Source organism: Gemmatimonadaceae bacterium (assembly GCA_020851035.1).
Taxonomy (GTDB): domain Bacteria; phylum Gemmatimonadota; class Gemmatimonadetes; order Gemmatimonadales; family Gemmatimonadaceae; genus JACMLX01.
Map to the genome: position 1 here is coordinate 173,015 of JADZDM010000001.1, position 42,145 is coordinate 215,159.

36 protein-coding genes and 1 tRNA gene (1 of these 37 only partly in view) are annotated in these 42,145 nt (G+C 67.9%); 11 read left to right on the forward strand and 26 right to left on the reverse strand.

The window, feature by feature from the left end; all coding sequences use genetic code 11:
* On the reverse strand, positions 1-294 hold the 5' portion of the coding sequence (locus IT355_00750) for a chorismate-binding protein (protein ID MCC7051761.1). Its footprint begins 1,200 nt before the window's first position; only the first 294 of its 1,494 coding nucleotides appear in the window; the start codon lies at positions 292-294; the stop codon falls past the left edge of the window.
* Positions 295-351: 57 nt separating this feature from the next.
* On the opposite strand from IT355_00750, the gene IT355_00755 reads away from it, so the two are divergent.
* Together IT355_00755 and IT355_00760 are read left to right on the forward strand one after the other, a co-directional pair.
* Positions 352-2,433: a hypothetical protein gene (locus IT355_00755; GenBank protein MCC7051762.1), complete on the forward strand. Its 2,082-nt coding sequence runs from the start codon at positions 352-354 to the stop codon at positions 2,431-2,433.
* The gene (locus IT355_00760; protein ID MCC7051763.1) at positions 2,430-2,915 is read left to right on the forward strand and encodes an NUDIX domain-containing protein; all 486 of its coding nucleotides are present in this window, start codon (positions 2,430-2,432) and stop codon (positions 2,913-2,915) included. The genes IT355_00755 and IT355_00760 overlap by 4 nt, the downstream gene beginning before the upstream one ends.
* A 283-nt stretch (positions 2,916-3,198) precedes the next feature.
* Here IT355_00760 and IT355_00765 read toward each other — a convergent pair whose 3' ends face one another.
* The 3 genes from IT355_00765 to IT355_00775 form a co-directional block, all read right to left on the reverse strand.
* On the reverse strand, positions 3,199-5,070 hold the full coding sequence (locus IT355_00765) for a family 43 glycosylhydrolase (GenBank protein MCC7051764.1): 1,872 nt from the start codon (positions 5,068-5,070) through the stop codon (positions 3,199-3,201).
* A 139-nt stretch (positions 5,071-5,209) separates the two neighbouring features.
* Complete coding sequence (locus tag IT355_00770; protein MCC7051765.1) at positions 5,210-6,808, reverse strand: beta-lactamase family protein; 1,599 nt, start codon at positions 6,806-6,808, stop codon at positions 5,210-5,212.
* A 173-nt stretch (positions 6,809-6,981) separates the two neighbouring features.
* Positions 6,982-8,172, reverse strand: a complete 1,191-nt coding sequence (locus IT355_00775; protein MCC7051766.1) for an AraC family transcriptional regulator — start codon at positions 8,170-8,172, stop codon at positions 6,982-6,984.
* Positions 8,173-8,303: 131 nt separating this feature from the next.
* On the opposite strand from IT355_00775, the gene msrA reads away from it, so the two are divergent.
* Positions 8,304-8,819 (forward strand): peptide-methionine (S)-S-oxide reductase MsrA, encoded by a 516-nt coding sequence (msrA, locus tag IT355_00780; GenBank protein ID MCC7051767.1) that lies wholly within the window; start codon positions 8,304-8,306, stop codon positions 8,817-8,819.
* 107 nt (positions 8,820-8,926) lie between these two features.
* The gene (locus IT355_00785; protein ID MCC7051768.1) at positions 8,927-10,162 is read left to right on the forward strand and encodes a lactonase family protein; all 1,236 of its coding nucleotides are present in this window, start codon (positions 8,927-8,929) and stop codon (positions 10,160-10,162) included.
* A 60-nt stretch (positions 10,163-10,222) separates the two neighbouring features.
* Here the strand turns inward: IT355_00785 and IT355_00790 are convergent, their stop codons facing one another.
* Positions 10,223-11,389: an ATP-binding protein gene (locus IT355_00790; GenBank protein ID MCC7051769.1), complete on the reverse strand. Its 1,167-nt coding sequence runs from the start codon at positions 11,387-11,389 to the stop codon at positions 10,223-10,225.
* Between the two features lie 145 nt (positions 11,390-11,534).
* Here IT355_00790 and IT355_00795 point away from each other — a divergent pair, with 145 nt between their 5' ends.
* Positions 11,535-11,966 carry a Dabb family protein gene (locus tag IT355_00795; protein ID MCC7051770.1) on the forward strand — a complete coding sequence of 144 codons (432 nt, stop codon included), beginning with the start codon at positions 11,535-11,537 and terminating at the stop codon, positions 11,964-11,966.
* An 18-nt stretch (positions 11,967-11,984) separates the two neighbouring features.
* On the opposite strand, the gene IT355_00800 is transcribed toward IT355_00795, so the two are convergent.
* The 14 genes from IT355_00800 to tig all read right to left on the reverse strand — a co-directional run bounded on the left by IT355_00800 (position 11,985) and on the right by tig (position 27,801).
* Entirely contained in the window at positions 11,985-12,803 is an 819-nt protein-coding gene (locus IT355_00800; protein ID MCC7051771.1) for an alpha/beta hydrolase, read from the reverse strand.
* Positions 12,804-13,150: 347 nt separating this feature from the next.
* On the reverse strand, positions 13,151-13,327 hold the full coding sequence (locus tag IT355_00805) for a hypothetical protein (GenBank protein MCC7051772.1): 177 nt from the start codon (positions 13,325-13,327) through the stop codon (positions 13,151-13,153).
* A 176-nt stretch (positions 13,328-13,503) separates the two neighbouring features.
* Positions 13,504-13,827 carry a hypothetical protein gene (locus tag IT355_00810; GenBank protein MCC7051773.1) on the reverse strand — a complete coding sequence of 108 codons (324 nt, stop codon included), beginning with the start codon at positions 13,825-13,827 and terminating at the stop codon, positions 13,504-13,506.
* Positions 13,828-13,883: 56 nt separating this feature from the next.
* Positions 13,884-14,123: a DUF433 domain-containing protein gene (locus IT355_00815; GenBank protein ID MCC7051774.1), complete on the reverse strand. Its 240-nt coding sequence runs from the start codon at positions 14,121-14,123 to the stop codon at positions 13,884-13,886.
* Positions 14,124-14,270: 147 nt separating this feature from the next.
* Entirely contained in the window at positions 14,271-16,601 is a 2,331-nt protein-coding gene (locus IT355_00820) for a beta-N-acetylhexosaminidase (protein ID MCC7051775.1), read from the reverse strand.
* A 407-nt stretch (positions 16,602-17,008) separates the two neighbouring features.
* On the reverse strand, positions 17,009-17,491 hold the full coding sequence (locus IT355_00825; protein MCC7051776.1) for a hypothetical protein: 483 nt from the start codon (positions 17,489-17,491) through the stop codon (positions 17,009-17,011).
* A 451-nt stretch (positions 17,492-17,942) separates the two neighbouring features.
* A complete protein-coding gene (locus tag IT355_00830; protein ID MCC7051777.1) occupies positions 17,943-18,188 on the reverse strand; it encodes a nuclear transport factor 2 family protein in 246 nt (81 codons plus the stop codon).
* 125 nt (positions 18,189-18,313) lie between these two features.
* Positions 18,314-19,087, reverse strand: a complete 774-nt coding sequence (locus tag IT355_00835) for a TIGR02391 family protein (protein MCC7051778.1) — start codon at positions 19,085-19,087, stop codon at positions 18,314-18,316.
* Positions 19,088-19,318: 231 nt separating this feature from the next.
* Positions 19,319-20,794: a hypothetical protein gene (locus tag IT355_00840; protein ID MCC7051779.1), complete on the reverse strand. Its 1,476-nt coding sequence runs from the start codon at positions 20,792-20,794 to the stop codon at positions 19,319-19,321.
* A gap of 333 nt (positions 20,795-21,127) precedes the next feature.
* Complete coding sequence (locus IT355_00845; protein MCC7051780.1) at positions 21,128-21,880, reverse strand: YihA family ribosome biogenesis GTP-binding protein; 753 nt, start codon at positions 21,878-21,880, stop codon at positions 21,128-21,130.
* A gap of 6 nt (positions 21,881-21,886) precedes the next feature.
* A complete protein-coding gene (gene lon / locus IT355_00850; GenBank protein MCC7051781.1) occupies positions 21,887-24,307 on the reverse strand; it encodes an endopeptidase La in 2,421 nt (806 codons plus the stop codon).
* Between the two features lie 59 nt (positions 24,308-24,366).
* Positions 24,367-25,611 carry an ATP-dependent Clp protease ATP-binding subunit ClpX gene (gene clpX / locus IT355_00855; GenBank protein MCC7051782.1) on the reverse strand — a complete coding sequence of 415 codons (1,245 nt, stop codon included), beginning with the start codon at positions 25,609-25,611 and terminating at the stop codon, positions 24,367-24,369.
* Between the two features lie 197 nt (positions 25,612-25,808).
* Entirely contained in the window at positions 25,809-26,444 is a 636-nt protein-coding gene (locus IT355_00860) for an ATP-dependent Clp protease proteolytic subunit (protein ID MCC7051783.1), read from the reverse strand.
* A 109-nt stretch (positions 26,445-26,553) separates the two neighbouring features.
* Entirely contained in the window at positions 26,554-27,801 is a 1,248-nt protein-coding gene (gene tig, locus IT355_00865; protein ID MCC7051784.1) for a trigger factor, read from the reverse strand.
* Between the two features lie 589 nt (positions 27,802-28,390).
* Here tig and IT355_00870 point away from each other — a divergent pair.
* The 3 genes from IT355_00870 to IT355_00880 all read left to right on the forward strand — a co-directional run bounded on the left by IT355_00870 (position 28,391) and on the right by IT355_00880 (position 32,450).
* Positions 28,391-28,900 (forward strand): DUF983 domain-containing protein, encoded by a 510-nt coding sequence (locus IT355_00870; GenBank protein MCC7051785.1) that lies wholly within the window; start codon positions 28,391-28,393, stop codon positions 28,898-28,900.
* The gene (locus IT355_00875; GenBank protein MCC7051786.1) at positions 28,900-30,228 is read left to right on the forward strand and encodes a hypothetical protein; all 1,329 of its coding nucleotides are present in this window, start codon (positions 28,900-28,902) and stop codon (positions 30,226-30,228) included. Before IT355_00870 ends, IT355_00875 begins: the two co-directional genes overlap by 1 nt.
* Before the next feature lie 410 nt (positions 30,229-30,638).
* On the forward strand, positions 30,639-32,450 hold the full coding sequence (locus tag IT355_00880) for a CocE/NonD family hydrolase (GenBank protein MCC7051787.1): 1,812 nt from the start codon (positions 30,639-30,641) through the stop codon (positions 32,448-32,450).
* A 364-nt stretch (positions 32,451-32,814) separates the two neighbouring features.
* Here the strand turns inward: IT355_00880 and IT355_00885 are convergent, their stop codons facing one another.
* Positions 32,815-33,597: a hypothetical protein gene (locus IT355_00885; protein ID MCC7051788.1), complete on the reverse strand. Its 783-nt coding sequence runs from the start codon at positions 33,595-33,597 to the stop codon at positions 32,815-32,817.
* 174 nt (positions 33,598-33,771) lie between these two features.
* Here IT355_00885 and IT355_00890 point away from each other — a divergent pair, with 174 nt between their 5' ends.
* Genes IT355_00890 through IT355_00900 form a run of 3 tightly spaced genes read left to right on the forward strand, consistent with a single transcriptional unit; the run spans position 33,772 to position 36,988 of the window.
* Positions 33,772-35,097: an amino acid permease gene (locus tag IT355_00890; GenBank protein ID MCC7051789.1), complete on the forward strand. Its 1,326-nt coding sequence runs from the start codon at positions 33,772-33,774 to the stop codon at positions 35,095-35,097.
* Positions 35,098-35,114: 17 nt separating this feature from the next.
* Positions 35,115-35,657 carry a gluconokinase gene (locus IT355_00895; protein MCC7051790.1) on the forward strand — a complete coding sequence of 181 codons (543 nt, stop codon included), beginning with the start codon at positions 35,115-35,117 and terminating at the stop codon, positions 35,655-35,657.
* Positions 35,654-36,988 carry a GntP family permease gene (locus tag IT355_00900; GenBank protein ID MCC7051791.1) on the forward strand — a complete coding sequence of 445 codons (1,335 nt, stop codon included), beginning with the start codon at positions 35,654-35,656 and terminating at the stop codon, positions 36,986-36,988. Before IT355_00895 ends, IT355_00900 begins: the two co-directional genes overlap by 4 nt.
* A 70-nt stretch (positions 36,989-37,058) precedes the next feature.
* Here IT355_00900 and IT355_00905 read toward each other — a convergent pair whose 3' ends face one another.
* The 6 genes from IT355_00905 to IT355_00930 all read right to left on the reverse strand — a co-directional run bounded on the left by IT355_00905 (position 37,059) and on the right by IT355_00930 (position 41,675).
* Positions 37,059-38,606 (reverse strand): phytoene desaturase, encoded by a 1,548-nt coding sequence (locus IT355_00905; protein ID MCC7051792.1) that lies wholly within the window; start codon positions 38,604-38,606, stop codon positions 37,059-37,061.
* Between the two features lie 27 nt (positions 38,607-38,633).
* Positions 38,634-38,894, reverse strand: a complete 261-nt coding sequence (locus IT355_00910) for a hypothetical protein (GenBank protein ID MCC7051793.1) — start codon at positions 38,892-38,894, stop codon at positions 38,634-38,636.
* A 17-nt stretch (positions 38,895-38,911) separates the two neighbouring features.
* A complete protein-coding gene (locus tag IT355_00915; GenBank protein ID MCC7051794.1) occupies positions 38,912-39,871 on the reverse strand; it encodes a carotenoid biosynthesis protein in 960 nt (319 codons plus the stop codon).
* Between the two features lie 113 nt (positions 39,872-39,984).
* Positions 39,985-40,968 carry a phytoene/squalene synthase family protein gene (locus tag IT355_00920; protein MCC7051795.1) on the reverse strand — a complete coding sequence of 328 codons (984 nt, stop codon included), beginning with the start codon at positions 40,966-40,968 and terminating at the stop codon, positions 39,985-39,987.
* A gap of 188 nt (positions 40,969-41,156) precedes the next feature.
* Positions 41,157-41,447 carry a hypothetical protein gene (locus tag IT355_00925; protein MCC7051796.1) on the reverse strand — a complete coding sequence of 97 codons (291 nt, stop codon included), beginning with the start codon at positions 41,445-41,447 and terminating at the stop codon, positions 41,157-41,159.
* Positions 41,448-41,593: 146 nt separating this feature from the next.
* A tRNA-Leu gene (locus tag IT355_00930) sits at positions 41,594-41,675 on the reverse strand.
* Positions 41,676-42,145: the final 470 nt, after the last annotated feature.

Consider the following 42,145-nt stretch of genomic DNA (forward strand, 5'->3'; position numbering starts at 1 on the left):
GGGGTCCGCCACCGGTTCCGCGCCATGCCAGCCGGCGTCCGGCGTCCAGCGATCCACGGTGTCGTCCCGCAGGCGCCAGGCGGCCCGCGGCTCGGTGCCGAGGAAGGTGTAGCGGGCCCAGGTCTCGCTCCCGGCCGGTGCGGACTCGAGGAGGAACGCGAACGGCCCGCGCCGGAGCTTCGCGAAGGCCGAGACGGGCGTGTCGAGATCCAGCAGGCAGTCATGCCAGACCGGCACCAGGCGGCCGGGGGCGGCCATCGCCCGGAAGGCGTCGAACGATGTGACCAGGGACACGCGGGACGGGCGGAGGGCGTGGGTGCCGTCGGCGGCACGTGAGGGAGAGATTGCGGGATGCGACGACAGCTGATCCGGGTCGGTGCCGCCGTGCTGGCGCTCCTCGTGGCGCACCCCAACACCGTACACGGCCAGGTCGCCGAATGGAATGATGCACGGGCGGTCTCGCTGGCGCAGCGGGCGACGGCCCGCCGGACGGCGGAACTCGCCGACACCACCCTCCACGACTACAGCGCACGGGCGCGGGGCTACGTCACCTTCCTGGCCCAGTCGGGCGAGGGGCTGAGCGAGCCGCCGAAGGTGGTCAAGGCCGACGAGCTGGGGCTCGAGGTCTTCTGGCGCGCACCCGGCCAGAGCAAGCAGCGCATCCTCGGCCGCCGCGACACGCTGCTGCTCCCGACCGATATCGAGTACCACCGCGACCATCTCGGCATCGTCCAGAACAACTTCCCCGAGATCATCCGGCTCGGCGACGGCGACGAGGTGCTGGACGTGCCGCACCCCCTCTCGGCCCGTGGCATGGCGGCCTACGACTTCCGTGTGGCCGACTCGCTGGTGATCCGCCTCGCCGACCGCACCATCGAGGTGCTGCAGCTCAGCATCCGGCCCAAAGATGACCGCCAGCCCCGGGCGGTGGGTGCGCTGTTCGTGGAGCGCAGCACGGCGCAGGTGGTGCGGATGGCGTTCTCGTTCACCCGCGTCGCGCTGCGTGACAAGTCGCTGGAGGATGTGTCGGTGATCCTCGAGAACGGGTTGATCGAGGACCGGTACTGGCTGCCGCGCCGCCAGCAGATCGAGATCCGCCGCAGCGGCACCTGGCTGGACTTCCCGTTCCGCGGCATCATCCGCGGCCGCTGGGAGATCCGCGACTACGACGTGAACACCGGCCTGCCCGGCATCAGCTTCGGGGGGCCGGAGATCGAGCCGGCGCCACCTGACCGGCGGGCCGCGTTCGCGTTCACGGGGGCGCTGCTCGACGGCCTGCCCCCCGACGTGCGCACGGTCACCGACTCGGACGTGCGCGCCGTGCAGGATGCCGCCCGTGAGCTGGTGCGCGCGCAGGCGCTGCAGCGCACCCGTGCCACGGCGCTGCAGGCGCGCAGCCTGTCCGACTTCGCACGCGTGAACCGCGTGGAGGGGCTGGCGCTCGGCGCAGGCATCACGCAGCGACTCGGCGGCGGGCTGCGCATCGGTGGCACGGCGCGCATCAGCACCACGACCGGCGCGGTGCGTGGCGGTGCGGCGATCGTCTACGAGCGCGCCTCGGGCGCGGGCGTCTCGCTGCGCGCCGAGCGGCAGCTTGGTGAGATCGGCGTCGTGCCGGAAGGGTCGATCACGAAGAACTCGATCGCGGCGCAGGAGTTCGGCAGCGACTGGACCAGCCCCTTCGAGCGGCGCCAGGTGGCGCTGCGCGTGGACCTGCCGCCGCTGCGCGAGCGCCGCTGGCGCACCGCGCTGGAAGTGGCCGTCGAGCGGCACGCGCGGTCGGCGGTGTACGCCACGCCGTCCAGCGGCCGGTACGAACCGGTGCCGCTGGTGGTGGACGGTGAGTTCCGGCGTGTGTCGTTGCTGGTGCGCCGTCCCACCGCGCTGGGCTGGCTGGGCACCGAGATCGCGCTCAATGGCGCGCTCGACGCGATCCGGCTGGTTGGGCGTGGCGGCGCCGACTATGGCCGCGCCACGCTCGACCTGGACGTGCAGCGGCCGATCGGGCGCGACCGGCTGGTGCTGCGGACGATCGCGGCCGGTCTCACCGGTGGGCTGCAGCCGCCGCAGTACGAGACCTGGCTGGGCGGGCCGATCACGGCGCCGGGCATGGGCTTCCATCGGCTGCGCGGCCGCGCGGGTGTGTCGCAGCGCATCGAGTGGCAGCACGGGGTGCCCGGCCCGTCGATCCCGCTCGGCCGCTACGGCAGGGTGCCGGCCCAGGTGGTGCTCGCGCCGTACGTCGCCGCGGCATGGACCGACGGCAAGTCGCGCGGGGCGCGGACGGATGGCCCGCTCGGCTGGTACCCGTCGGTCGGCCTCGGTGGCATCGGCCTATTCAACCTGCTGCGCGCCGACGTCGCGCGCGGCCTGCGCGATGGGCGGTGGATGTTCAGCCTCGACGTGTCCCGCGACTTCTGGCGGATCCTGTGACGGGTGGTGAGACGGTGCCGGTGCGGGTGTCGATCGTGGACGTGGTGGTGCTGCGATTCGGTGCCGCCGGCCCCGAGGCGCTGCTGATGCGACGCGCGGCGGGGATGCGGTGCACCGGCGCATGGGAGACCGTGCATGGCAAGATCGAGCCCGGCGAGACGCCCGAGGCGGCGGCGCTGCGTGAGGTGCACGAGGAGACGGGGCTCACCGTCGAGCGGCTCTACAACATCACGCTCGGCGGCTTCTACCTGCACAAGCAGGGCGTGCTGAGCCTGACGGTGGTGTTCTGCGCCATCGTCGCTCGCGACTCGGCGCCGGTGCGTATCGGCGAGGAGCACGACGCGGTGGAGTGGCTGCCGCTGGCCGTTGCGATGGAGCGGTGTGCCTGGCCGCGCGAGCGCGAGGCGATGCAGCACGTTCAGCACCTGTTCCGCAACGGCAAGGACGGTGGGGCGGTGGAGGATGTGCTCAGGGTCCTTTGAGTTCTCAGGTGTTCGGAGCGGGCTGCTGTGTGGCTCGGGGGATCGTCAACAGTGTTCACGCGGAAAACGCGGAAAACGCGGAAAGGGTCACGACGCTGGTCCGTCCTTGCACACCGTGCAGGTGATGGTTTGTAGGAACTGCGTGTTCGGTCTCGCAGTTTCTACCAATCCTTCACCCCGAGGGCGAGGGGGCGTTGCACAGCGTCGTGACCCTTTCCGCGTTTTTCCGCGTTTTCCGCGTGAACCCTGTTACTCCCCCGCACACCGATGCAAGCCTCGCGAACTAAGGAACGTGCCTGACGTCACTGAGTCGTGACACGCCATTCTCGTCGAAGCTTTCGATGGCGAACCAGTAGCCCTGGCCGAGGTTCAGCGCGCGGATCTCCTTCGCGGTGGGTGCATCACCCCAGACCTGGTACGTCAGGAACAGACGGTCGGGTGCAATGCCCCAGCGGATGTTGTAGCCCACTGCACCGCGCACGGCCTGCCACCTGACGATCGCATTGCGGCCATCGGCCTGCCGTGTCACCTCGAGGGCGCGTGGCACCGCTGGGGGGCGCCCGCCGGCAGTGCCGAACACCCGCAGGTCGGAGATGGCGAGATTGGCGCCACCAATGTGTCCGTGCACATAGCGGATGAATCGCGCCGGGGTTGGCGTCGTCTCGAAATAGGCGTTCGGGCGATCGCGTTTCTCATCCGAACAGTCGGCGAGCGTGAACCACGCTTTGCCATCGAGCGAGCCTTCAAGCGTGAAGGACGTGTAGATATCCGCCGCGTCAGCAAAACGATTCGAATTGTATTCAGCGAAGTTCACCTGAATCGCGCGAACGGCCCTGACGCCGCCCAGATCCATCGTCAGGGTCTGGCCCGCGTCCGTGCTGGCGGCAACCCAGAATGTGCGCGGGTTCTCATCGTTGACGTTGTCGGGACCATAGCTGCGACCCGCAACATCGACTGCGAGGTTGGGCGCGCTCGGCTGCCCCTGGTTGCGCAGGTAGGCCGCGTCGATCGGAACGACGTTGGCCATCGTCGAGGATGCCACGACCGGCTTCCGGTAACTCAGCAGCATCCAGCCGGTGAACAGCTCGAACGGGTCCTGGTTGGCGCGCTGCGGCACATGGTGGGGAAAATCGCCGAAGCGGGTATCCACCCACATCTGCCCGTCGGACTCGAACTTCGCGGGCCAGAGGCCGATGCGCCGTTCGAACGGCCAGATGTTGCCAAGCCACGGCGTGCCACTGTTCCAGAAGTTGCCATGCTTGTCGGCGAATGTGCTGCCATGCCCCGCACCCTGCACGAAGCCGCCCGGCTTGTACGCCACGGGGTTGTAGCGCGCATAGGTGAACGGCCCCATGGGATTGTCGGCCACATAGGTCCCATTGGCATACGCGTTGTACTCGGTGCCCGGTGCGCCATACTGCAGGTAGTAGCGACCGTTCACCTTGTTCATCCACGCCCCCTCCATGAAGGGGTCGATGGTGCCGGCGTGGTCCTGGCCGAACCGTTCCCAGCCATGCTGCGCCGGGTCGAGCGTGAAGAGGCGTGTCGGTGCGCCGAGGAACTTGATGTCTGCGGTGACTTCGCTGGCAAAGAGCGGATGGACGTTCGACGAACCCCAGTACAGGTAGTACCGGCCGTCATCATCCTTGAACAACCCCGGATCCCACGGGCCGGGTGGCAGCTTGCCCGCGGGCAGCGGGGCCCCCCAGCCGGGCTCGAAGGCGTTCGGCGGCATCGGCGCCTGGCGGTTCAGCCATTCCACCTTGCCGTGTTCAGGATCCGTGATGTTGTAGATCGGCCCGGGGCGCGATTGCGATGGCATCAGGATCAGGCGCTCGCCATCGGACAGCGTCGCCGGCGCCACCACCCCTTCGTGTGACCACAGGCTGGGCGTGATGAAGCGCCACCTCAGCAGGTCGTCGGACGACCAGTACCCATCGGCCAGGGTCTGGAACAGGTAGTACTTCCCCTTGTGCAGCACGAAGGCGGGGTCGGCCCCGGTGCGGTATGACAGGCCGTCATGCTGCTGCTCGAAGTTGTAGCGATAGTCGATGTCGAGCGGATTGGCGTACGTGGTGCGTGCACCCTGCGCCAATACCGGTCCGGCAAGGAGACTCGCAACAACCGCGGTGAGACCAGGAAGTGTGCTGTTCATCTGACTTCCGTTTCGTGGACTGGACCCCTTACAACGACGCACCGGAGTGTATCCGCTGTCGCAGTCGTCGGCCAGCGCACGGAATTGTCCTGCCCCGCGGTGTCGCGCGTCCCGCGTGAACGCGGTTGACGATGCCTGGTCAGGGCTGCCGCGTGAAGACCAGCTGGCGCGTGCGCGGCAGGGAGAGGTCGAACGCGCTGATGACCCCGGCACCGTCACGCTGGAACGTGAGCACCCACGACTGCGACGGCACCCGGAACCCGTCGCGGAAGTATGGCACGACATCGTCGCGCAGCGTGGCCCCGCGCTGCGCCACCAGCCGGCCTCCGGCAAGCGCGATCGTGATCGCCGCATCGGTGTCGGCGTTGTGGTAGCGGCCGGCGAATGATGCCAGCTGTCCCGCGGTCGCCGTGTCCCCGGCGAGGCGCACGTAGCGCACCGAGTCACCATCGGTGGATCGCAGCCGGAATGCGGGCACTGCCCCCGATGAGTCACGCTCGGCGATGAGTTCGCGTGCGCCATCGTTGCTCCGATAGCGGTCCGGTCCCGCGGGAGTGTACCCCACCCACGTGTTGAGCGTGATGCCGCGCGCGAAGGCGCGCACCGTCACGATCGCGCGAGTCCGCTGGTTGCGGAACAGCCCAGCGATCTGCGCCTGAGGGCCGGTGGTGAGCGTGTCGCCAAGCGACGGCCGCACCTCCGGTGGCGGACCGGCCACCCGCGCCGCGCGCGCGAGCAGGATCGGGCCCAGGTCGTCGGTGTTCACCGCGCTGCCGTTGCACAGGATCACCAGCGAGAGCGCGCGTGACGGCATGCGGCCGGCGTACGCCACGTACCCGCCAGTCCAGCCGGCGTGGCTCACCGCGCGCAGACCGCCCAGCGTGCTCACCTCCAGCCCCATCGCGTAGCCCGTGGGACGGCCCGACGTCAGCACGCCGACGCGCTCCATGTCGTCGCGGAATCCCGGCCCACCGACCGCTTCGGTGTCGAGGTTGTGCAGCCAGCGCTGCAGGTCGCCGGCCGTCGTCAACAGCCCGCTCGGCCCCACCACACTCTCGATCGGCGTGTCGTTGCGGAACGTGCCGTCATCGCGCGGCGAGTAACCGGCCGCGCGTCGCGGAAACAGCGCGCCGGGTTCGTCGCGCCAGGTGGTGGCACGCATGCCGAGTGGCACGAAGAGCGCCGCCGTGGTGAAGGCACGCAGTGACTGCCCGCTGACGCGCTCCACCAGGATCGCTGCGAGCACGTAGTTCGTGTTGCTGTACGCGTACTGCGAGCCTGGCTCGAAGTTGAGCGCACGCTGGCGGGTGAGCAGCGCCAGTACGTCGCCGTTGGTCCAGGTGGCGTCCTCGCTGGTCCACCGCGTCATCTCGGTCAGGTTGCGCCAGTCGCGCCAGCCGCTCTGATGGGTGAGCAGCATTCGCACCGTCACGCGCCCCAGGTCGGGCAGCTCGGGAATCCAGCGGCGCACGTCGTCATCCAGCGACAGGCGGCCCTGGCGCGCCAGCAGCACCACCGCCGCCGCCGTCACCTGCTTCGAGACGCTGCCGGCCTCGAAGCGGGTGGTGCTGTCGTTCCGGCCGCCGCGCTCGAGGTCGCGCTGGCCCCAGACGGTGGTCCAGCGCCGCCGTCCCGCCGAGTCGAGGGCGATCACGCATCCGGGCCCGGTGGGACGGCGCATGTCGGCGAACAGGCTGTCGACGAACCGGGGCGCCTGCGCGGCGACCGGCGCTGCCATCGTGGCAGGCAGCAGTGCACACGCGAACAACGCATGGTGCGCCGCAGCGTGAGGGAAACGAACGGGGCGGGCAGGTCTGGTCGAACAGTCGGACATCTTGTGCCTCGGGCAGCGGGTGTCCGGACACAGTGGACTCCGCTCCGCGGAATTGCGTCGCGCGATGCGCCAGCCCGTCAGGTTGGCGGAAGCTGAGACGCCGGTGAGGGCTGTCCGTCGCGAATGGCCGTCGGTGTGGCGCCCGCGTGCCGCCGGAACGCCCGGTTGAACGACGCCTTGCTTGCGAAGCCCACGTCGAACGCCACCCGCAGCACATCCGGCGCGCCCGGCCGGGCCAGGATCGCCACCGCCTCCTCCACCCGGATGCGGTTGATGAAGTCGTTGAATGACTCGCCGAGTCCCTCGTTCAGCGTGCGCGAGAGCGATCGCGTGGACACCTGCAGCAGCTCGGCCAGCCTCGTGGCCGTGAGCGCGGGGTCACGGTGCCACCCGGCCGTCCGGACGCGGGTACGCCAGGCGGCGGCCTCGCCGGCGTAGTCCTTGGTCGCTGCACGCGCGGTCCCGGCGGCGAGATCGGGAGCTGCCGGCGCGGCCTCTGGCGGTTCGGGCGCATCGGCGACGGCGGCCGGCGCGCTCGCGGCCGCCACCGCGGTCATCGCGATCGCCTGACCTCCGAACCGGTACCCCAGCAGCGCGATCAGGTAGGCCAGCAGGGCGAGGGCCGCGACCACCGGCATTCGTGCGAAGTAGTCCAGCGGCGTGATCGCGAGGTGCACGACCATCAGCAGGACGCCGATGCCACCGGTGACGCCGAACCCGGCCAGGATCAGCCGCAGCCAGCCCAGCCGGCTCTCCTCGCGGTTGCTCAGGTTCGCGTCCAGCCACGCCTGCCACCGTTCGTACTGCCGCCACGCCGCGAAGCCATACAGGCCCAATGACGCCAGCACCAGCACGGCGCCGACCGGCTCGATGACCTGCAGGTGGGCCCCACCGTACCAGTCCCACTTCATCGCCGGCGGCAACGCGAACGCGACGCATTGATAGAGCAGCTGTACCAGGAACGGCACGACGTGCCAGCGCCAGCGTTCCGGCAGTGCGCCGGTCGAGAGCACGACCACGTACACCCACAGCAGGGGGCCCCACGCCAGCGTGGTGTCGAACGGCGCGAAGGTCAGCGCGGGATGCAGGTCGTACGCACCGGCAAAGCCGAGGATGTATGGCAAGAGCCGCAGGGCGAGTCCTGCGGTCAGCGCGGCCAGCCACGGGGAGCCGCGGTGGCGGCCGCTCGAGTGGAGCAGCAGCAGCGACAGCAAGACGCCGTTGGCGGCGGCGATGCCCAGTGCCAAGGAGTAGGCGCCGAAAGTCATGGGGGGAAGCGGTGGCGTGCCACGAGGTGCGGAGGGAACTTGCAGCGGCACTCCTGGACATATAAGGGGAACCCTCGACACCTGCCGGCGCGTCACGCTCCGGCAGTCACCCACGACCTGGAGCATGAGTGATGGCAGACGGACAGGATGACGGCGGGACGCTGGAGGTCGCGGTGCTCGCCGGTGGCTGCTTCTGGGGCGTCGAGGAGATCCTGCGTGACGTGCCCGGCATCCGCGAGACGGACGTCGGCTACACCGGAGGCTGGCTGGAGAACCCGACGTACCACGACACGCACGACAGCAAGTCCGGCCATGCCGAGGCCATCCGCGTGACGTTCGATCCGTCGGTGCTCAGCTTCGAGACGCTGCTGGAGCAGTGGTTCTTCCGGTTGCATGATCCGACCACGCTGAACCGGCAGGGCAATGACGTCGGCACGCAGTATCGCTCGGCCATCTTCCCGCAGTCCGACGCGCAGAAGGCAACGGCCGAAGCCGTGATCGCGCGGGTGAACGCGTCGGCCAGGTGGCCACGTCCGGTCACGACGAGCATCGAGCCGGCGTCCACATGGTACTCGGCCGAGGCGTACCACCAGGACTACCTGCGCAAGCATCCCAACGGCTACACCTGTCACTGGCTGCGTGACTGACGCTGTCTGGCGCCGTGGTCCGCTGACCCGATCATCGCGGCGGGCCGTGGCGCATGCCATCGTGCCGCGCGACTGAGCGACGCTCGGCACGCGGCTACATTTCCTGCATGACCCAGCACACCACGCTCCCTGCCCGGCACGTTGCGCCAGCGTCCGTGGCGACCGTGGTCGGCGTGCTCCTTGCGCTCGCCGCCTGCGGGCGGCCCGCCGTCGCCCAGGTGCGGCAGCCCGCCCGGGACACGAAACCCTACGCGCTCTACATCGGCACCTACACGCAGGGGTGGGCCTGCGCTGAGAAGAGCGACTGCACCAGCGCCGGCATCTATCGCGCGGAGTTCGACGCCACGACGGGCGCGCTCGCGGCGCCGGTGCTGGTCGCGACGGCGGTCAACCCGTCGTATGTCACCGTGCACCCGGGCGGTCGCTTCGCCTACGCGGTCAGTGAGGTGGGCGATCACATGGGCCAGGCCACGGGCGCGATCACGGCGTACCGCATCGGGGCCGGTGGCCAGCTCACGGCGATCGGCACGCTGTCGTCGTTCGGCCAGGATCCGTGCCACGTCTCGGTGGACGCGTCGGGCCGGCATCTCTTCGTCGCCAACTATTCCGGCGGCAGCATCGCCAGCTATCGGATCGCAACGAATGGGACGCTCACCGTGGCGTCCACGATCGCGCATGCCGGCTCAGGGCCGCACGCGAACCAGCGGGGGCCGCATGCGCACTGGATTGCCGAGTCGCCCGCCAGGCGGCGCGTGTATGTCGCGGACCTCGGCATCGACCAGGTGCGCGTGTACCGCGTGAACGCCGCGACAGGCGCGCTCACGCTGAACGCCGCGCCGCCGGGCCAGCTGCCCCCCGGCAGCGGGCCGCGCCACATCGCATTCCACCCCTCCAATCGTTACGCGTACGTCAACAACGAACTCGCGTCCACCGTGACCGTGTTCAGGCACGCCGCGGCCACCGGTGCGCTCTCGCCGGTGCAGACGCTGCGCACGGTGCCGGAGGGATTCACCGGTGAGAACAACACGGCGGAGATCCAGGCGAGCGCGGACGGCCGCTTCGTGTACGTCGCCAACCGCGGCCACAACAGCATCGCGGTCTTCGCGGTCGACGCCACGTCCGGCCGGCTCACCCTGCTCGATGTCACCCCCTCGCTCGGTGACTGGCCACGCGACTTCAAGCTCGATCCCACCGGCGGGTTCCTGCTCGTGGAGCACCAGAAGTCGGACAACATCGTCGTCTTCCGCATCGATCGCGCGACAGGCCGGCTCACGCCCACGGGGCATGAGTTGCGCGTGTCGAAGCCGGTGAGCATCGCCTGGATGCCGGTTGCCGGGCGATGACGTGATCTGTCATCGCGCGACGTCGCGATGCGCGAGTGACGACACACTGCTGCCCGTTGTTCAGGCCTGGACAGCCTCGGATCGCAGGATCCCGATCAGGCGTGGCAGCGTGACGGCCGTGATTGTGTCGTCCAGCGGGAAGTCGTGCGTGCCGGGATGGACCACGTAGAGATGGTCGAGCGTGAGGTCCGCGAGCGCCGTGCGCATGGACTTCGTGGTGCCCGGCTGGTCCGAGTACTTGAACTCGACGCCAAGCCGGCGGCCAGCGTGGTGCAGGAGCAGGTCGAGCTCTGCGCCGCCGTGGGTGCCCCAGAAATACGCATCCCGGTCACCGCACACCGCGAGAATCTGCTGCAGGCAGAAGCCTTCCCATGACGCGCCCACTTTCGGGTGCGACTGCAGCCCCGGCGCGTCGGGAATGCCGAGCAGCGCATGGAGCAATCCGGAGTCGCGCACGTAGACCTTTGGCGACCGTACCTGGCGCTTCCTGAGGTTCTCGAACCACGGTGGCAGCTGGCGCACGACGAAGGTGCCGCAGAGGATGTCCAGATAGCGCCGCGCCGTTGGTTCCGATGATCCCAGCGCGCGCGCCAGCTCCGCCAGGTTGAGCACCTGTCCGTGGTAGTGCGCGATCATCGTCCAGAACCGGCCCAGTGTCGCGGCGGGCACCTGGATGCCGAGCTGCGGGATGTCGCGCTCCAGGAAGGTCCGGCGGAAGTCCTCGAGCCACTGGCGCGCAGCCGCGTCGGAGCTGGCGAGCGTGGAACGCGGGAACCCGCCGCGCCACCAGAGTCGTGGCAACGCGTCGGTGCCAAGTTCCGCCAGCGAGAAGCCCGTGACGTCGATGAACGACACCCGGCCGGCGAGACTCTCGCTGCTGTCCTTCATCAGCGCGGGCGAGGCGCTCCCGAGGATCAGGAAGCGCGCGGGTGTGTCGGGGCGGTCCGCGAGCACCCGCAGCAGCGGGAACAGGTCGGGCCGGCGCTGCATCTCGTCGAGGACGACCAGCCCGGTCAGCGGCCGCAGGACGAGCTCCGGGTTGGCGAGCCGGGCAACGTCCGTCGGCGACTCGAGGTCGAAGACGTGGACCTCGGTGGCGGACTCTTCCGAGAAAGTCCGGGCGAGCGTAGTCTTGCCGGCCTGGCGTGGCCCGACCAGCGACACGATCGGGTTGTCGTGGAGGCGCGCCTTTATGATTCGGAGGTAGGCTTCGCGGCGGATGCTCATTTCCTTGAAATACTAACTGTTATCGTTAGGTTTGCAAGAAAAATAGCCATCCCTTTTGCGGAAAGGCACGAAACCAGCTGCGGCGTCTCACCCGGTGAGTACGGTCCGGATGAGGCCGGCGAGACAGTCACGTCCCCTCGCGGCCGTGACGCACATTCCGCTCTCCTTCACCCACCGGCTCATGAAGCACGCCAAGACGCTCATCGCCCTCGCATTCGCCCTGCTGGCGACGGTCCTTCCCGCCAGGTCCGTCGCGGCGCAGGCGGCGAATGCTCCCACGCTGATGCATGTGGTCTCGTTCAAGTTCAAGGCGTCGGCCACCAAGCCGCAGATCGACTCCGTCGTCGCGGCGTTCGGGGCGCTGCGAACGAAGATCCCCACGATCCGCGAGTTCTCGTGGGGCACGAACGTCAGTCCCGAGAAGCTCAACAAGGGCTTCACGCACGCGTTCGTGCTCCGCTTCGGCAGCGACGCGGATCGTGACGGGTACCTCGTGCATCCGGATCACGTGGCGTTCGGCAGGCTGCTGTCGCCGATCCTCGACGACGTGTTCGTGATCGACTACTGGACGCGGTGATGCCGCAAATCGTGCGGGTCACTTCGTGGCACCGTCGATGTGCAGGAACGCGAACACGGCCTCGAGAAACGCCTTCGGTTGCTGGCGCGGCGATCCGTGACCGGCATTCGGGATGACGACGGTCTGCGCGTGCGGCAGCACCCGGGCCAGTTCGTCGGCGACGTAGATGTCCAGCGCGTGCGTCTGCGCGCCACGCACCACGAGTGCCGGGACCCTCACCCTGGCCACAGCGTCTTTCGCGACATCCGGGTACGGGTCGGTCGCGCGCGTGATGGCCTTGAAGTAGTCGGCGTTCTGCATGATCGAGACCCGCCGTTCCGGCGGCAGAGCGGCGAAGGTGCCTGGGCCGTCGAACGCGTCGAGGAATGCACGAATGGCACCCTCGTCATCGCCGGCAGCGAATGCGCGGGCGGCAGGTACGTGCGTCGCGGCCAGGAAGTCGCGATACAGGCCCGACGCCACTGAATCGTGCGTCGCCCAGCCCAGGATGGGGGCCTCGGCCAGTACGAGCGACCTGACCATGGTCGGGTGCGCCATCGCGAGGGCCAGGGCAGTGAAGGCCCCATACGACGTGCCGACCAGGTGCACGGGGCCGAGGCGCAGTTCCGTGATCAGCGCGGCCAGGTCCTCGGCATCGACGAGCGCGTTGTGGTCGGCCGCGATCGGGTTGTGGTTCGGATAGTGATAGCGGCGACTGTACGAGATCACGCGGAAGTGCGGCGCCAGCGCCTCCATATGCGGGCCCCACGCGCGATAGTCACCCTGGCCGCCGTGCAGCAACACCAACGGGACCCCGTTTCCGCGCTCGATGTAGTGGAGCTCGACGCCCCGCACCATGATCCGGTGTGGCGCTTCGGGTTGTGCGTCCAGCGGCGCGCTGCATGCTAGGGCGAGTCCTGCGCCGACCATCATTCGCCACATGACCGGGTCTGGTGAAGGGTCACATACACGCTCGTGACTTCCCGACGCTTCGTCAAGCGGCGTGCGGCGTCGGCGGCTGGCGAAGCCGACGGACTGGGCCGATCAGCTAGCCGGCTTCAGCCATCCGTGCATCCCCATGCGCGCCACGAAGGCCTCGAACCATCCGGTGCTCGTGGTGGTCTTGGGGTACATGCCGGAGCCGTGGCCGCCCTGCTCGTACAAGTGGAACTCGACCGGCCGCTCCGCGGCACGCCACGCCTCGATCAGTGCGGGCCACGACCGCGCAGGTCCTCCCGTGCCACCAGGGTGATGACGATGGAATCGCCGACGGTCGTCGGAACGCGTTCCTGCGTCTCGAACCCGCAGTAGACGCCGCTGTCGCGCGGCATCTCGCCGATCATCGCCCAGCCGTCGGAGATCTTGCCGTCCCGGAAGATCACGAGCGTCTGGTCACGCTTGTCGCGCGTGTTCAGGATGCGGAGGGTGAGCTCGCCGGACAGGAATGCGCGTCGGTCGAGGAAGGTCCAGTGGAATCGGGTCCCGGCGATCGGGAGCTTGAAGTGGTGCGCTCATGGATACGAACAAGCGGGTGAGACAGCGGGCGAAATCTCTGGTGCTAGACGCGCGGGAACGGCCGCTGGCGCACCTGCTCACCTTTCACAACCGTGATCCGCCCGCTGAGCTCGAGATCCTCACGATCAAGCAATGCCGCCAGCTGCTCCCCGGGTGCGGTCGGTGATGACGGTGCCCCGCGAAACAGGACCAGACCGAGTGGGGGCGCGTCACTGCCGCGAACGATCCTCTCGGCCAGATCGAGATCAAAGCCGAACGTCAGGCGAGCCTCCGCCCGCCCGAGCGCGAGCACGTCTGCGTCGCCAACACCCGGGCTGACTTCCGCGATCCAGAGTACGTCAAAGCCCCGTGCGCGGAGGTAGTCCACCGCCGCTCGCGGGACATTCTCGTCAGCCAGCAACGGGCACGCCGCGCCCGGCGCAGTCACGCCGCGTCGAACCGCAGCGAGTACAACGCCTCGTCATGCAGGATTTCGGCGGAATAGGCAAAGACGGCGCGCAGCGCGTCAGCGCTGAGGGACGGGTAATTCTCCAACACCTGCGCCGATGTCCAACCCGCGGCAAAGAGACCGAGGATGAACTCCACGGTCAGCCGCGTGCCCTGCACGAGCGGCTTGCCGCCGGCAATGTCGGCCGTGGTCGTGATATAGGGCTGCCAATTCATCGGGGGGCTCCATGGCGAGGCTCGTGGAAACATACCCCGAAGGTGCGGGCCGAGCGACGCCCTGGTGTGGAGCCCGTGGGAGGCACCTCGGACCCTACGGGTAGAGCTGCACGTCGATCGCTCGCAACCAGTCAGGAAAGGCGCCGCTCACCGCGACGCCCGTTGTGCCCGCCTACCCGCCCCCGCGCGCACCACCAGCTCATCAACGAACACCCACGCCGCCCCGCCCGCACCGGGATGCTCCGCCGGCAGTGTCGCGCCACGCGCCACCACCCGGAGATGCCGGGCATCCATCGCACTCGGCGCCTGCGCCACGAACGCCCGCGTGAACGCCCCCTCCCGCGCCACCGGCACCTGATGCGTGAGCACCACCGGCTCACTCCATGTGCTGCCATCCGCCGACCACGACACCGTCACCTCGCGCGGCAGCAGGATCCAGCTGCGCACGTTCTGCAGGAACCGCGCATCCAGCGTCGCCCCACGCACCGGCTCAGGCAACGCCACCTCGAACGAGACCTCGGGCTTCTCCCACCCCTGCCAGATGCCATCCGCGTGCTCGGTGCTGCCCAGCAGGCCGTCCGTGAGGCTGCGGCCGCCGGTGCCGGGATACCGCGCATCAGCCGCCGGCACGCTGCGCACACTGGCCCCGACTGCGCGATGCTGCACCCCCTGCACGCGCCGCTCCTCGCGCACCGGTGAGCTGCCCAGGAACGCCTGCAGTCGCGTGAGCCCCGTCGGGCGCAGCAGCGCGCCGTCACGCAGCACCGGTGACCGCGCCGATGGCGGCGAGCCATTGGTGGAGGCGCGCATCACGAGGCCGTCCGCCAGCACGGGAAGGCGCAGCTGCGCCCGTCCGCTCACGGTGTCATACGTGATCCGCATCGACACCAGCGGCGAGGCATCGGGACCGATGGCGTACCCGGCCCGCGACAGCGACGGCGCGTGCACTGTGGCCACTCGCTGCGCGAAGGCCGCCTGGTCACCCCCCGGACCACTCCACAGCAACTCGGCGAACGCGAGGAGCCGCGGCAGCGCCATCAGCTCCACGTTTGCACCGCTGGTGATGTGCTCGCTCCACAACGGTGCCTCGCCGCCGAGGATGCGTGCCCGCTGCTCGTCGCGCAGGCCGGCGGGCACGGGGTTGAAGGCGTACACATCCCGCAGCGTCAGCTCGCCCGCCGAGCGATTGAGGTAGGTGAAGTCGCTGGGGGAGGCGATCACGTCGAAGCCGCGCGTGACCGCGGCGCGCGTGAAGGCGGTGTCGCGCCACGACTGCACCACGCCGCCAGGCACGTAGCTCCCATCGAGCACCTCGTCCCATCCGATGATGCGACGGCCGCGTTTCGCCACGTGGTCTGCGATGCGGCGCAGGAACCAGCTCTGCAGCTCCTCTTCGTTGGCCAGTCCTTCGCGCTGCATCACCGCCTGGCAGGCGGCACAGGCCTTCCAGCGCTCCTTGGGTGCCTCGTCGCCACCGATGTGGATGTACGGGGAGGGGAAGAGCGCGATCACCTCGTCCAGCACGTTGAAGAGGAAGGTGAAGGTCTCCGGCTTGCCCACGCAGTACACGTCGGCGAACACGCCCCAGGTATGCGGCACCTGGATGGTGTCGTTGGTGCAGCCCAGCGAGGGGTAGGAGGCGATGGCTGCCGAGGAGTGGCCCGGGATCTCGATCTCCGGCACGACGGTGATGCCGCGCGCAGTCGCATAGCGCACCACATGCCGGATCTGCGCCTGGGTGTAGTACCCGCCGGAGCGCGAGCCATCGGCTTCGCGCCGCCATGCGCCGATGCGGGTCAGGTTGGGGTAGCGCTTGATCTCGATGCGCCACCCCTGGTCCTCGGTCAGGTGCCAGTGGAGGACGTTCATCTTGTAGCGCGCGAGCAGGTCGATGTGTCGCTCGATGTCGCGCACGGGGAAGAAGTGGCGGCCGGCGTCGATCATGGAGCCACGCCAGGGGAAGGCGGGGGCGTCGGTGATGCGGGTGGCGGCGACCTGCCACCGACCGCGGCGTTCAGCGGATTCGAGGAGTTGCAACAGCGTCTCCAACCCCCATCGTGCGCCGGCCACACCGGCACCGCGGACCAGCACCCGCTGGCTGTCCACGGCCAGCTCGTACGCCTCGGCGGTTCGGTGGACGAGGCCCGTGTCCAGCGTGATGTAGCGTGCATCGCGGGCTTGCGGCGGGCTGGCGGTGACGCGTACCGCGACGCCTGACTTGGTCCGGAGTCGGGCCGCGAATTGCGCAGCCAGCGCGCGCAGTGTCGGCGCGTTGGATGGCACGACGAGGGCCACGGACGGCGGCAGGACGAAGGGCGGTTGACCGCGGGCTGGCTCCGCCTGAGATGCGCGCGGCAGAAGCGCGTCAGCGCCGCGTGGCGCCGGTTGTGCGGGGAGCGCGCCGGCCAGCGCGATCAGGAATGCGGCAAGGCGGGCGAGTGCCGTTCGTGTCCTCCCACGGTGGCGGAACGCGATCATCTCGGAAGCTGTGTCGCGGACAAATCCCGACTGATCGGCGCGAGCCGATCGAATGCAACAACGGTTGCATCTTCTCCGCCGCGAGGTGGCGGAGAAAGGTTGCGTCGACAATGACAACGCCCTCCTCAGAAGCACTCAATGAAAAAACCGGATTGCCAGCCGAGGCTTAACGCCAGCATTGACTGCAGAGCACCCGCACCGCAAAGACTGCACCGAGTGCAATGTCGTGTGCTCTGCCGTCGCATGCAGGCGTTAGAAGGCCGTTCCGCTCCGAATCAAGCCGCGAGTCGCGCTTCATAAGGTCACGCGGAGCACTCAGATCCGCACGCATGAGAAGTCGACCTCGGCGATTCACCGAAAAACTCGCGGCGCAACCTAAAAGAAGCGGCACCACTCTAGCCCGCAGGTCAGGTAAGCGACTTGTAGAGCACACCGCCGACAACAACCACAAGTGTGGCCCAAGCTTTCGCGACTACTTCCTGTCCATACTTAAACTCCTCAAAGTGCGACCTCCCCTTTTCGCGATCATAGAGGAAGAAGTACTCGAACGCGAACCAAGCCGGTGGAACCATCACCCAGATAACCCAACACCACAGAAGCGCGTGACCTTCCCGCTTCGGCATCACAAGCGTCCAGGTACCTGACTCGTTGAACGCGGCACCCCCTATGATCTTCCACAACAGCCAGACAGTCATCACCAGCAAAGCGAACGCGGCGACCTGCACAAGGAACATCCCAACTTTCACTGTTGGTCCTGACTTATAGAAGTCCGCAGCCTTCTTGGGAGACGACACTGCAGTCCCACTCTTTGGAGGGCCATCAGTGTCCCTGAGAATCTGCTGTGCACGCATCTCACGTCTTGTCTTGGCCATATTGGTGCCCTCGCCCATTGACGAAGTCAGGTGACGCACTAACTGATTCGGAACCCGCGCCAACTGTTCAAATATTCACTTCGCAGCGGTCTAATACCAAGCATAGTCTGCGGTGTGCGCGCCTGAAGATTCTCGTACGTACCGAGACTTCTGGTTCTCCGTCAGGCTCGTGTCCTTGTTAGACGTGCGAATTCACAGGCTTAGCGCAAGACCGATCCAGCAAAGCCAGATGACATAGGGTGCGCCTGGCTTCCAACCTCCGCCGAGAGAAAGGTTGCCGGGGGATTCGGTGACAGTGCACTCATCGCGTTGAAGCGATGATGCCGATGGGTTTCGGGCCAGTGTGAACCGCAAGACGGGACAGAATGGGCGGCGGTGGATGGAAGAGCCGGATCAGTCGTGCGGCCTAGGCACCCTGATTCCCGACTCCCGTGCGCGATCGCCTTTGTGACAGCCGAGTGAATCCGAATCATCGTATTCGCTCAATGAGTCCACTGTCACCGAAACTCGACGGCACCGCACGAAAATATCCTGCGATCATTTGCCTAAACGCGTCGATGCCGCGCCCCTTGTCGGTCAGCGAGTCGCCAGACACGCTCATCCACACCACATCGCTCGCGACGATCCTCATCATGGCGTCCAGATCTTTGGCATTGAACGCTGCCACGTACTCACGTACCACCGAGATCGGCGTGGTGTCGTGCGGGGTGGTCACGGCACGCTGCGCGCCTGCGGACGTGGTACGGCCGAGAAGCAGGAGTCCAAGCAGAATGAGGCGGCGGCGCCGGAGCGTTTCCCTGAGACAACGCATGCTGTGCAGCGCGACACCGCTCGCCAGCACTACGATTTTGCCACTCGCTTCGATTCCTGTACTCGATACGCCAACAGGCTGAGTAGAGAGATGTACTCCAGTGCTCGCTGCTCAGAGCCTTCCGGAAACGAGTGGCCGCCCGGATTTCGAATTGCCATAACGGCGCCTTCGAAGAGATGCATCATGCCCTCCTGTTCATCAGCGTCGGTTTGATCCGCAAGTGCGTTGAATGAGAGGATTGGTGCATTCTTTGAGAATACAGTTCTGACAAGACCAGTGCCATCAAGGTCATGTCTTCCAGACCGGTCCTTCACGTAGTTAATGAGGGCCTTCGATGCTGCGAACACGGCTTCCGAATGATAGCCGTCCACAAAGAGATCGCTCGCAACATCTGATATTCGCGGATGCAGGTTGAGTTTCGAGAAGTAGCTCGACGGCGTTGGCGGGCCATCGCCTATATCTTCAGCTTTCTCACGAAGCCGATTGATCAAGCCATTGAGCACGCCGTTTACTGAGGTGCGTCCACGATCGGTCGACGTAATGATTTCGTAGTCGTTCATGTTGATGTACATCGGTCCAGCCCAGAGACGAATATGCTTGTGCTCTTCGAACTCTGGAGAAGCCTGGCCAAAGACTTCGCGGATCGTCTCTCGAATGTTGCTGATAACGACATCGTCCGCTCCACTGTGTCCGAGTATCGCGGACCGTATGTCGAGCTGCTCGAGTTCCTCAATTCGTCGTTCAAGCTTGGCGATTGCTCGCTGAATCTCGTAACGTGAGGCGAAGATTCGCACCTCGATCATTGGCTCCGGAGGGACTTTTCGCGGCATCGAATATCTGGTGACGGTCTGTCTCTGGCGATGGCAAAGACTGCTGGCAAGCGCCAGAGTTCAGCTGCGGAGCGGCCCACGTGGAGCGCGCATTGTGAATGGAGGCTGGGCCGCTCCGTCAGCGGCAACGATTCGTTAGACAGCGTGCTGCGCTGACGCCGCGGTCTTACCCACCCGCGCCGCCGAGCACGGGTCAGATCGAAGTCACCCGTCGATCGCCGTTCGATTCGATCGCTCCCGTGTGCTCGCTTTAAGTGCTGGACGGTACAGATAGGTAATGGAGAACGTGCTGAACGTAATGCGGCGCAACACGCCCGCTTCGACAAGCAGTTCGATCGCTGCCTCCACTTCAGACGAGCCGGATGGTGCGAGCCCGAGGGCGTCGGCGAGATGCGGAATCGAGTCGAATGCGGCGGTTCCACCCCTCAGGCGGTCGAGGTACGGACGTGCGCTCGGGAACTCGGCCAAGACCGTATCATCGAGACGCTTTCGGGATAGCTCGCCGAAGGAGCTAACGATCGAGTCAGCCGAGAGAATCGTGTCGGTAGGCACACCGCTAGGATTCGTCCTCTGCAGCTCAATGTTCTTTCTCGTCGCGAGCGACAACAGCGTTATGTAGTTCCGTGGATTGAAGGCGCCGGTCCCGTCCATCGTCGCTTTGGCAATCCAAACGTGGCTGCGCTCCGTTTGGATGGTAGCAGGCGAAAGCGCATTCCAGACCTGATTGGGGTCGCTCGTGTCGACCTTTAGCAGGTTCAACTTCTGCCGTACAGCCAAACTCGCTGTCATCCTTCGCGATACAAGCGCCACGATGCTTCGAGCATTCCAGACAATGTTCAAGTCACGTAAATGAGTCACGTTCGTAAAGCCCGCGACTTTCGTTACGCGATCATAGATGTCGGTACGGATGAATATCTTACATCTGATGTCCGTTTGCCCTTGCCTCAGCGCGCAGATGTTGAGGTGGGCACGAAGCAATGCGCGTAAACTATGGATCTCGTTCGCCGAGCTCTTCTGAAAGAGCTCATCCAGGCGGTCGATCAACACCCACAGTTTCGTTCGGCCAGCTCGCAAGACGCCGATGCAGATATCCACAAGCCTCAGAACGTGCTCTTCGGATAGGAGAAGCTTGTCAACCTTCTCGCTCAGGTCGAGCGAAAAGTTCAATGTGGGGAGCCCGTCAGGGGTCATTCCAAGTCCGAACCCTACCGACCTCATTCTTCGAATGCTGTCCATCAGGCCCTGCTTCGAAGGCTCCTTGGCGAGACCGGTTGCTTTGAGGAAGTCGGCGATCTCGCGCAATTGAGCCTTGTTCTCCGAATGCTCCTGAACGTTCGCCAAGACCTCGTTCGCTATGACAGACGCAAGATAGGCAGTCCATAGGAGCCTAAATTGATCTTCTGTGGTAGCGGCGGCTTTGGTAGCGCGAAACACGTCGGACGCGGTGGCCTCCGAAGCGGATACGATCAGCGTTCTGGGCGGCGTGTACCTTCCGGAAAGGAGCGTGCGGTACATAGCAGTCTTACCAAGGCCCTTATGCCCTCGAATCACATCGACTGTACCAGCGAGGACCGTCGAGAAGTCCGAGGTCTCGACGAAGTAGTCGTCTAGCCCTGCGTCGTTCTCCGCGACATCCGCTCCGAAGTTCAGTAACCTCAGGATCTCCTGATGCTCTTTCATTCTCTCGCTCCTGAGGAGTTCGGACGTGAAGGGCAAGCTGCGCAAGTGTCTCGAGTGTGCCAATAGGCTGTTCGCTAATTGGCCCGACCTCGCTCAGCACCCGCGCGTGTTAGGCCGGACCGTTACCTGAACCTGCCGCCACGCGCCGTCGGCGCGCAAGTAGCAGTGTGTGTTTATTGCCCGAGCGTCGCCCGACCTCGGACCGCGCTATGGCACGGTCTGCCTAACGCGCCTGGCCAAACGCCTCGACTGCGCGTCGCTCCGTGCAACCGGCCCCACCCGCGCCGCCAGTACCGCACTCCGGACCGCGCCGCGCGACCAGACACGGCCGCTTTACGCCTCTTCGGGTAGCAACTCGCCATCGTCGAGCACCACCGGCACCACCCCATCCGGCGCAGCTTCCGCCCGCGGCACATACACCGGCTCCTCCCGCCACGCCCCCGCCTCCAACAACGCCACCAACGTCCCCGCCAGCTCATCCCGCCCGATGCCGTCATGCGCACTGAACGGAATCACCTGATCCTCATCCAGCCCCGCCTCCGCGCATAGCTCGCGAATCCGCTTCGACCGCGCCTGCACCCCAAGCTTGTCCACCTTGGTCAGCGCAATCAGCGTTGGCACCCCAATCTCCCCTAGCGCCTCGAGCATCAGCCGGTCATCCGCCGTCGGATCATGCCGCACGTCCAGCAGCAACACCACGCCACGCAAGTACGGCGACGAGTGCAAATAGCTCGAAATCAACGGCTTCCACGCCGCCTTCCGATCCTTGCTGATCTTCGCGTACCCGTACCCCGGCAGATCCACCAGCATGAACGTCTCGTTCACGCGAAAGAAATTCAGCTCGCGCGTCCGTCCAGGCGTCTTGCTCACCCGTGCAAACGCCTTCCGCTTCACCAGCGCGTTGAGCAGCGAACTCTTGCCCACGTTCGACCGCCCCGCGAACGCGATCTCCGGCAGCTGCGGCTCAGGACGCCAGCCGTCCACCGTCGCCATCGGCCCCGCGAACGTCAGCGAGCGGATCACCAGCGGGTCAGCCGCCGTCGCCGGCGTCGCGGGCGGGGTGGCCGGCACTTCTTGGTCAGTCACGCAATCTCAGTGGGGGTGCACCGGCGCACGGCGCCCGCCGCGCTCGCGGCGGGCGGGGACGGCGGCCTTCGGGACGGGCAGCGGCCCCGGCAGTGGCGTGGCAGGGACCACCACCGTCGGTGCCACACTCGGCGTGCGCAGCCCCAGCGAGAGCACCTCGTCCATGCTGCCGACCGCGTGGAATGTGATCGCGTCACGCACCTCCTGCGGCACGTCGTCCAGGTCGCGCATGTTGGCCTTCGGCAGCAGCACGTGGCTCACACCGGCACGGTGTGCCCCCACCGCCTTCTCCTTCACGCCGCCGATCGGCAGCACACGGCCGCGCAGCGTGATCTCGCCGGTCATCGCCACGTCACCGCGCACCGGCACGCCCGTGAGCGCACTCACCACCGCCGTCGCGATCGCGATGCCGGCGCTGGGGCCGTCCTTCGGCGTCGCACCGGCGGGAATGTGGACGTGGATGTCCTTCGTCTTGTAGAAGTCCGGGGCGATGCCGAGCTGCACCGCGCGCTGCCGCGCATAGCTCATGGCCGCACTGGCCGACTCCTTCATCACGTCGCCCAGCGTGCCGGTGAGCTGCAGGCGGCCGCGCCCGTCCACCACGCTGACCTCGATCTCCAGCGTCTCGCCGCCCACGGTGGTGTACGCCAGGCCCGTCGCCACGCCGACCTTGTCGTCCAGCGACGTGTCATCGGGATCGAACTGCATCGCGCCGAGCAGCGCCTTGAGCTCCGCCGTGCGCACCACCAGCGGGGACGGCGCCTTGCGCGACACCGGCGCCTCGGCGCGCTGCCGCGCGAGCTTGCGCGCCACCCGGGCCAGCCGCCGCTCCAGGTCGCGCACGCCGGCCTCGCGGGTCCAGCCGCGGCAGATCGTGCGCAGCGCGTCGTCCTCCCACGTCACCGAGGCGGGGTCGATGCCCACCGCCAGGAGCGTGCGCGGCACGAGGTACTGCCGGGCGATCGCCAGCTTCTCCTGGTCCAGGTACCCCGTGAGCCGGATGATCTCCATGCGGTCACGCAGCGGCTCGGGAATGCCGCTCAACGAGTTCGCCGTGGTCACGAACAGCACCTGGCTCAGGTCGTAATCGAGCTCGAGGTAGTGGTCGTTGAAGGCGGTGTTCTGCTCGGGATCCAGCACCTCCAGCAACGCCGCCGAGGGATCGCCGCGCCAGTCGGCACCGAGCTTGTCCACCTCGTCCAGCAGGATCACCGGGTTCACACTTTCCGCGCGACGCATGGCCTGGATGATCCGGCCCGGCATCGCGCCGATGTAGGTGCGACGATGGCCGCGGATCTCCGCCTCGTCGCGCACGCCGCCGAGCGACATGCGCACGAACTTGCGACCCAGCGCACCGGCGATCGAGCGCGCCAGCGACGTCTTGCCGACGCCCGGCGGGCCGACGAGGCAGAGGATCGGGCCGTCGAGCCGGCCGACCTGCTTCAGCACCGCGATGTAGTCCAGGATGCGGTCCTTCACGTCCTCGAGCCCGTAGTGGTCCTCATCCAGCACCTGGCGTGCACGCGCCACGTCGAGCGTGTCCTCGGTGCGCGTGTGCCACGGCAGCGCCAGCACCCAGTCGAGGAAGGTGCGGCTCACGGTCGCTTCGGGGCTCAGCGGCGCCATCTTCCGGAGCTTGCGCACCTCGCGCCGGGCGCGTGTGAGCACGGCCTCGGGGAGCTGTGCGGCGACGAGCTGCTGCTCCAGCTCGTGCACCTCGTCACCGTCCTCGTTGCCGAGTTCGCGGTGGATGGCGCGGAGCTGCTCCTGCAGGTAGAACTCGCGCTGGTTCTGGAACAGCGCGCCGCGCACGTCGTCCTCGATCTTCCGCTCCAGGCGCAACAGCTCCACCTCGCCTGCGAGTGTCATCGCGAGCGCGTCGTAGAGCATGCCGAGCGTGGGGGCATCGAGCAGTCTTTGACGCACATCGAGCTTGACGCTCAGGTGCGCGGCCATGAGGCAGGCCTGCTGCTCGTGCGACTCGGCGCCGCCCACCAGGCGCACCACCTCGTCGGGCAGGCGCCGATGCAGCGCGACGTACTCCTCGAAGGTGGCGACGGCGCGGCGGGCCTGGCGCTCCTCGTCCTCGCTCATCGGCGCGGCATCGAGCGGGAAGGGCTGCACGTTGGCACGCAGGTGCGAGCCCGACATGGCGTAGCGCGTGACGCGGGCCCGGGCGAGCGATTCCACCAGCACGCGGGTGGTGCCGTTCTGGAGCCGCGAGATCTGCAGGATGCGCGCGAGGACCCCGACGCGATACAGGTCGGTGCTGCCGGGCTCCTCGGTGTCGGCATGCTTCTGCGCGACGAGGAGCACCAGCGAGTCGTCGGCGGCAGCCGTGTCGAGGGCGGCGAGGCTGGCGGCGCGGCCGACCAGCAGGGGCATGACGACGTGGGGGAAGATGACGACGTCGCGCAGCGGCACCACGGGCAACCGCTCCGGCGTCTCGATCCGCTCCCCCTCGCGCCGGAAGACCGGGCTCAGGGCTACGCTTCCTTCTTGCGGCGGGCGGGTGAGATCTCGAGCAGCGGTTGTGCCCGGCTGGTCACGCAGCTCTCGATCACGCGGACTTCGGTCACGTCCTCGCGACTCGGCAGGTCGAACATGACGTCGGTCAGGATCTCCTCGAGGATGGCGCGCAGGCCGCGGGCGCCGGTGCCGCGCTTGAGCGCCTTGCCGGCCACGGCACGGAGGGCGTTGTCCTCGAAGTCGAGCTTCACTTCCTCGAGGGCGAACAGCTTCTGGTACTGCTTCACCAGCGCGTTCTTCGGCTCGCGGAGGATCTGCACCAGGGCATCCTCGTCCAGCGACTCGAGCGGCACGGCCACCGGCAGGCGGCCCACCAGCTCGGGGATGATGCCGAAGCGCAGCAGGTCGTCCGGCTCGACGTCCGCGAACGGCTCCTTGGCGGTGCGCTCCAGCAGGGCCTTGTCGGCCCCGCCGAACCCGATCCGCTGCTTGCCGACGCGTGCCTCGATGATCTTCTCCAGGCCGTCGAAGGCACCACCGCAGATGAACAGGATGTCCTTCGTGTTGATCTGGATGTACTCCTGCTGCGGGTGCTTGCGGCCACCCTGCGGCGGGACACTGGCGACGGTGCCCTCGAGGATCTTGAGCAGCGCCTGCTGCACCCCCTCGCCGCTCACGTCACGCGTGATGCTCGGGTTCTCGCTCTTGCGGGCGATCTTGTCGATCTCGTCGATGTAGACGATGCCGCGCTCGCACTCCTGCACGTTGAAGTCGCCGGCCTGCAGCAGCCGCACGAGGATGTTCTCGACATCCTCGCCGACGTAGCCGGCCTCGGTCAGCGTGGTGGCGTCGGCGATCGTGAACGGCACGTCGAGGATCTTGGCCAGCGTCTGGGCGAGCAGGGTCTTGCCCACGCCGGTCGGGCCGATCATCAGGATGTTCGACTTCTCGAGCTCGACGTCCTCGTCGCGCGAGGCGCCGAGGTTGATGCGCTTGTAGTGGTTGTACACGGCCACGGAGAGCGCCTTCTTGGCGCGCTCCTGCCCGATGACGTACTGGTCGAGGATGTCCTTGATCTCCTGCGGGGTCGGGACCTGCGTGATCGCTTCCGCGACCTCGCGCTCCTCGTCCTCGGCCAGGATCTCATTGCAGAGCGCGATGCACTCGTTGCAGATGTACACGGACGGGCCGGAGATGAACTTCCGGACTGCGTCCTTGGACTTTCCGCAGAACGAGCAGCGCAGATGCTTGTCGTGCGACATTGCGGACCCGGCAGGAAATACGGCGAGCCCCCCTCGTGGGGGCTCGACCTCGCTTCGAAGCTACAGTGGGGGCAGGGGATCGCAATGCACGGCGACCCGGTGCCCGGCGTTGGAACGGGGCCGCACCACCCGGCGCGGCCCCGTCCCCAGTCTCGGCGGCACACCCGTTTCCGGGAGGCTGCCGGTGCCGCGGTGTCTCAGCCGGCCGAGACGACCGCCGGCTTGCTCTCGGTGGCCAGCTCGCTGCGGCTGGTCACGATGTTGTCGATGATGCCGTAGTCCAGGGCTTCCTGGGCGCTCATGAAGCGGTCGCGATCGGTGTCGCGCTCGATCACTTCCACCGGCTTGCCGGTGTGCTTGGCCATCAGCTCGTTCATCTTGCCCTTCAGGTACAGGATCTCGCGGGCCTGGATCTCGATGTCCGAGGCCGTTCCCCCGCCGCCGTTCTGGCTCGGCTGGTGGATCATGATCCGGCTGTGCGGCAGGGCGGAGCGCTTCCCCTTCCGGCCCGCGCTGAGCATGAACGCCCCCATGCTGGCCGCCATGCCCATGCAGATCGTGTTCACCGGCGCCGACATGAAGTTCATCGTGTCGTAGATCGCGAGGCCGGCCGAGATGCTGCCGCCCGGCGAGTTGATGTACAGCGAGATGTCCCGGTCGGCGTTGTCCGCCTGCAGGAACAGCAGCTGCGCGATGATGACGTTCGCCACGTCGTCGTTGATCGGCGTGCCGAGGAAGATGATCCGGTCCATCAGCAGGCGCGAGAAGACGTCGTACGACCGCTCGCCGCGGCTGGACCGTTCGATCACGTAGGGTGCGTAAATGCTGGCCATGGTTCGGGCTTCCTGCTGAGGTTATGGCACCGGCGGGGACCGGTGAGAACGCCTTCGGCTCTGCGCTGTGAAAACGCCTTCGGCTCTGCGCGTGAGAGCGCCTTCGGCCTTACGCTACCTGATTGACCGTGTTCCGGGCAATCAGCCAGCCGAACACCTTGTCGTCGGTGACCGTCCGCTCCAGCTCCTTGATGCGGCCGGCCTTCTCGAGCTCGACGTACAGCTGACCAGTCTCGACACCTCGCGCCGCGGCCAGTTCCGCGACCTTGTCGTCCACGTCCGAGGTCGAGGCCACCAGGCCCTCCTTCTCCGCGATCGTGTCGATCACGACGTCGCGGCGCACCTGCCGCTCGGCCATGGGGCGGAACTCCCCGGCGAAGCGCTCCTGCATCCCCTCGGGCACCTGGTACATCTGCATGTAGGCGCCCATCACCTGCTGGACCCAGGCATTCGGGATCTCGAACGGGTTGGCGGCGATGACCTGGTCCAGGAGCTGCTCTCGCACGGACGAGTCCGCCTCGCGCTTCACGTGCTCGCCCATGTCCTTGCGCACGGCCTCGGTGAGCGCCGCCACCGAGTCGAAATCGCCGAGTTCGCCAGCGAAGGCGTCGTCCAGCGCCGGCAGCGCCTTCCGCTTCACTTCCAGCAGGGTCACGCGCGTCAGCTTGGACTTGCCACGCTGGGCCTCGTCCGGGAAGTCATCCGGCCAGCGCACAGGGCGCTCGACCGTCTCACCCGGCGTGGCCTCCATGATGAGCTCCTCGATGCCCGGGATCGCCTGGCCCTTGCCGAGCTCGAGCGGATACTCGCGCTGCTCCGGCATCTCGCCCCCATCTTCCTGGGACGCGATCTTCACCTTGACCTGGTCGCCGGGCTGCGGCTTGTCCTCCACCGGAGCCAGGGCCGCCCGCTGCTCCCGGAGCGTCTCGAGCTGCTCCTGCACCATCTCGTCCGTCACCACGTCCGACGGCCGGGCCACGGTGAAGCCCGAGGTGGTCTCGATGACGATGGCGGGGCGGACCTCGAGGTGGATGTCGAAGGTCACCGGCTGGCCGTCCTCGAACTTCAGGTCGTGGACGTGCGGCTGGGCGATGGGCTCGAGCTTCTCCTGCTCGAGCGCCTGCTGCCACGCCTCCTGGACCAGGCTCTCGAGGGCCTCCGACCGGATCTGCTCGGCATACGCCTTCCGGATCAGGTGGATGGGGGCCTTGCCCGGCCGGAAGCCCGGCATGCGGGCCGCGGAGGCATAGCGCTTCACGGCCTTGTCCTCGGCGGCCTTGACGGTCTCGGGAGAGACGGTCACGCCGAGCAGGCGCTCGACGCCCTCGGCCTTCTTGACGGCAATTTCAAACGACATCGTCGGGTCGATTCGGGGAAGAACGAAAAGCGCCGCCGGTCGGACACGGCGGCGGATTCCCGCAAGCTAACGGGGGGCAGGGCCCGGGCGGAGGGGCACCAGCCCGTCCAAACGGCGGGCCTTCCCGGGGGGATGGCGCCTGCCCTGTGCCGGCGTCGTCAACAGTGTTCACGCGGAGGGCGCGGAAGCACGGAACGTCCGGTGCGCCGGGCGGGCCCGTACTGCTCGCGGACCATCGTCAACAGGGTTCACGCGGAAAACGCGGAAAACGCGGAAAACGCGGAAAAGCTAGGCCCGACTCCCCGGCGTCGGTGACCGTGAAAGCTGGAATTTCTTGGGAACTGCGCGCCCGCGCACGCAGTTCCTACAAACGACTGACGGCCAAGCGTCGCACGGCTCGGCGATCCGGGCAGGGATTTTCCGCGTTTTCCGCGTTTCCGCGTGAACCCTGTTGACGATCTCCCCCCGGGCGCAGGAGCCCGAGCGGCGCGACGCTCTTTCCGTGCTTCCGTGCCTTCCGCGTGAACACTGTTGACGATGCCAGCACGGGATCGGCTGTGAGCGCCACGCGACAGGCCTAGATTGCGGCATGACGCAACCCGAGGAACTCCACGACGCGGATCGGCAGCCCGGCGCCCGGCCGCGGCCGGACCCGGTGAAGCTGGATGCCCGTGGCACACGCACCACCGAGTCGGCGCTCGACGTCCCGGCCTGGGGGCAGCTCTTCCGCCTGATGGGCCGGGCCATACGACTCCGCTGCCCGCACTGCGGCGAGGGGCCGGTGCTCCGCGGCTACGCCACCGTGAACGACCGGTGCCGCCACTGCGGCTTCCGCTTCACCCGCAGCACCGACTCGTACTTCTCCGGGGCGATGCTCACCAACCTCGCCGTGGCCGAGGGGCTCTTCGCGCTCGTGTTCGCCACCACGATCATCTCGTCGTGGCCGGATGTGCCGTGGGACACCCTCACCTGGGCCATGCCGCTCGGCATCGCGCTGGCGCCAGCGCTGCTGCTGCCGTTCGCGAAGGTGTTCTGGCTCACCTTCGACGTGGCCTTCCGCCCCGTCACCCCCGACGAGATCGAGACGCCGCGGGGCTGATGCTCACGCTCCTCGCGTTCGGCATGGTCATCACCTTCATGGTGCTGATCATGTCGCGACGGATGGCACCGCTCACGGCACTGATCCTGGTGCCGGTCGCCTTCGCCCTGCTGGGCGGCTTCCGGCAGGACCTGGGGGCCATGATGCTCGCCGGCGTGGTGAAGCTGGCGCCGACGGGGATCATGCTCACCTTCGCGATCCTCTACTTCGCGATCATGATCGACGCCGGCCTGTTCGAGCCGGTGGTGAACGGGCTGCTGCGCGTGGTGGGCGGTGACCCGGTGCGGGTGGTGGTGGGCACGGCGGTGCTGGCGCTGGTGGTCTCGCTGGACGGCGACGGCTCGACGACCTACATGATCACCACCGCGGCGATGCTGCCTGTCTACCGCAGGCTCGGCATCCGCCCACTGGTGCTGGCCTGCGTGACGATGCTCGCCGGCGGCGTGATGAACATCCTGCCGTGGGGCGGCCCCACCGCGCGGGCGGCGAGTGCCCTGTCGGTGGACGCCCGCGCGCTGTTCGTACCGATGATCCCCGCGATGCTGGCGGCGGCGTGCTTCGTGCTCTACGCCGCGTGGCGCATGGGCGTGGCGGAGTCGGCGCGCATCGCCGACGCCGGCGTGGTGCGCTTCGACGACGAGACGGCGCTGGACGACAACATCACCCCCGCCCTCACGCGCCGGCCGGCGCTGCTGCCCGTGAACGCCGCCCTCACCGCCGTGCTGATGGTCGCCCTGGTGCTCGGCGTGATGCCGCTGCCGGTCCTGTTCATGCTCGGATTCGCGATTGCCATCACCATCAACTACCCCAGCGTCGCGGAGCAGAAGCACCTGCTGGCGACGCACGCCGCCAACGTGATGGCGGTGGCCTCGCTGATCTTCGCCGCCGGCATCTTCACCGGCATCCTCAGCGGCACGAAGATGGTCGACGCGATGGCGACCAGCGTGGTCGCGATGGTGCCGCAGTCGCTCGGCCCCTACCTGGCGACGGTGACGGGCGTGCTCAGCATCCCGTTCACCTTCTTCATCTCGAACGACGCCTTCTACTTCGGCATCCTGCCGATCCTCGCCAAGGCGGGCCAGGCGTACGGCATCAGCGCGGCCGAGATGGGCCGCGCCTCGCTGATCGGCCAGCCTGTGCACCTGCTCAGTCCACTGGTGCCGTCCACCTACCTGCTGGTGGGCCTGGCGGGTGTGGACTTCGACGCGCACCAGCGCTTCACCATCAAGTGGGCGCTGCTGGCGGCCCTCGTGCTGCTCGGCGCCGGCCTGCTCACGACGGTCATTCCCGTCGTCGGGCACCTGGCTTCTACGGTTCCTCCAACCTGACGATGCTCATGGCAACGTTGAATAGCTTCGACGCAAGGGCGCAAGACAGCAACGGGACGGACTGTGCGCGAGGCGGTGTTCCGTTCGCGGGCGTCACGTCGTTGAACAGCTTTGACGCAAAGGCGCAAAGGGGGAACAGCAAGAACTGCGCGGCGGCAGGTGCGGGCGGCGTCGTTCGCTCGCACGAGGGCGTGAAGGAATTGATGGGAACTGCGGTGCGGTGGTGGCTTCGTACCGCGCGGCGAAGCATCTCACCCCACCGCCGTTCCCCAAGAAATCCACGCCACGCGTGCGAACGAGCGTTGCCATCCGCGCAGAGCTCCTTTGCGTCCTTGCGCTGTTCTTTGCGCCTTTGCGTTAGAGCTGTTCAAGATCTCCGCATCGCAGCGACCGTCGCGGCCGCGCTCGTGATGGCGGCCGGGCCGCTGCAAGCCCAGTACGAAGTCGTCAAGGACGGACACGACGTGATGGTCACGATGCGCGACGGCAAGCGGATGGCGACGGACATCTGGCGGCCGGCGCGGAACGGCGTGGCCGTCGACGGGCGATTCCCGGTGCTGCTGAACCGCACGCCCTACGACAAGGGCAGCCTCGCCGCACAGGCCGAGACCTTCGCGCGTCACGGGTATGTGGTGGCCGTGCAGGACCTGCGCGGCCGCTATGCCAGCGAGGGGACGTTCCTGAAGGTGCAGCCCGCCGATGCCACCGATGGCTACGACACCATCGAGTGGCTGGCACGGCAGCCGTGGTCGAACGGCAAGGTGGGCATGTGGGGACAGTCGTTCGCCGCGCATGCGCAGGCGGGTGCCGCACAGCTGCATCCACCGTCGCTGGCGACACTGGTGCTCAACATGGGCGGCATGTCGAACGCGTGGGACCACGGCGTGCGCTACCGCGGCACGTACGAGATGGGGCGCCAGCTCACCTGGGCCTGGAGCCAGCTGCTGGCCGATGCCCCGAATGAGGCCGTGCGCACGCTGCTGACGCGGGAGAAGGTGGAAGACTGGTACGCGGTGCAGCCGATGCGGCGCGGACTGAATCCGCTGTCGGGTGCGCCGGAGTACGAGGCCTGGTACCTCGACTTCTTCGAGCACGCGGACTACGACGCGTTCTGGAAGGACCCGATGGTGAACTGGGAGGAGCACTACGGGCAGACGTCGGACATCCCGATGCTCCACATCGGCGGCTGGTACGACATCTTCCTCGCCGGCACCTTCCGCAACTTCCTGGGCCTGGGTGCGATCAAGCGCACGCCGCAGCGCATCGTGGTGGGGCCGTGGACCCACAGCGGCAACACGAAGCCCCATGCGGGCGACGTGTCGTTCGGAGCCGAGGCGGCGATCACCGACTTCTACGGCGCATTCCACCTGCGCTGGTTCGACCATTTCCTGAAGGGCGCGCCGACCGGCGTGGAGCGCGATGCCCCGGTGCGACTCTTCGTGATGGGCACCGGCGACGGGCACAAGGACGCGGACGGACGCCTGTTCGCGGGCGGCTACTGGCGCGACGCGGCGTCCTGGCCGCTGCCGGGCACGCGCCTGGTGCCGTACTACTTCCACGCCGACGGCTCTCTCACCCCGCGCCGGCCGGTGGAGCGCGTGTCGTCCACGACCTACACCTACGACCCCGCGCACCCGGTGCCGACCATCGGCGGCGGGGCCTCGGCGCGGCTGAAGGACGGTGCCTTCGACCAGCGCGAGGGACCACGCTTCCCGCCATCCGCTGCGCCCTACCTGCCGCTCGCCTCGCGGCGCGACGTGGTCGTGTTCCAGACCGAGCCCCTGGCCGAGGACGTGACCGTGATCGGGCCGGTCACGGTCGTGCTGCACGCCGCATCGAACCGTCGGGACACCGACTTCACGGCGAAGCTGGTCGATGTCCATCCGCCGAGCACCGACTGGCCCGGCGGGTTCGACCGGAACCTCACCGATGCGATCGTGCGTGGCCGCTACCGCGCCACGCGCGACCACGCGGTGCTGCTGGTGCCGGGCCGCGTCTACCCGTTCACGATCGAGCCGTTCCCGACCGCGAACGTCTTCCGCAAGGGGCACCGGATCCGCATCGACATCTCGAGCAGCAACTTCCCGCGCTTCGATGCCAACCCGAACACCGGCGAGCCGCTGGGCCGCAACCGGCGCACGGTGACGGCGGACAACACCATCCACCACAGCGCCCTGTACCCGTCGCACATCATCCTTCCGCTCGCGCCGGGACGTCCGTAGGAACTGCGTGACGCAAAGGCGCAAAGCGGCCTTCTCATCCTTCCGCTCGCGCCGGGACGTCCGTAGGAACTGCCTAACGCAAAGACGCAAAGCGGCCTTCGGCCGCCGCAAAGACGCGGCAGAGCCCTGCGCGAAGGGCACCCGATGGCGTAGCGCGTTGCAACGCAGGCTGAAGGAACTGCAACAGCGAACCGCTGTTACCAAAGACACCGTTCGTTGCGCGGCGCCGATGCCGGAGCACAGCGCACGGCGTCGCCGCTCCTTTGCGGCGGCCGAAGGCCGCTTTGCGCCTTCGCGTTTCGCTGTTCGACGGAGCATGGGCAGCCGCACGGAACTCCCGAGCCAGCACGCCGGGTGCCGCGCCTCAGAACCGCAGCGAGAGGCAGCTCAGGCCACCGTCCATCTTGCGGAACTCTCTCATGTCCAGCACCTCGAGCGCGTAGCCGCGGGCCCGCAGCAGGGCGTCGAGCTGCGGCTGCCCCTGCGACACGAACACCACGTCGTTCACGCGCACGCAGTTGGCACCGTACTCCTCGCCGGCGGGCACCCGCACCACGTCGCAGCCGGCGAACGCGGGGTCGCCGGCCAGCGCGTCGATCAGCACCAGCACCCCGGGATCGAGGGCGGCGATGCCACTCTTGAGGTGCAGGATGCCGTCGACGCCGCGGATGTCCACGGTCGATGCCGTGATCCCGAACTGTGCCAGCCACACCGCGAGCTGTGCGGCCCCCTCGTGGTTCGTGCGGTGCGAGATGCCGATGAACACGTGGTGGCCCGCCTCGCACACGTCACCGGCATCGAGCGTGCCCGGTGCCGTGACCTGCGCGAGGGCAGGGAACACCCCGCGCAGCACGTCCCCGATCGCCTCGACCTCGCCGGCGCGGCTGGTCGCCCCGGGCCGCGTGAGCAGCGCGCCGCGGCCGGGCAGGATCAGCGCGGTGTCCTCGACGAAGGTGGAGTCGGGAAAGCGTGCGTCGGGCGGCAGCGTGACCAGCGCACACCCGTGCCGCACCAGCGCCGCGCAGTAGGCGGCGTGCTGTGCGAGCGCGAGGTCCACGTCCGGGACGCCGAGATCCACGGTGGTCAGGCCGTCGGCGAAGTTGCGCGCCGGCGGACGGACGATGGCCTGCGTGAAGCGGGAGAACATGACGGTCGGGACGGGGCGGGTAAGTGCGGCGGGGGGCGTCGCCGTGCCACCGGCGCGATGACCGGAAGTAATGCCTCCCGCGACCCCCGGCCGCAACGACGGCGCACGCGGCGGTGCGCGGCGATACGTTCCGGGCACCTGCCGCCTCCGCTTGCCCGCCCTCCAGACCGCCGCATGGCCGACACTCTCGCGCGCACGCTCGGCACCCGCGACCTGACCATGCTGGTCGTCGGGAACGTGATCGGGTCCGGCATCTTCCTCGTGCCGTCGTCGGTGCTCGCGCAGAGCGGCGAGTCGGTGCCGATCGCCACCGCCGTCTGGCTGGTGGGTGGCGTGCTGTCGCTGCTCGGCGCGCTGAGCTACGGCGAACTGGGGGCCATGGAATCCACCGGCAGCGGCGGTGGCCTCTACGCCTTCATCCGCGACGGCTTCGGCCCGTTCCCCGCGTTCCTGTACGGCTGGACGCTGTTCTTCGTGATCGGTGCCGGCACCATCGCCACGCTCGCCGTGGCGGCAGCGAACTACATGACGCAGTTCTTCCCGATGACCGGCATCCAGAAGAGCGTGGTGGCCTGCACGCTGATCCTGGTGATGATGGTGATCAACGTGCGCGGCACGCGGGAGAGCGCGACGGTGCAGAACGTCGCCACCGGCATCAAGGTGCTGGCGATCCTCGGCATGAGCGCGGTGCTGTTCGCGCTCGGGAAGGGTGACATGCTGCCGGCGGTGGCGCACACGGTGACGAAGGCCTCGGTGCCGGGCGTCGGGCTCTCGATCATCTCGGTGCTCTGGGCCTACGAAGGCTGGCAGTACGTGACCTTCGTCTCGGCCGAGGCGAAGGACCCGCAGCGGTCGCTGCCGCGGGCCATCACGTTCGGCACGCTGCTGCTGATCGCCATCTACCTGGTCGCGAACTTCGCCTACCTGGCGGCGCTCGGGCCGGCGCGTGTGGCGGCGTCGGAGCGCGTGGCGGGCGAGGCGGTGGCGACAGTGATGGGACCGGCTGCCGGCTGGCTGATCGCCGGTGCGATCATCGTGTCGATGTACAGTGCGGCGCATGCCACCGTGATCACGGTGCCGCGCGTGTACTTCGCGATGGCGCGTGACGGCCTGTTCTTCCGGCGGCTCACCGAGGTGCACCCCACCTTCGGCACGCCGGCGATCGCGATCATCACGAGCTGCACGTGGGCGCTGGTGCTGGCGCTCACCGGCACGTTCGAGCAGCTGCTCACCTACGTGGTGTTCATCGGCTGGATCTTCTACGCGATGGGCGCGGCCGCGGTGATCGCGCTGCGCATCAAGCGACCGGATGCCGTGCGGCCGTTCCGCGTGCCGGGCTATCCCGTCACGCCGCTGCTCTTCGTGCTGGCGGCGGTGGTGATCGTCGGGAACACCGTCTGGTCGCAGCCGAAGGAAGCGCTCATCGGGATCGCGGTGGTGCTGGCCGGTGCGCCGGCGTACATGGTGTGGAAGCGCCGTCTCGCGGCACCGGCGGCGTGACGGCGGGTGGTGACGGCATGACGGGTCGTGGTGCGCCGGACCGACCGGCGCTGGTGCTGATGGGCACCGCCGCCGCCGGCAAGACCGCCATCGGCAGCGCGGTCGCGGCGGCGCTTGGCGTGCGTTTCGTGGAGGGCGATGACTTTCATCCCCCCGCGAACGTGGCGCGCATGGCGGCGGGCATCCCGCTCACCGACGCCGACCGGGAGGGGTGGCTGCAGGCACTTGCCGGGGAGCTGCGCACAGCGCGGCTGGACGGTCGCGGCATCGTCATGTCGTGCTCCGCGCTGCGGCGCATCTACCGTGACGTGCTGCGCGGCGGTGACGACGGTGTGCAGTTCGTGTTCCTGCACGCCGGCATCGACGTGCTGCGCGACCGGCTCGCGGCGCGACGGGGCCACTTCATGCCGGTGTCGCTGCTCGAGAGCCAGTTCGCCACGCTCGAGCCACCGGCCGCCGACGAACGGGCGTGGCACCTGGACGCGAGCCGCTCTCGCGAGGAGCTCACGCGCGCGATCCTGTCGCGACTTGGCGCCTCGGCGCCGGAGGCACGGCCGTGAACACCATGCTGCTGGTGTACGCGCTGCTGGCCGTGATCGCACTGGTGGTGCTGATCGCCCGGTTCAAGGTGCATCCGTTCGTGGTGCTGATCGCCGTGTCGCTCGGCATGGGCCTCGCCGCGGGCATGCCGGCCGCCGCCGTGGTGAAGGCGTTCCAGGACGGCGTCGGCACCTCACTCGGCTTCATCGCCGTGGTGGTGGGGCTTGGCACGATGCTCGGCAAGCTGATGGCCGAGAGCGGTGGGGCGGCGCGGATCGCAGCCACGCTGCTCGGCCTGTTCGGCGAGCGGCGTGTGCACTGGGCCATCATGTTCGTGGCATTCATCGTCGGCATCCCGGTGTTCTTCCAGGTCGGGTTCGTGCTGCTGATCCCGCTGGTCTTCACCATCGCGCGCCAGACCGGCACCTCCCTGATCAAGGTGGGGATCCCGCTGGTGGCAGGCCTGTCGGTGGTGCACGGCATGGTGCCACCGCACCCGGCGGCGATGCTCGCCGTGGTGGCGTACAAGGCGGATGTCGGCCTGACGATCCTCTACGCGATCCTGGTCGGCCTGCCCACGGCGGCCCTCGCCGGCCCGGTGTTCGCGACGTGGGTCGCGCCGCGCATCGCGCTGCCGCCGGTCAACCCGCTCGCCGAGCAGTTCCGCACCGATGACACGCGGGCGTTGCCCGGCTTCGGCATCACGGTCTTCACCGTGTTGTTGCCGGTGTTGCTGATGCTCGGCGCGAGCACCGCCGAGGTCACGCTGCCGCCGGACAGTCCGCTCCGGCATGCCATGGCCTTCACCGGCAGCCCCATCGTCTCGCTGCTCGTGGCGCTGCTCTTCGCGTTCTGGTCGCTGGGGTACGCCCGGCAGTTCTCGCGGGACGACCTGCTGAAGTTCACGAACGACTGTCTCGCGCCCACCGCCACGATCCTGCTGGTGATCGGCGCTGGCGGCGGGTTTAACCGCGTGCTGATCGAGAGCGGTGTGGGGCGCGCGATCGCGGACGTGGCGGTGCGCACGCAGGCCTCACCGGTCCTCCTCGCCTGGGTGGTGGCGGCACTGATCCGCGTCGCCACGGGCTCGGCGACGGTCGCGATGACGACGGCGGCCGGGATCGTCGCCCCGATCGCGCTCCTGACGCCGGGCACCTCGCCCGAGCTGCTGGTGCTCGCGACCGGCGCCGGGTCGCTCGTGCTCTCGCACGTGAACGACTCCGGCTTCTGGCTGATCAAGGAGTTCTTCAACATGACCGTGCCGCAGACACTGCGCACCTGGACCGTCGCGGAGACGATCGTGGGCGTGGCCGGCCTGCTGTTCACGCTGCTCCTTGGCGTGTTGCTGTAGGGTGCCGCCAAACCCGCCACCGGCGTGACGCTGGTCGGCGCGCCCGAGCCGCTCGCGCACGACAGCGGCGTCAGACGGCGGTCAGTTCCTCCACCGCCTCACGCGCCGACTTCGAGCGCGTGCCGCGGAGCCGTGCCCCGGCGGCGACGCCAATCATGTCGGCGACGATCTTCCCCGATCCCATCACGCCAGGCAGGCCCGCACCCGGGTGGGTGCCCGCACCGGCGAAGTAGAGGTTCGGGATGTCCTCGCTCACGTTGTGCGGCCGCATCCACGCCGACTGCATCAGCGTCGGCTCCACGCTGAATGCCGTGCCGAGATAGCTGTTGAGCGAGTTCTGGAAGTAGCGCGGATCGATGTGTCGTTCCGTCACGATGCGCTCCTTCAGCCCCGGCAGGTGTCGCTTGTCGAGGTGATCGATGATGCGCTCGCTGTACTCCTGGTGCGTCTTCGCCCAGTCCACGTTGCCGCCGAGGTGCGGCACCACCGACAGCACGTACCACGCGTCGTCGCCCGGCGGTGCGAGGGACGGGTCGGTGACGGTGGGGCGGTGCAGGTACAGCGAGAAGTCCTTCGCCAGGATCTTGTTGTCGAAGATGTCGGTGAGAAGCCCCTTGTACCGCGGGCCCATCAGGATCTCGTGGTGCGCCGTTGCGGGCCACATGTCGCGTGTGCCGCGGGTGCCGAAGTAGCTCACGAACAGCGACATCGAGTAGCGCTTGCGCTTGAATCGCTTGTCGGTGTTCACCGGCCGGAACTCCGGCTTGATCAGCTTCATGTAGCTCATCGCCACGTCGCCGTTCACCACCACCGCATCGGCCGCGATCCGCTCACCCTGCGCCAGCGCCACGCCGGTGGTGCGGCGCGTGGCGGGGTCCACCATCACCTCGGCCACCTCGGCGTTGAACTGGATCGTGCCGCCGATGTCGGTGAAGCACTGCACCATGCCGCGCACCAGCGCCCCCGTGCCGCCCATCGCGAAATGCACGCCCCACTTCTGCTCGAGGGCGTGGACGAGGGTGTAGAGGCAGCTCGCGTCGAACGGGTTGCCGCCGATCAGCAGCGGGTGGAAGCTGAACACCTGCTGCAGGCGCGGGTCCTTGATGTACTTGTTGACGAAGGTCGTGACCGAGCGCTGGGCGCGGAGCGTGGCAAGCCGCGGGGCGACCTTGAGCATGCTGCCGACGGTCGTGAAGGGCTGGTCGACCAGCGACATCCCCTCGACGAAGATCTTCTCCGCCTCGGCGAAGAAGCGCTTGTAGCCCTCCACGTCGTCGGGGTTGAAGCGGGCGACCTCGGCCAGCACCGTGTCCATGTTCCCGCCGTAGCGGAAGCAGCTCCCGTCGTCGAAGCGCACGTTGTAGTACGGGTCGATCGGGACGATCTGCACGTAGTCGGCGGTCTTCGCGCCGGCGGCGGCGAAGATGTCGTCGATCATCCACGGGGCGGTGATGATCGTGGGACCGGCGTCGAAGGTGAAGCCGTCGCGCTCGAAGACGTACGCGCGACCGCCCGGCTTGTCGAGCTTCTCGACGATCGTGACCTGGTGGCCCTGGGCCTGCAGGCGGATGGCGGCCGACAGGCCACCGAACCCGCTCCCGATGACAACGATGCGCATGCGACTCTCAGGTGATGGGCGCCAGGCTCAGTCGCCGGCGCGCAGGTGCAACAGGTGACAGATGAACGCGGCGCTCAGCGCGGGCGCGAGCGTCCAGGAGGGCCAGCCCGCCGCGAGGGAACGGCAGGCCAGCGTGAAGCCCGCACCGGCGCCGAGGAACGCCGCGAGCTGCGGCAGGGGCATGCCACGACCGGTGGCGCGCGTCCGGCGCGCGAGCACGGCGCCTTCCACGACCAGCAACGCGAGGATCGCGTCGTACAGCGCCGGCGCGCGCAGCCAGTCGAGCACCGGCGCGCCGTCAGGCCTCAGCGACCGGCGACGGCGATGTCGCCGAGGGACCCCGTCGATCGCTGCGTGCTCCCAGCCGGCTTCGGGCCCTTACGCAGTGCCAGCACCAGCGGGATGGCCATCGCGACCGTCCCGAGCACGAACGCCAGCCAGAGCCCGCGCCCGAGGCAGATTCCCAGCGGCAGCACCGCATTCACGGCGTACAGCGCGAGCGGGAAGCTGGTCGGCGACACGTCACGCGCCCAGCGCGACGGCGGCACGATGGCCAGCATCACGCGTGACACGATGATCCCCGTCAGCAGCCAGCCAAGCCAGTTCGTGAGCGGCATGCCGTAGAAGTGCCCGCCGATCAGGATGTTCTGCCAGAGGGGCATGCCCTCGAGCGACGGCAGGTGCCACAGCCAGTGCACGCTCGCCACCATCGCCGGATCCATCGACACGTCCCACGCCGTCAGCACGAAGCCCGCGACCAGCGCCCACCACCAGCGGCTGGTGCTGTCGTCCTTCGAGGGCAGGATCCGCCCGCAGATCGCCAGCGAGCAGTACAACATGAAGAACCACGACGTCGGGATGTTGAACGGCACGAGGTCGAGGATCTTGTAGCCGAGCTGCGTGGTGTAGCTGTACGGGCCGAACGGCAGGCCGGTGCTCGTGCCCAGCAGTTCGGAGCCGAGCGAGATGGTGAAGCTGACGATGAAGATCAGCACGCCGGTCCGCCGTCCGAGGCGTCCCATGGCGTGCAACAGGCCGGCGAGGGCGCCGAGCACGACCGTCGTCTGTCCGCCCCACTTGTAGCCGAACGCCATGATGCGCTGGTTCGTCGGCGTCTGCAGCCACTCGGGGAACGGCGGGGAGAGGAACGTCGCGAAGGCGATCCCCGAAAAGATCGTCAGGGCGCAATGCGCCACGAGACACGCGAACGCAATGCGCATCATCGGCGTGGTGTCGTCCTGAGGCAGTTCGGAGGCAGCGGTCACCGTGCGGGTCCTCGGGTCGATGCAAAAGGGGATGAATGCAGCATGTCACGCATTGGAGGCGTCGTCAATCCGGATGATGCCGCAGAACGCATCCGGCATCGCGGCGGTGCCAGTCAGGCGAGGCCGACCATCTCGTCGGCCGGCGACGGATCGGGCGTCTCCCAGTCGCGGTGTGACCGGGTGGCCTCATGCCGACCGGTGCGAAGTTCGGGGCGCATCCGCCACACTTCCCAGAGCACACCCATCCGTGCCGCGGTCGGCAGGTGGGCACGCGTGCGCAGCGAGTCGTAGCCGATGCGCTCGATGGCGCCGAGGATGCGGCGATACCCGATGGCGCAGGCCCAGGCGCAGCGCTGTGCGTCGGGGGACAGCAGGCGGATGCCGGGCACGGCATCGCGGTAGAGGCGGCGCGCGCGGGAGACCTGCTGCTTCATGAACTGGACCCAGCGTTCGTCGCCGGCCTCGATGGTGCCGGCCAGCACCTCGTCGGGGGTCAGGCCGAACGCCGCCAGGTCCTGGGTCGGCAGGTAGCAACGGCCGCGCCGGGCATCCTCGCCGACGTCGCGGAGGATGTTCGTGAGCTGCATGGCGAGCCCGAGCGTGCGGGCATACCGGAGTGCCGCGCGGCGCACGTCGTCTCCGCCCTGCACCCCGAAGACGTAGGTGCACATCTCGCCGACCGAGCTCGCTACCCCTTCGCAGTACCGGGAGAGGTCGCTCCAGGTCTCGTAGTGCACCGGGCGGAGGTCCATCGCGACGCCATCCAGCAGCTCGCGGAGCACGGCCGCCGGCACGCCGAACTGGCGCATGACGGCATCCAGCTCGCGGAACACCGGGTCGGAGGGACGGCCATCGAGGGCGTGCTGGAGCTTCCGTTCATGGGCGGCGAGCGCCGCCGCGACCCCCGGGTCGGCGTCACAGCCGGCCATGCGGGCGTCGTCAGCGCGGTCCACGATGTCGTCCGCCACGCGGCAGAAGGCGTAGAGGGCGAAGGCCGCACGCCGCTTGTGGCGTGGCAGGAAGATGCTCGCGAGGTGGAAAGTGCGGGCGTGCTCGCGCACGACGCGCTGGCACACCTGCGCATCACGATCACTCATCGCGTGACAGCGGTCTGGAGGGAGGTCGGGAGCTGCAACGGGCGTGGACTTCGAGCTCAACGCGGCCGAGGGCATGAAGTTCCGTGTGCGAGACGAGACGGGGCCGAATGCCGTCGCCGACATTCAGCCCCCGTCCTCTCAAACTACCTCATCCCGGGTCAGGGGCGAGCCCCTGCCGGACACTGGCGTCAGGTGCCCTTCGGACCGGCGGCGAGGCCGAGGGCCGCGCCGATCGGGTTGAACACCATCGCCAGGCCCTTCTCGATCCCGATGAGCAGCGCAGCGATCAGTTTGTACGGGCCGTCGGCACGGCCGAGCTCGCCGAGGGCGGAGCCCAGCGGATCGAGCTGCGAACGGCCGCGCTTCCATTCCTCGACCTCCGGTGCCCAGCCCATCTTGGTGAGACGGCCGTAATGGTCGGCCAGCAGCGCGGCAAGCACGATCAGGAACAGGCAGATCAGGATGGCGATCGCGGACATAGGTACGGACCGATGGAAGGTGGACCCGGGACTCGGGCGAATCCCGCAGCAGGGGCAGGAACGACCGCTCCCGCTGCAGGGATCGTAAGGCATGAACACCGGCACCGGCAAGTCAGCCAAACGCCGGATACTGTGTCATCCAGACATGCCAACGCCGGGACTCGAACCCGGACACCTCGCGGTACCAGATCCTAAGTCTGGCGTGTCTACCAGTTCCACCACGTCGGCACAGGCCAGAATCTAGGCCCCCGCCGGGCGCCGGCTCAAGCGCGCCGTCCTCAGCGTCCTCGGCGTCCTTCGCGGCGTCTGCGGCGTTCGGGCATCGTCAACGGCTGAACGCAAAGACGCAAAGACGCAAAGACGCAAAGGGGGCACAAGGGGCGCATGGGGCGCAGGGGGCGCAGGGGGCGCAGGGGGCACAGAGCTCTACCGTCATGCCGGCGTCGGCGCACACAGACGCGTCGCAAATGCTGTGTGAACCGCAACCGCAACCGCAGTTCCCCTCAATGACTTGCGCCGTCGTGAGGGCCGACGACTGCCCTGCGCGCCGACCACCTTTGCGTCTTTGCGTCTTTGCGTCTTTGCGTCTTTGCGTTGACGCTGTTGCTCTTGCGGTTGCAGACGGACTTTGCGTTGACGCTGTTGCTCTTGCGGTTGCAGACGGACTTTGCGTTGACGCTGTTGCTCTTGCGGTTGCA

Coding starts and splice junctions, on each gene's coding strand:
- IT355_00895 (MCC7051790.1), top strand. CDS start 35,115: ATGACGGGTCGTGGTGCGCCGGACCGACCGGCGCTGGTGCTGATGGGC.
- IT355_00755 (MCC7051762.1), top strand. CDS start 352: ATGCGACGACAGCTGATCCGGGTCGGTGCCGCCGTGCTGGCGCTCCTC.
- IT355_00800 (MCC7051771.1), bottom strand. CDS start 12,803: ATGGTGCGGGGCGTCGAGCTCCACTACATCGAGCGCGGAAACGGGGTC.
- IT355_00835 (MCC7051778.1), bottom strand. CDS start 19,087: ATGATCGAGGTGCGAATCTTCGCCTCACGTTACGAGATTCAGCGAGCA.
- IT355_00775 (MCC7051766.1), bottom strand. CDS start 8,172: ATGACTTTCGGCGCCTACTCCTTGGCACTGGGCATCGCCGCCGCCAAC.
- IT355_00770 (MCC7051765.1), bottom strand. CDS start 6,808: ATGGCAGCGCCGGTCGCCGCGCAGGCGCCCCGGTTCGTCGACAGCCTG.
- IT355_00840 (MCC7051779.1), bottom strand. CDS start 20,794: ATGAAAGAGCATCAGGAGATCCTGAGGTTACTGAACTTCGGAGCGGAT.
- IT355_00820 (MCC7051775.1), bottom strand. CDS start 16,601: ATGATCGCGTTCCGCCACCGTGGGAGGACACGAACGGCACTCGCCCGC.
- IT355_00825 (MCC7051776.1), bottom strand. CDS start 17,491: ATGGGCGAGGGCACCAATATGGCCAAGACAAGACGTGAGATGCGTGCA.
- IT355_00885 (MCC7051788.1), bottom strand. CDS start 33,597: ATGTTCTCCCGCTTCACGCAGGCCATCGTCCGTCCGCCGGCGCGCAAC.
- IT355_00790 (MCC7051769.1), bottom strand. CDS start 11,389: ATGAGCATCCGCCGCGAAGCCTACCTCCGAATCATAAAGGCGCGCCTC.
- IT355_00880 (MCC7051787.1), top strand. CDS start 30,639: ATGGCGGCCGGGCCGCTGCAAGCCCAGTACGAAGTCGTCAAGGACGGA.
- IT355_00890 (MCC7051789.1), top strand. CDS start 33,772: ATGGCCGACACTCTCGCGCGCACGCTCGGCACCCGCGACCTGACCATG.
- IT355_00875 (MCC7051786.1), top strand. CDS start 28,900: ATGCTCACGCTCCTCGCGTTCGGCATGGTCATCACCTTCATGGTGCTG.
- tig (MCC7051784.1), bottom strand. CDS start 27,801: ATGTCGTTTGAAATTGCCGTCAAGAAGGCCGAGGGCGTCGAGCGCCTG.
- IT355_00815 (MCC7051774.1), bottom strand. CDS start 14,123: ATGAATTGGCAGCCCTATATCACGACCACGGCCGACATTGCCGGCGGC.
- IT355_00860 (MCC7051783.1), bottom strand. CDS start 26,444: ATGGCCAGCATTTACGCACCCTACGTGATCGAACGGTCCAGCCGCGGC.
- IT355_00870 (MCC7051785.1), top strand. CDS start 28,391: ATGACGCAACCCGAGGAACTCCACGACGCGGATCGGCAGCCCGGCGCC.
- IT355_00905 (MCC7051792.1), bottom strand. CDS start 38,606: ATGCGCATCGTTGTCATCGGGAGCGGGTTCGGTGGCCTGTCGGCCGCC.
- IT355_00765 (MCC7051764.1), bottom strand. CDS start 5,070: ATGAACAGCACACTTCCTGGTCTCACCGCGGTTGTTGCGAGTCTCCTT.
- clpX (MCC7051782.1), bottom strand. CDS start 25,611: ATGTCGCACGACAAGCATCTGCGCTGCTCGTTCTGCGGAAAGTCCAAG.
- IT355_00920 (MCC7051795.1), bottom strand. CDS start 40,968: ATGAGTGATCGTGATGCGCAGGTGTGCCAGCGCGTCGTGCGCGAGCAC.
- msrA (MCC7051767.1), top strand. CDS start 8,304: ATGGCAGACGGACAGGATGACGGCGGGACGCTGGAGGTCGCGGTGCTC.
- IT355_00925 (MCC7051796.1), bottom strand. CDS start 41,447: ATGTCCGCGATCGCCATCCTGATCTGCCTGTTCCTGATCGTGCTTGCC.
- IT355_00785 (MCC7051768.1), top strand. CDS start 8,927: ATGACCCAGCACACCACGCTCCCTGCCCGGCACGTTGCGCCAGCGTCC.